Origin of the sequence: Plantibacter sp. 2H11-2 (assembly GCF_050031945.1) — a bacterium.
Lineage (GTDB): Bacteria > Actinomycetota > Actinomycetes > Actinomycetales > Microbacteriaceae > Plantibacter > Plantibacter auratus.
On the sequence record NZ_JBNBBL010000001.1, the window covers coordinates 683,244 to 738,851 of the forward strand.

The 55,608-nt window shown below is 68.9% G+C and carries 56 protein-coding genes and 3 tRNA genes (1 of these 59 cut by a window edge); 25 read left to right on the forward strand and 34 right to left on the reverse strand.

The features are described 5' to 3' along the window. Positions 1-194, forward strand: partial view of a response regulator gene (locus ACQG07_RS03150; protein WP_192005337.1) — the 3' end only. 478 nt of this gene lie to the left of the window's left edge; only the last 194 of its 672 coding nucleotides appear in the window; its start codon lies off the left edge, out of view; it ends in the stop codon at positions 192-194. A gap of 216 nt (positions 195-410) precedes the next feature. On the opposite strand, the gene ACQG07_RS03155 is transcribed toward ACQG07_RS03150, so the two are convergent. The 6 genes from ACQG07_RS03155 to ACQG07_RS03180 all read right to left on the reverse strand — a co-directional run bounded on the left by ACQG07_RS03155 (position 411) and on the right by ACQG07_RS03180 (position 5,310). Continuing rightward, on the reverse strand, positions 411-1,064 hold the full coding sequence (locus tag ACQG07_RS03155; RefSeq protein ID WP_202937982.1) for a ScbR family autoregulator-binding transcription factor: 654 nt from the start codon (positions 1,062-1,064) through the stop codon (positions 411-413). Between the two features lie 181 nt (positions 1,065-1,245). Continuing rightward, positions 1,246-2,088 (reverse strand): LysR family transcriptional regulator, encoded by an 843-nt coding sequence (locus ACQG07_RS03160; protein ID WP_274499575.1) that lies wholly within the window; start codon positions 2,086-2,088, stop codon positions 1,246-1,248. Between the two features lie 78 nt (positions 2,089-2,166). Continuing rightward, positions 2,167-2,238, reverse strand: a tRNA-Arg gene (locus ACQG07_RS03165). Positions 2,239-2,263: 25 nt separating this feature from the next. Further along, entirely contained in the window at positions 2,264-2,761 is a 498-nt protein-coding gene (locus ACQG07_RS03170) for an HNH endonuclease (protein ID WP_079001921.1), read from the reverse strand. A 428-nt stretch (positions 2,762-3,189) separates the two neighbouring features. Next, the gene (locus tag ACQG07_RS03175) at positions 3,190-4,359 is read right to left on the reverse strand and encodes a CHAP domain-containing protein (protein ID WP_167374525.1); all 1,170 of its coding nucleotides are present in this window, start codon (positions 4,357-4,359) and stop codon (positions 3,190-3,192) included. 249 nt (positions 4,360-4,608) lie between these two features. Further along, positions 4,609-5,310, reverse strand: coding sequence for a metal-dependent transcriptional regulator (locus tag ACQG07_RS03180; RefSeq protein WP_079705381.1), 702 nt, complete (start codon positions 5,308-5,310; stop codon positions 4,609-4,611). Between the two features lie 144 nt (positions 5,311-5,454). On the opposite strand from ACQG07_RS03180, the gene serC reads away from it, so the two are divergent. Beyond that, entirely contained in the window at positions 5,455-6,567 is a 1,113-nt protein-coding gene (serC, locus tag ACQG07_RS03185; protein WP_192018286.1) for a phosphoserine transaminase, read from the forward strand. Between the two features lie 86 nt (positions 6,568-6,653). Here the strand turns inward: serC and ACQG07_RS03190 are convergent, their stop codons facing one another. Continuing rightward, on the reverse strand, positions 6,654-7,340 hold the full coding sequence (locus ACQG07_RS03190) for a DUF3027 domain-containing protein (protein WP_202937985.1): 687 nt from the start codon (positions 7,338-7,340) through the stop codon (positions 6,654-6,656). Further along, positions 7,333-7,716: a cold-shock protein gene (locus ACQG07_RS03195; RefSeq protein WP_079705376.1), complete on the reverse strand. Its 384-nt coding sequence runs from the start codon at positions 7,714-7,716 to the stop codon at positions 7,333-7,335. Before ACQG07_RS03195 ends, ACQG07_RS03190 begins: the two co-directional genes overlap by 8 nt. Before the next feature lie 136 nt (positions 7,717-7,852). On the opposite strand from ACQG07_RS03195, the gene ACQG07_RS03200 reads away from it, so the two are divergent. The 6 genes from ACQG07_RS03200 to ACQG07_RS03225 all read left to right on the forward strand — a co-directional run bounded on the left by ACQG07_RS03200 (position 7,853) and on the right by ACQG07_RS03225 (position 14,518). Next, positions 7,853-8,128, forward strand: a complete 276-nt coding sequence (locus ACQG07_RS03200; protein ID WP_124768896.1) for a multidrug ABC transporter ATPase — start codon at positions 7,853-7,855, stop codon at positions 8,126-8,128. Positions 8,129-8,133: 5 nt separating this feature from the next. Further along, positions 8,134-9,969 (forward strand): helicase-associated domain-containing protein, encoded by a 1,836-nt coding sequence (locus tag ACQG07_RS03205; RefSeq protein WP_426737125.1) that lies wholly within the window; start codon positions 8,134-8,136, stop codon positions 9,967-9,969. Positions 9,970-10,019: 50 nt separating this feature from the next. Next, entirely contained in the window at positions 10,020-11,663 is a 1,644-nt protein-coding gene (locus tag ACQG07_RS03210) for a DNA repair helicase XPB (protein ID WP_426737127.1), read from the forward strand. A gap of 46 nt (positions 11,664-11,709) precedes the next feature. Beyond that, on the forward strand, positions 11,710-12,399 hold the full coding sequence (locus ACQG07_RS03215) for a response regulator transcription factor (RefSeq protein WP_056007716.1): 690 nt from the start codon (positions 11,710-11,712) through the stop codon (positions 12,397-12,399). Between the two features lie 10 nt (positions 12,400-12,409). Further along, the gene (locus ACQG07_RS03220) at positions 12,410-14,074 is read left to right on the forward strand and encodes a sensor histidine kinase (RefSeq protein WP_124768893.1); all 1,665 of its coding nucleotides are present in this window, start codon (positions 12,410-12,412) and stop codon (positions 14,072-14,074) included. A gap of 153 nt (positions 14,075-14,227) precedes the next feature. Next, on the forward strand, positions 14,228-14,518 hold the full coding sequence (locus ACQG07_RS03225; protein ID WP_064296564.1) for a WXG100 family type VII secretion target: 291 nt from the start codon (positions 14,228-14,230) through the stop codon (positions 14,516-14,518). Between the two features lie 69 nt (positions 14,519-14,587). On the opposite strand, the gene ACQG07_RS03230 is transcribed toward ACQG07_RS03225, so the two are convergent. From ACQG07_RS03230 to ACQG07_RS03250, 5 genes are all read right to left on the reverse strand, one after another. Next, entirely contained in the window at positions 14,588-15,766 is a 1,179-nt protein-coding gene (locus ACQG07_RS03230) for a hypothetical protein (RefSeq protein ID WP_426737128.1), read from the reverse strand. Positions 15,767-15,945: 179 nt separating this feature from the next. Further along, positions 15,946-17,565 (reverse strand): chaperonin GroEL, encoded by a 1,620-nt coding sequence (gene groL / locus ACQG07_RS03235; RefSeq protein ID WP_064296567.1) that lies wholly within the window; start codon positions 17,563-17,565, stop codon positions 15,946-15,948. Positions 17,566-17,769: 204 nt separating this feature from the next. Further along, positions 17,770-17,973: a cold-shock protein gene (locus ACQG07_RS03240; RefSeq protein WP_079705369.1), complete on the reverse strand. Its 204-nt coding sequence runs from the start codon at positions 17,971-17,973 to the stop codon at positions 17,770-17,772. Between the two features lie 285 nt (positions 17,974-18,258). Then, positions 18,259-18,831, reverse strand: a complete 573-nt coding sequence (locus ACQG07_RS03245) for a LytR C-terminal domain-containing protein (RefSeq protein ID WP_274499572.1) — start codon at positions 18,829-18,831, stop codon at positions 18,259-18,261. A 21-nt stretch (positions 18,832-18,852) separates the two neighbouring features. Beyond that, complete coding sequence (locus ACQG07_RS03250; protein WP_192005402.1) at positions 18,853-19,155, reverse strand: DUF3263 domain-containing protein; 303 nt, start codon at positions 19,153-19,155, stop codon at positions 18,853-18,855. Between the two features lie 223 nt (positions 19,156-19,378). On the opposite strand from ACQG07_RS03250, the gene msrB reads away from it, so the two are divergent. Further along, the gene (gene msrB / locus ACQG07_RS03255; protein WP_079705364.1) at positions 19,379-19,798 is read left to right on the forward strand and encodes a peptide-methionine (R)-S-oxide reductase MsrB; all 420 of its coding nucleotides are present in this window, start codon (positions 19,379-19,381) and stop codon (positions 19,796-19,798) included. Further along, positions 19,795-20,343, forward strand: coding sequence for a nitroreductase family protein (locus ACQG07_RS03260; protein WP_085510333.1), 549 nt, complete (start codon positions 19,795-19,797; stop codon positions 20,341-20,343). The genes msrB and ACQG07_RS03260 overlap by 4 nt, the downstream gene beginning before the upstream one ends. A 42-nt stretch (positions 20,344-20,385) precedes the next feature. Here ACQG07_RS03260 and ACQG07_RS03265 read toward each other — a convergent pair whose 3' ends face one another. From ACQG07_RS03265 to ACQG07_RS03275, 3 genes are all read right to left on the reverse strand, one after another. Beyond that, complete coding sequence (locus ACQG07_RS03265) at positions 20,386-21,342, reverse strand: DMT family transporter (RefSeq protein ID WP_274499571.1); 957 nt, start codon at positions 21,340-21,342, stop codon at positions 20,386-20,388. Positions 21,343-21,403: 61 nt separating this feature from the next. Beyond that, a tRNA-Thr gene (locus tag ACQG07_RS03270) sits at positions 21,404-21,479 on the reverse strand. A gap of 46 nt (positions 21,480-21,525) precedes the next feature. Then, entirely contained in the window at positions 21,526-22,494 is a 969-nt protein-coding gene (locus ACQG07_RS03275) for a DsbA family protein (protein ID WP_079705360.1), read from the reverse strand. A 256-nt stretch (positions 22,495-22,750) separates the two neighbouring features. On the opposite strand from ACQG07_RS03275, the gene ACQG07_RS03280 reads away from it, so the two are divergent. After that, entirely contained in the window at positions 22,751-23,860 is a 1,110-nt protein-coding gene (locus ACQG07_RS03280; protein ID WP_079705359.1) for an ABC transporter ATP-binding protein, read from the forward strand. A gap of 104 nt (positions 23,861-23,964) precedes the next feature. Beyond that, positions 23,965-25,245 carry a DUF4032 domain-containing protein gene (locus tag ACQG07_RS03285; RefSeq protein WP_064296363.1) on the forward strand — a complete coding sequence of 427 codons (1,281 nt, stop codon included), beginning with the start codon at positions 23,965-23,967 and terminating at the stop codon, positions 25,243-25,245. Between the two features lie 96 nt (positions 25,246-25,341). Here ACQG07_RS03285 and rlmB read toward each other — a convergent pair whose 3' ends face one another. Together rlmB and cysS are read right to left on the reverse strand one after the other, a co-directional pair. After that, positions 25,342-26,352 (reverse strand): 23S rRNA (guanosine(2251)-2'-O)-methyltransferase RlmB, encoded by a 1,011-nt coding sequence (gene rlmB / locus ACQG07_RS03290; RefSeq protein WP_064296364.1) that lies wholly within the window; start codon positions 26,350-26,352, stop codon positions 25,342-25,344. Then, positions 26,342-27,796, reverse strand: coding sequence for a cysteine--tRNA ligase (gene cysS / locus ACQG07_RS03295; RefSeq protein WP_274499569.1), 1,455 nt, complete (start codon positions 27,794-27,796; stop codon positions 26,342-26,344). Before cysS ends, rlmB begins: the two co-directional genes overlap by 11 nt. 40 nt (positions 27,797-27,836) lie before the next feature. On the opposite strand from cysS, the gene ACQG07_RS03300 reads away from it, so the two are divergent. Continuing rightward, positions 27,837-28,949 (forward strand): winged helix DNA-binding domain-containing protein, encoded by a 1,113-nt coding sequence (locus tag ACQG07_RS03300; protein WP_426737130.1) that lies wholly within the window; start codon positions 27,837-27,839, stop codon positions 28,947-28,949. 11 nt (positions 28,950-28,960) lie between these two features. Here the strand turns inward: ACQG07_RS03300 and ispD are convergent, their stop codons facing one another. Together ispD and ACQG07_RS03310 are read right to left on the reverse strand one after the other, a co-directional pair. Next, entirely contained in the window at positions 28,961-30,211 is a 1,251-nt protein-coding gene (gene ispD / locus ACQG07_RS03305; RefSeq protein ID WP_426737131.1) for a 2-C-methyl-D-erythritol 4-phosphate cytidylyltransferase, read from the reverse strand. 46 nt (positions 30,212-30,257) lie between these two features. Then, positions 30,258-30,740 (reverse strand): CarD family transcriptional regulator, encoded by a 483-nt coding sequence (locus ACQG07_RS03310; RefSeq protein ID WP_064296368.1) that lies wholly within the window; start codon positions 30,738-30,740, stop codon positions 30,258-30,260. A gap of 211 nt (positions 30,741-30,951) precedes the next feature. On the opposite strand from ACQG07_RS03310, the gene ACQG07_RS03315 reads away from it, so the two are divergent. Next, the gene (locus ACQG07_RS03315; RefSeq protein ID WP_192005412.1) at positions 30,952-31,485 is read left to right on the forward strand and encodes a hypothetical protein; all 534 of its coding nucleotides are present in this window, start codon (positions 30,952-30,954) and stop codon (positions 31,483-31,485) included. Positions 31,486-31,561: 76 nt separating this feature from the next. Here ACQG07_RS03315 and ACQG07_RS03320 read toward each other — a convergent pair whose 3' ends face one another. Further along, the gene (locus tag ACQG07_RS03320) at positions 31,562-32,245 is read right to left on the reverse strand and encodes a response regulator transcription factor (protein ID WP_064296370.1); all 684 of its coding nucleotides are present in this window, start codon (positions 32,243-32,245) and stop codon (positions 31,562-31,564) included. Continuing rightward, positions 32,242-33,408 carry a sensor histidine kinase gene (locus tag ACQG07_RS03325; protein ID WP_079705355.1) on the reverse strand — a complete coding sequence of 389 codons (1,167 nt, stop codon included), beginning with the start codon at positions 33,406-33,408 and terminating at the stop codon, positions 32,242-32,244. Before ACQG07_RS03325 ends, ACQG07_RS03320 begins: the two co-directional genes overlap by 4 nt. 166 nt (positions 33,409-33,574) lie before the next feature. On the opposite strand from ACQG07_RS03325, the gene phoU reads away from it, so the two are divergent. After that, positions 33,575-34,243, forward strand: coding sequence for a phosphate signaling complex protein PhoU (gene phoU, locus ACQG07_RS03330; RefSeq protein WP_064296372.1), 669 nt, complete (start codon positions 33,575-33,577; stop codon positions 34,241-34,243). A 76-nt stretch (positions 34,244-34,319) separates the two neighbouring features. On the opposite strand, the gene ACQG07_RS03335 is transcribed toward phoU, so the two are convergent. The 3 genes from ACQG07_RS03335 to ACQG07_RS03345 form a co-directional block, all read right to left on the reverse strand. Further along, the gene (locus ACQG07_RS03335) at positions 34,320-35,741 is read right to left on the reverse strand and encodes a chaplin family protein (protein WP_426737133.1); all 1,422 of its coding nucleotides are present in this window, start codon (positions 35,739-35,741) and stop codon (positions 34,320-34,322) included. 109 nt (positions 35,742-35,850) lie between these two features. Then, positions 35,851-36,717 (reverse strand): hypothetical protein, encoded by an 867-nt coding sequence (locus tag ACQG07_RS03340; protein ID WP_426737134.1) that lies wholly within the window; start codon positions 36,715-36,717, stop codon positions 35,851-35,853. 162 nt (positions 36,718-36,879) lie between these two features. Then, complete coding sequence (locus ACQG07_RS03345) at positions 36,880-37,629, reverse strand: phosphoglyceromutase (protein ID WP_079705352.1); 750 nt, start codon at positions 37,627-37,629, stop codon at positions 36,880-36,882. A gap of 71 nt (positions 37,630-37,700) precedes the next feature. Between ACQG07_RS03345 and ACQG07_RS03350 the strand changes: the two genes are divergently transcribed. Then, positions 37,701-38,525: a class I SAM-dependent methyltransferase gene (locus tag ACQG07_RS03350; RefSeq protein ID WP_426737136.1), complete on the forward strand. Its 825-nt coding sequence runs from the start codon at positions 37,701-37,703 to the stop codon at positions 38,523-38,525. A 19-nt stretch (positions 38,526-38,544) separates the two neighbouring features. On the opposite strand, the gene ACQG07_RS03355 is transcribed toward ACQG07_RS03350, so the two are convergent. The 4 genes from ACQG07_RS03355 to ACQG07_RS03370 all read right to left on the reverse strand — a co-directional run bounded on the left by ACQG07_RS03355 (position 38,545) and on the right by ACQG07_RS03370 (position 41,971). Further along, a complete protein-coding gene (locus tag ACQG07_RS03355) occupies positions 38,545-39,612 on the reverse strand; it encodes an FUSC family protein (RefSeq protein ID WP_426737137.1) in 1,068 nt (355 codons plus the stop codon). A gap of 62 nt (positions 39,613-39,674) precedes the next feature. Further along, a complete protein-coding gene (locus tag ACQG07_RS03360; RefSeq protein WP_426737139.1) occupies positions 39,675-40,841 on the reverse strand; it encodes a YgfZ/GcvT domain-containing protein in 1,167 nt (388 codons plus the stop codon). A gap of 1 nt (position 40,842) precedes the next feature. Beyond that, positions 40,843-41,547, reverse strand: a complete 705-nt coding sequence (locus ACQG07_RS03365) for an FABP family protein (RefSeq protein WP_079705349.1) — start codon at positions 41,545-41,547, stop codon at positions 40,843-40,845. Positions 41,548-41,680: 133 nt separating this feature from the next. Further along, positions 41,681-41,971: a hypothetical protein gene (locus ACQG07_RS03370; protein ID WP_064296602.1), complete on the reverse strand. Its 291-nt coding sequence runs from the start codon at positions 41,969-41,971 to the stop codon at positions 41,681-41,683. A 110-nt stretch (positions 41,972-42,081) separates the two neighbouring features. Between ACQG07_RS03370 and ACQG07_RS03375 the strand changes: the two genes are divergently transcribed. The 8 genes from ACQG07_RS03375 to pstB all read left to right on the forward strand — a co-directional run bounded on the left by ACQG07_RS03375 (position 42,082) and on the right by pstB (position 51,176). Further along, complete coding sequence (locus tag ACQG07_RS03375; protein ID WP_175116223.1) at positions 42,082-42,771, forward strand: response regulator transcription factor; 690 nt, start codon at positions 42,082-42,084, stop codon at positions 42,769-42,771. Next, positions 42,743-43,648 carry a mycothiol synthase gene (mshD, locus tag ACQG07_RS03380; RefSeq protein ID WP_159878053.1) on the forward strand — a complete coding sequence of 302 codons (906 nt, stop codon included), beginning with the start codon at positions 42,743-42,745 and terminating at the stop codon, positions 43,646-43,648. The genes ACQG07_RS03375 and mshD overlap by 29 nt, the downstream gene beginning before the upstream one ends. A 90-nt stretch (positions 43,649-43,738) precedes the next feature. Next, the gene (locus ACQG07_RS03385) at positions 43,739-45,934 is read left to right on the forward strand and encodes an RNA degradosome polyphosphate kinase (protein ID WP_079705346.1); all 2,196 of its coding nucleotides are present in this window, start codon (positions 43,739-43,741) and stop codon (positions 45,932-45,934) included. Between the two features lie 52 nt (positions 45,935-45,986). Beyond that, complete coding sequence (locus ACQG07_RS03390) at positions 45,987-46,925, forward strand: NUDIX hydrolase (protein WP_079705345.1); 939 nt, start codon at positions 45,987-45,989, stop codon at positions 46,923-46,925. Between the two features lie 193 nt (positions 46,926-47,118). Then, positions 47,119-48,210: a phosphate ABC transporter substrate-binding protein PstS gene (gene pstS / locus ACQG07_RS03395; RefSeq protein ID WP_079706246.1), complete on the forward strand. Its 1,092-nt coding sequence runs from the start codon at positions 47,119-47,121 to the stop codon at positions 48,208-48,210. 121 nt (positions 48,211-48,331) lie between these two features. Further along, positions 48,332-49,276, forward strand: coding sequence for a phosphate ABC transporter permease subunit PstC (pstC, locus tag ACQG07_RS03400; RefSeq protein WP_079705344.1), 945 nt, complete (start codon positions 48,332-48,334; stop codon positions 49,274-49,276). After that, positions 49,276-50,376, forward strand: a complete 1,101-nt coding sequence (pstA, locus tag ACQG07_RS03405) for a phosphate ABC transporter permease PstA (RefSeq protein WP_086474391.1) — start codon at positions 49,276-49,278, stop codon at positions 50,374-50,376. The genes pstC and pstA overlap by 1 nt, the downstream gene beginning before the upstream one ends. Positions 50,377-50,396: 20 nt before the next feature. Beyond that, positions 50,397-51,176 (forward strand): phosphate ABC transporter ATP-binding protein PstB, encoded by a 780-nt coding sequence (gene pstB / locus ACQG07_RS03410; protein ID WP_056007815.1) that lies wholly within the window; start codon positions 50,397-50,399, stop codon positions 51,174-51,176. Between the two features lie 128 nt (positions 51,177-51,304). On the opposite strand, the gene ACQG07_RS03415 is transcribed toward pstB, so the two are convergent. From ACQG07_RS03415 to ACQG07_RS03425, 3 genes are all read right to left on the reverse strand, one after another. After that, positions 51,305-52,153: an anti-sigma factor gene (locus tag ACQG07_RS03415; protein ID WP_426737146.1), complete on the reverse strand. Its 849-nt coding sequence runs from the start codon at positions 52,151-52,153 to the stop codon at positions 51,305-51,307. Continuing rightward, on the reverse strand, positions 52,150-52,740 hold the full coding sequence (sigK, locus tag ACQG07_RS03420; protein ID WP_229940357.1) for an ECF RNA polymerase sigma factor SigK: 591 nt from the start codon (positions 52,738-52,740) through the stop codon (positions 52,150-52,152). Before sigK ends, ACQG07_RS03415 begins: the two co-directional genes overlap by 4 nt. 348 nt (positions 52,741-53,088) lie before the next feature. Next, positions 53,089-53,718, reverse strand: a complete 630-nt coding sequence (locus ACQG07_RS03425) for a DNA-directed RNA polymerase subunit beta (RefSeq protein WP_086474394.1) — start codon at positions 53,716-53,718, stop codon at positions 53,089-53,091. A 129-nt stretch (positions 53,719-53,847) separates the two neighbouring features. On the opposite strand from ACQG07_RS03425, the gene ACQG07_RS03430 reads away from it, so the two are divergent. Continuing rightward, positions 53,848-53,923 (forward strand) — tRNA-Lys (locus tag ACQG07_RS03430). A 70-nt stretch (positions 53,924-53,993) separates the two neighbouring features. Here the strand turns inward: ACQG07_RS03430 and ACQG07_RS03435 are convergent. Then, a complete protein-coding gene (locus ACQG07_RS03435) occupies positions 53,994-54,686 on the reverse strand; it encodes a ScbR family autoregulator-binding transcription factor (protein ID WP_274499561.1) in 693 nt (230 codons plus the stop codon). A gap of 392 nt (positions 54,687-55,078) precedes the next feature. Then, positions 55,079-55,594 carry a hypothetical protein gene (locus ACQG07_RS03440; protein ID WP_426737150.1) on the reverse strand — a complete coding sequence of 172 codons (516 nt, stop codon included), beginning with the start codon at positions 55,592-55,594 and terminating at the stop codon, positions 55,079-55,081. Between the last annotated feature and the right edge of the window lie 14 nt (positions 55,595-55,608).

Here is a 55,608-nt window from a genome sequence, read left to right on the forward strand (position 1 = left end):
TCCTCGAAGCGGTGTCGGAGGCGGACGGAGAGCGCTCGGCCGCCGAAGTGGCCGAGCTGGTCGGCGTCTCACGCGCGACGGCGCAACGGTACCTCTCCGCGCTGGCCGCTCGAGGTCTCCTGACGACGCAGCTGCGGTACGGGACCACCGGGCGTCCAGAGCACCGATACGCGCCGCCAGGCGTCGGCCGCTGAGGCGTCCACACGCCGTCGGCTGGGCGATCCCCCCACGACATCGCCCAGCCCGGCACGTGAACCAACTCTTCGCCGATGGAACGCGGAATGCCCCCGCACACCGTGATCCATCCGTCGTCGCACGACGATCAGCAAAGTGAGTTAATCACCCGATTCAGTTTAGGGTGACCTCACGACGCATGCGTCAGGGCTACCCCCTAACGTGCAGCCGACCGCTCAGGCGTCCTGCGCCTCGAAGGCTGCGTCGAGGACGGCAAGAACCTCGGCCTGGCGATCCGCGACGATGACCGCCGCGATGAGGATCCGCCACATGGTGTCGACCGCATTGAGGAGGTCGGTCCGGCCGGCCAGCAGGTTCGAGATGAGCTGCGTCCCGGTGAAGAACGCGACGAAGGACCTCGCCAGTTCCGCCGGCTCGAGCGGAGACTGCAGCTCACCGAGCTCGATCGAGGCCTGCACCCGCTCCTCGACGCTCGCGATCCACTGCTCGTGGAACGCGGTCGTCGGAGCCTGGATGACGCCCTGCTCGAGGGACAGCCGCAGGCCGGCGCGGGCGATGGGATCGGTGAGCAGCTGCTCGGTGATGAGGCGGGAGGCCTGGACCAGCCCACCGAACGGCGAGGGCGCGGTGGTCGGCGCGGTCAGCGCAGCGATCGAGCGCGTGCTCTGCTCGTTGATGACGGCGATCGCCAGTTCCTCTTTCGAGGGGAAGTAGAAGTAGAGCGAACCCTGCGTCGTCCCCGCCTCGCGGGCGATGTCCGACAGGCTCGCCTGTCCGTAGCCGACCCGGTCGAACATGCGGGCGGCACCTTCGACGACGGTCTGGCGTCGTTCATGACCTCGTTGCTGCTGTGGTCGTCGTTCGGGCATGTGCGTTTCCTGCTTCTGTCATCCCCCGATTCAGGGATAAGCGTACCCACTCCGAGCTGAGAAGACGGTGTCGAACGCGGCAGAAATTCGGAACAAGTCGACCGACTTGATCGCGAGAAGATCCCGGTCGGGTCGCAAAAGGGCGCATCGAGGGTGTCATCACCGACGCGACCGAGCGGACTCACTCGCGTCGGGTGACCAGGGCGAACCGTTCACGGAGCTCAGGTGCGTCGGCGAACGGTCGCCAGCACAGGCCGTCGTCCTCCCGCATCGCAGCTACCGGACGGAGCGCGACGAGTCGCTCACCGAAGCGCAGGGCGTCGAGGAACAGGGTGTCGTTCCCCGCGTCGATCGTCAGCGAGCGCGGGTACCAGCCGCGCGCCGCGAGCGCGCCGGCCAACCAGGCCGAGTACGCCGGGTCCTTGCCGGGCTCGGGACGGAGCAGCTCCTGGTCGGCGAGATCGGACCACTCGATGACGTCCTTCGCCGACAGCGGGTGCGCCGCGCGCATGACGACGCCGAGCGGCAACGCGGCGATCTCCTCGGCGGCGAGCTCGTCCGGCAGCTCGATCGGCAGACGCACGATGGTGGCGTCGAGACGGCCAGTGGTGACGAGGTGCAGCTGCTCGACCGGTTCGATCGCGACGGCGACCGCCGGGACGTCGATGCGGCGACCGGCCTCGGAGACGACCGCGTCCCACGTCGTCGGCGGACGGCCGACCCGGATGTGCCGAGCCGGTGACGCGGGATCCATGTCGGCGACGACGTCGATGAAGGTACGGACCTTCAACAGGAAGCGCTGCCCCTCACGCGTCGGGCGGTACTCCTCCCCCAGGACGCTGAACAGCTCGACCCCGAGCGCGGCCTCGAGCCGCCGCAGCTGCTGCGCCAGGCTCGGCTGTGCGACCCCGAGCAGGTTCGCCGCGGCGCCGAGCGTCCGAGCATCCGCGACGACCACGGCCGACCGCAGCTGACGAAGGGTGATGGCGTCGCGTTCGAGTTGGCGGTGGAGGTCGTGCGTCATGCTTCGAGCCTACGGCGTGCTCGCAGCCCTACCCGACAGGCGAAGCCGTGCTCGCCTGGACGACCGGACCTCCGACTGTGCCCCTGGAGGGACTCGAACCCCCAACCCTTTCCTTAGGACGGAACTGCTCTTCCATTGAGCTACAGAGGCTGACCCGTCGAGTTTAGCCGGTCGCTCAGGCGGCGGGCGCCAGGTACTGCTCCCAGTCGGGCTCCGAGCGCTCGACGCCCCGCACCATCCACTGCGAGCCGTGCGGCGTCCCCGGTGAGACCCGGAGGCTCCAGTTCATCTCCATCGGCGTGCGGTCGCCCTTCACGTTGTTGCAGCGCAGACAGCAGGCCACGAGGTTCTCCCAGCTGTCCACACCCCCGCGCGAGCGCGGCTGCACGTGGTCGATCGTCGTCGCCGCCTTCCCGCAGTAGGCGCAGCGGTGGCCGTCACGGCGCAGCACCCCGCGGCGGGTCACGGGCACCCGGCGGGCGTTCGGGATCCGGACGTATCTGGTGAGCAGGATGACCGACGGCCGATCGAACGATCCGCTCGTCGCCACCACGGGATGCGAGGAGTCGATCTCGACGACGGTCGCCTTGTGATGCATGACGAGCACGAGGGCCCGCTTGAACGAGACGATCGCGAGCGGCTCGTAGCCCGCGTTCAACACCAGTGTGCGCATGCACGTTCCCTTCCGAAGGGCCACGACGGCTGCCGCGACCGGTCGACGATCACCACCTGCAGCGTCCGTGACGCGCCGGATCGAGTCGTCTCCGGGGAACAAAAAAGGGCGCTGTCATGACGACAGCACCCTCTTGACCCACGGCGGAGCCGCGGCACGCTTGGCTGGAATGCCGCAGCACGTAGAGGCCGCGACCATTCGCGACCACGTGGCGACGTATAGCGTGCATCAGCTCCTGAACCTCTCCGAGTTGCAGAGCACCAGATTAACCCACACCGACCGGATTTCCGCACGTTGCAGGAGAATTCCCCTCCGCGCCACCTCGGCTTCGGCCGAAGGACACCGCATGGTCGCGAACGGTCAACACGCATCGACGACGAATCGCGCCCCTCCGACGGAGGGACGCGATCCAGGTCGAGCGGGTCGGATCAGCCGACGCCCGGCGGGTAGAGGTAGAGCGCCACGGCACTGGCGGCGATGGTGCGCGTGTTGTAGCTGTGACGCGCGGACCCCCAGTTGTACTCCTCCAGGGTGACCGTCCCGTCGGCGTTGACCGACTGCACGTAGGCGACGTGGTTGTAGTTGAACCAGGCGACGGAGCCGGCGATGGCGTTGGTCCCCTTGTTGTACTGCCACGAGTCCGCCCAGCCGTAGGCACTGCTCGGCGGCAGGCCGTTGCCCCAGGTGAAGGCCCAGTTCCCGCTCGGCGTGCCCGCGTCGCGGTTGAGTCGCCAGGCGACGAAGTCCACGCACTCACGGTAGTAGTAGCGCAGTGGTGACAGCCCGCCGCCCTCGTCGTCGGTCGCCTGGTCGAACCAGGGGTAGTCGTCGCCGGCCTGGCGTGCGCCGACGGTGATCGAGTAGGTGGCGTTGCTGGCAGCCGCAGCGGCGTCGAGCTGCCGCTGGCGCTCGGCGAGCTCGTCCGGCGTCGTCGCACTGTAGAGATCGCGAGAGATCGGGGCGTCGGCCACCTTGTCGGAAGCGACGACGCTCTGGGCGCCGGAGGTCTTCAACTGCTCCGAGGCGGACGTCCCGTAGGTGGTCTGCGCGCTGCTGCTCGCCGCATACGCCGGGAGGGCGACGGTGGCGACCAGTGCCGGCACGAGGAAGGCCATGGTGGCGACGCCGCGGACGGATCCGGGTCGGGCTCCGGACGGCTTCGGCTTGCGCACGGCGACCGTCGACGCGGTCGGCTTGACCGGGGGCTTGCTGCGGGCGACGCGGTCCGCGCCGGTGCGGAGCGGAGCGACGGTCGCGAACGAGGTCTCGGTGGCGGATGTCACGGTGAAGGATTGCGGGGTCGTCGGCTCCGGCGCGGCGGGCTTCGTCAGCGGCCGCTCGTCGAGACGGACCTCGCCGGTCGTGACGGCGGCGTCGGCCTCCTCGACCACGGCATCGTCGAGGATGATCTCGGGGTGCTCGACGGGTGCGTCCGGAGCGACGTCGGCGACGAGCGCGTCGTCGGTTGCCGATTGGGACGGGGTGGTCGGCTCCGCCTGCTTCGCGGCCTGCTCCTGGAGTCGGAGCTGCTTCCGGGTGAGGGGGACGTTCGGGGTCGTCTCGGCCTGTTCGGGGCCGCTCTCGCCAGCTGCAGTCAAGTGGATTCCTCCGGCACCCCGCATGAGCGACGACGATCGCGGTGTGGCGATCGGCATGGCGCAGCCCCATCCGACGATTGATGTCGGTTCGTGTGGCCGAGGGACGGGCTAGGGGGTGCCTCGGTCGTCTTCCTGGGGCCAGATCATGGCCTTCAGGACGAGTGACAGCCTACGGGTTACCCCTCAGAAAGTCACGTTTCGATCACGGGAAAACGGGCACATGAGGGAATCCTCATACGCATCTCATGCTCACGCGGCAGGGGTCTCCACGAAGATGTGCGTCGCGAGCTCGTTGGGCAGCTCGAGGCCGCCCTCGACACCGTCGATGGTGACGAGCACGTAGCCGCCCGCTGCCGCGAAGGTTCCCGAGCGACCCGGCATGACGCCGGCCTGCTTCAGCTGCAGGAGGAGTTCGGGGTCGACCTGCGCCGGCTCGCCGAGACGTCGGACCGTCGCCGTGACCGGCTCGGAGCGTCCTTCGACGAGGCCGACGATGTTGATGACGCCCTGCGAGAAGGCGACGGCGGGGCTGTCGCCGAACTCGTCGAGTCCGGGGATCGGGGTGCCGTACGGCGACTCGGTGGGGTGGTTGAGCATGTCGAGCAGCTTGCGCTCGACCTGCTCACTCATGACGTGTTCCCAGCGACAGGCCTCCTCGTGGACGAACTCCCACTCGAGCCCGATGACGTCGCTCAGGAGGCGCTCAGCCAGGCGGTGCTTCCGCATGACGTGGACCGCCTTGCGTCGGCCCGGTTCGGTGAGCTCGAGGTGCCGGTCGCCCGACACGACGACGAGTCCGTCGCGCTCCATCCGACCGACCGTCTGCGAGACCGTCGGTCCGGAGTGCCCGAGGCGCTCGGAGATCCGCGCACGAAGCGGGATGATGTTCTCCTCCTCGAGCTCCAGAATGGTGCGGAGATACATCTCTGTGGTGTCAATCAAATCGGTCATCGACGCCCTCCCTGCCCGATTGCACGTTCCCGGTAAGCCTAGTGCGCGGCGGCGACGTTCCCGCGCCAAGCCACTCCGCCCCGCGTGGACGCATCCGGGCGCCGTGGCACGACGCCATGAGGCCCCCGCCTCTAGAATCGCCGTATGCCGGAGATCACGATTCCCACGTCCCTTCTGCCCGCCGATGGTCGATTCGGCTGCGGCCCCTCCAAGATCCGACCTGAGCAGATCGCAGCGCTCTCCGAGGCCGGCCTGTCCCTCCTCGGCACCTCCCACCGTCAGGCTCCCGTCAAGCAGCTCGTCGGCCGCGTGCGCGCCGGCCTGGCCGACTTGTTCCGCGCCCCCGAGGGCTACGAGATCATCGTCGGCAACGGCGGCTCGACCGCGTTCTGGGACGCGGCCGCCTTCGGCCTCATCGAGCAGCGCAGCCAGCACCTCGTCTTCGGCGAGTTCGGCGGCAAGTTCGCCAAGGCGGCGGGCGCCCCGTGGCTCACCGCTCCGGATGTCCGTGAGGTGCCGGGTGGATCCCGCATCGATCCCGAGGTGGTCGAGGGCGTCGACGTGTACGCCTGGCCGCACAACGAGACCTCGACCGGCGTCATGGCCCCGGTGCGACGCGTGTCCGGCGACGCCGGCGCCCTCACGGTGATCGACGCGACGAGCGCCGCGGGTGGTGTGGACTTCGACGCGAGCCAGGCGGACGTCTACTACTTCGCACCGCAGAAGAACTTCGCATCCGACGGCGGCCTGTGGTTCGCGCTCTGCTCCCCCGCGGCGATCGAGCGCATCGAACGGATCGCGGCGAGCGGCCGCTACATCCCGGAGTTCCTGAGCCTGAAGAACGCGGTCGACAACTCCCGACTCGAGCAGACGCTCAACACTCCCGCGTTGTCGACGCTCGTACTCCTCGAGGAGCAGATCTCGTGGATCAACGGCAACGGCGGCCTCGCCTGGGCATCGGCACGGACGGCCGAGTCCTCCGGCGCCCTGTACGAGTGGGCCGAGCGCACCTCCTACACGACGCCGTTCGTGACGAACCCCGACCACCGCTCGCAGGTCGTCGTCACGATCGACTTCGACGACGCCATCGACGCCGCGCTGGTCGCGAAGACCCTGCGGGCGAACGGCATCGTCGACACCGAGCCCTACCGCAAGCTCGGCCGCAACCAGCTGCGCGTCGCGACCTTCACGGCGATCGACCCCGCAGACGTCCGTCAGCTCATCGCGAGCATCGAACACGTCGTCGGGGCGCTCTGATCCGTCTCCCCCGCTGAACGCCGAACGGGCGGTCGAACCCTCTCGAGGTTCGGCCGCCCGTTCGTCTGTCTCGCGGTGTGCGAGTGCTACTCGTCCTCGAACCGGTCGTCGTCCTCGTCGGAGTCCTCGTCCTCGTCCGAGTCGTCCTCGTCCTCGTCCGAGTCGTCGTCATCCGAGTCGTCCGACGCCGCATCGACGTCGTCCTCGTCGTACTCGAGTTCGATGCCGTCGCGGTCGCGGTCGCGGGGGTCCCCGGACAGCGCGACATCGTCGTCGTCGAACTCGTCGGTGTCATCCGCGTCGTCGAGCGCGTCGTCAGCCGCAGCCGCTGCCGCTGCCTCCTGCGCGGCGCGGTAGTCCGCGAGGCGCTCCGACCACGGCACCCACTGCGGAGCCAGCAACGCGCCGTCGCCGGGCATCAGCTCCGTCTCGAGCACGTTGGGTGCGGCGTCGTCGGCGGTCCGCGAGAGCGTCACCGTCCAGAACCATCCGGGGTAGCCCGCCATCGTGTTCGCGAACAGCAGCGAGACGACGTGATCATCGACCACGACGTGCCCGGCCGGCTCACCGACCGTGCTCGCGGGCGTGATCTCCTGCAGCGCTTCGCGCGCGAGCTCCACGGCGGCGATCAGGGTCTCGTCCGGCACTGGTGCCGGGGTCGACTCGCCATCGGTGCCGTCGTCCGAGCGATGCTCGTCCGACTCTGCTCGTGTGTCCGTGTCGGCCGTGACGTCGCGATCCTCGACGGGCGTCTCCTGATCGGCGTCAGGCATCCAGCTCGTCCGCGACCTTGCGCAGCACGGCAGCGATCTTCGTGCTGTGACTGCTGTTCGGGTACTTGCCGCGGCGCAGGTCGCCGCCGATGCCGTCGAGGAGCTTCACGAGGTCCTCGACGATGATCGCCATGTCGTCGGCCGGCTTGCGCTTCAGCTTGACGAGGCTGGGCGGAGCTTCGAGGACGCGCACGGACAGCGCCTGGGCGCCGCGCTTGCCGTCGGCGATGCCGAACTCGAGCCGCGTCCCCGGCTTCACGCCGGCCGTGCCCGCGGGCAGTGCGGAAGCGTGCAGGAAGACCTCCTGGCCGTCATCGGAGCTGATGAAGCCGAAGCCCTTCTCCTCGTCGTAGAACTTGACCTTGCCGGTGGGCATGGGAACCTCGCTGTGTGTCGTGCGCAGAAAATGCAGCGCCGTGCGGTGATCGCGCAGGAAGCACGATCGAGAGGACCATCGGTCCTCGGCCCCCAGCCTATTCGGTGCAGCAGCCGCGTGCCTCTATCCTGGGAGCGTGACTGATGAGCAGACGCCGAGCATCTCGCGGCCCGAACGGATCCTGGCCTACATGGTCGTGACGATCGTCGCCGTGTCGATCGCCGCGTTCGTCGCGGTGATGGTCGGCACCGCCACCGGCCTCGAGCAGGGCGACTTCGCCGTCGGCGTCTGGCCGGTCGTGACGATCCTGCCGCTCGTCGGACTCCCGATCGCCTTCCTGATGCTGATCACGCTCATCATCGTGGGTGCCGTACGACGGTCCCGCGAGTCCCGCGGTCAGTCGCCGCGCTGACGACCATGGGCGAGGCCTTCGCGATCGCGCGCCGCCTCCGGGAGCTCCCGGACGACGCGCTCCGCCGGCTGACTCCCGACCGCAGGGCCTCCTCCGCCCGCATCGCGGACTTCTTCGACTTCGCCGAGGCCCTGTTGGACGATGCGAGCGTCGCCCGCCGGATGGCACTGCTCGACCGGGACACCCTCGCAGTGCTCGCCGCCGCGCTGGACGGGACCGAGCGCCACTCGCTCGCGACCGCGCTCGGACGCGAGCAGTCGGAGGTGGATGCCGCCCTGGAGCGGCTGGAGCGGGACATCCTCGTGCTGGACGACGGAGCCGGTCCGATCAGGCCGGTGAGCGCGGTGGCCGCGGTGTTCGAGGAGTGGGCGGCGAGCGGCAGACCAGGCCGTGCAGAACTCCAACTTCCGGCGGCGGCGCCGGCGTCCCACGCGACCCGCCCCTCGCCCGACACGGACGCCCTCGCGAGCGAGCGAGCGGCCGGCTCGGTCGGCATCGTCGGCGAGAGCCTCCATGAACTCGACCGCGAGCCCGCACGCCTGCTCGGCCGTGGAGCCCCGTCCATGCCGGACCTCAAACGGCTCGCAGCCGCGGCGGCGAGCACGCCCGACCAGATCGAGCTCGCCCTGTCCGTGGCGTCGGCTGCCGGGCTCACGGACGCGATCGGCTCCGCCATCCGCCTGAGCGAGGTCGGCGAGGCCTGGCTGGCGTCGGCCACCGCGGAACGCTGGCTCCGTCTCGCGACAGCCTGGCGCGACGCGATCCCGGCCACGATCCGCGATCGCATCCTGACGGCGTACCGGCGCGGTTCCGTCGACCTGGTCGAAGAGCTCAGCTGGTGGTACCCGTTGGCGGAGGATGCCGTCGTGGCGCCGACGCGGGCGGTCGACGCGGTCGCCGAGCTGCTCGGGATCACCGTCGACGGCGCGACCAGCGGATTCGGACGACTCCTCGTCGACGACCACGCGGCCGACGCCGCCTCGACGCTCGCGTCCATGCTCCCCGCCGAGGTGTCGCAGGTCGTCCTCCAGGACGACCTGACGGTCATCGCGCTCGGTCCCCCGACGGCGGAACTCGACGTGCGACTCCGGGCCCTCGCGGAGCCGGAGGGGCGCGCTCAGGCGTCCAGGTACCGCATCACGACCGCGAGCGTCACCCGGGCCCTCGCCGACGGAGACACGGCCGAGGACCTGCTCGCGTACCTCGAGTCGATCTCCCTGACCGGCGTCCCTCAACCCCTGCGGTACCTCGTGTCCGAGGCCGCGTCCCGATTCGGCCTCGTCCGCGTCGGGACGATCCGCGCGTCGGCCGACGCCTCGGCCGACCCTGGACGCAGCAGCTACATCCGCTCCGACGACGCCGGCCTGATCGCGGCGATCTCGGTCGACCAGGGCCTCGTCGCGCTCGGTCTCCGTCCGAGCGACGAGCACCGGCTCACCAGCCGGATCGAGGCGGCGACGGTCTACTGGGCGCTCCACGACGCGCGCTACCCGGTGGTCGCGGAGGACGACGGCGGCGCACCGCTCCGGATCCGCCGGCAGCCGGTCATGCGCACCAGCCTCTCCGCTCCGGCCGCCTCGACGGAACCGGATCTGGTGTCGCGGCTCCGCGCCGACGACAGCGGCGACACGAGCAGCGCATGGTTGGCCAAGCAACTGGAGATCGCCGTCCGCGACCACACGCCGGTCACCGTGCAGCTGCAGCACGGCGAGCGCCGATCCACGTTCACGATCGAACCGGTGAGCCTTGCCGGCGGTCGCCTGCGCGGTCTGGACCGGTCGGCCGACGTCGAACGCACCCTGCCGCTCGCGATGATCACCGAGGTCCGGATCGCCGGCTGAGCGCTCGCTCAGGGGGTTGCGCACCGGATCCGCCGGTAGACTCGACCGTTATGTCTGATGGACCACTGATCGTCCAAAGCGACCGCACCGTGCTGCTCGAGGTCGCCCACCCGCTCGCCGAGGACGCCCGCCACGATCTCTCGGTGTTCGCCGAGCTCGAACGCGCGCCGGAGCACATCCACACCTACCGGATCACCCGTCTCGGACTCTGGAACGCACGGGCAGCCGGGCACGATGCCGACCAGATGATCGAGACGCTGGAGCGGTACTCGAAGTTCTCCATCCCCGCGTCCGTGACGATCGACATGCGCGAGACCGTCAACCGCTACGGCCGGCTCGTGATCGAACGCTCCGAGGAGGGCGAGCTCGTCCTCCGCTCCACGGACCTCCCGATCCTGACCGAGGTGGCCGGCGCCAAGCGGATCGCGCCCCTCCTCATCGGGCACCCGACGCCGGACACTTTCCTCGTCGAGCCGTGGGCACGCGGCGCGCTCAAGCAGGAACTCGTGAAGCTGGGCTGGCCCGCCGAGGACCTCGCCGGGTACACCGCCGGCACGCCGCACCAGATCGACCTGGTGGAGGACGGCTGGCACCTCCGCGACTATCAGCAGCAGGCGGTCGACAACTTCTTCTCCGGCGGTTCCGGCGTCGTGGTGCTCCCCTGTGGTGCGGGCAAGACCCTGGTCGGCGCCGGGGCGATGGCGACGGCGTCCACCAACACCCTGATCCTCGTCACGAACACGGTGTCCGCACGGCAGTGGCGCGATGAGCTGTTGAAGCGCACCTCCCTCACCGCCGAGGAGATCGGCGAGTACTCGGGGCAGGTGAAGGAGGTCAAGCCGGTCACGATCGCGACATACCAGATCCTCACGGCCAAGCGGAAGGGCGAGTACGCCCACCTCGCGCTGCTCGACGCCATGGACTGGGGCCTCGTGGTCTACGACGAGGTGCACCTGCTCCCGGCACCCGTCTTCAAGCTCACCGCCGAGCTGCAGGCGCGGCGTCGCCTCGGCCTGACGGCGACGCTCATCCGGGAGGACGGCCGCGAGGGCGACGTCTTCTCGCTCATCGGCCCGAAGCGGTTCGACGCCCCGTGGAAGGAGATCGAGGCGCAGGGCTTCATCTCCCCCGCCGCGTGCTTCGAGGTGCGCATCGACCTGCCCCAGGCGGACCGACTCACCTACGCCGCATCCGCCGACGACGAGCGATACCGCCTCGCGGCGACCGCCCCGGCGAAGCTCGACGTCGTCCGGCAGCTCGTCGAACGGCACCGTGGCGAGCAGATCCTCGTCATCGGGCAGTACCTCGATCAGATCGAGGAGCTGGCAGAGACGCTGGGTGCCCCGCAGTTGACGGGCGCAACGCCGGTCGACGAGCGCGAACGGCTCTATCAGGCCTTCCGCGACGGCACCGAGCAGGTGCTCGTCGTCTCGAAGGTCGCGAACTTCTCGGTCGACCTGCCCGAAGCGACCGTCGCCATCCAGGTGTCGGGATCGTTCGGTTCACGACAGGAGGAGGCGCAGCGTCTCGGCCGCCTGTTGCGCCCGAAGTCCACGGGACTCACCGCGAGCTTCTACACGCTGGTGTCGCGCGACACGGTCGATCAGGAGTTCGCGCAGAACCGCCAACGCTTCCTCGCCGAACAGGGCTACAGCTACACGATCCTCGACGCCCACGCCCTGCAGACCGCGTGAAACAGGCTCTCAGAAAAGTCTCAAGAAACGTGCAGATAATGGTGTCATGACCGGACCCCGCATCCTCATCGTCGACGACGAACCGAACATCCGCGACCTCCTCACCACCAGCCTGCGATTCGCCGGCTTCGCCGTCCGTGCCGTGGGCAACGGCGCAGCCGCCATCTCAGCGGTCCTCGAGGAGGAGCCCGACCTCATCATCCTCGACGTGATGCTGCCGGACATGAACGGCTTCGGCGTCACCAAGCGCCTCCGCAGCGCCGGCTACACGGCGCCCATCCTCTTCCTCACCGCGAAGGACGACACCGAGGACAAGATCACGGGCCTCACGGTCGGCGGCGACGACTACGTCACCAAGCCGTTCAGCCTCGACGAGATCGTGGCACGCATCAAGGCCATCCTTCGCCGGACCATGCAGGCCGACGAGGATGCAGTGATCCGCACCGGCGAGCTGACGATGGACCAGGACACCCACGAGGTCCTCGTCGGCGACACCCCGATCGACCTCAGCCCGACCGAGTTCAAGCTCCTCCGCTACCTCATGCTCAACCCGAACCGTGTCCTATCGAAGGCCCAGATCCTCGACCACGTCTGGGAGTACGACTTCAACGGCGACGCCGGCATCGTCGAGAGCTACATCTCCTACCTGCGCAGGAAGCTCGACCAGTTCTCCAGCGAGCCGCTCATCCAGACCAAGCGCGGATTCGGCTACATGCTCAAGGCCGGAAAGGCGTAGCCCCCACCCGATGGCCGATTCCCTGTCCACCTGGTGGAGCAGCGTCTCACTCCGGACGAAGATCACCGGGGTGACGGTGCTCGTCCTCGCCTTCGGCCTGCTCGTCGCGGGCATGGGGACGACCCCGCTCCTGAAAGAGGTCCTCACCCAGCAGGCGAACGACAGTCTGGTCACTGCCGCCAAGGGCAAGATCGTCGGTGAGATCTCCGAGGACGGACAACTCCAGCTCGACGCCCCCTCGACGCTGTTCGTCGCCGTGTACGACACGAACGGCGAACTCCGCGCCTCGTCCGGGTGGGACGACAGCATCGCTCCCGAACACCCGGCGCACCTCAGCGCGAACGACGTCGCCGCGAGCGGGACCCAGATCTACACGACCACCAACGCGAGTGGCACGATCGTGTACCACGCGGTCTCCGTCCCGGTCACCCTCGACGGGTTCCGCACGGGAGCGGCATGGGTCGCTATCTCGATGCAGGGCACCGACAACACCATCGCGACCTACCTCACGATCTTCTTCGTCCTCGGCGTGCTCATCATCGTGGTCGGAGCGCTCCTCACCCGGTGGCTGGTGACCGGCACGTTCGAACCGCTCCGCCAGGTGGAACGGACGGCCGCCGCGTTCGCCGACGGCGACTTCAGCCAGCGACTCGCCGGCTCGACACCGAACACCGAGGTGGGGCGACTCAGCCGATCACTCAACACGATGCTGGCTCGCATCGACCGCGCGTACTCGGATCGCGGGAAGACCATCGAGCAGATGCGCAACTTCGTCGGGGATGCGAGCCACGAGCTCCGCACCCCGCTCGTCTCCGTGCGCGGCTACGCCGAGCTCTACCGGATGGGTGCCCTCCAGACGCCGCAGGACGTGGCACAGGCCATGGAGCGCATCGAGAAGGAGGCCATCCGCATGGGTGCGCTCGTCGAGGACCTCCTCCAGCTCGCCCGCCTCGATGAGACGCGACCACTGAATGTCGCCCCCGTCGATCTGCTCCCGATCGCGCGCGACGCCGCGCTCGACACCACCGCCCAGGCCCCCGGGCGCACGGTCCAGGTGGTCCGCGACGAACGCATGGCGCGAGCCGTCGACGACGATGCCTCCGAGACCACCGGCGAGTCCCCGGCCACTGCCGACGCACCAGCCCAGACGAACTCGACCGGGCCGATCTTCGGCGCGACGTTCAACCGCTTCCGGCGTCGGCCGAAGCCGTCCGGCGACGCCACCACGCCCGACACGAAGCCCATCGCAGAACCACTGACCCTGGCCGTGCCGCCGATCGTCCTCGGCGAGGAGAACAAGATCCGGCAGGTCGTCACGAACCTCATCGGAAACGCCCTGCGCTTCACGCCCGCCGACAGCCCGATCGAGCTCGCGGTGGGCACGGACGCCCGCGCCGGGACGGCCAGCATCGCCATCGTCGACCACGGCGAGGGCATCCCGCCACAGATCCGCGAGAAGATCTTCCAGCGTTTCTGGCGTGCCGACAGCTCGCGAACGCGCGAGACGGGCGGCAGCGGCCTCGGACTGGCCATCGTCGCCTCCATCGTCGCGGCGCACGGTGGCACGGTCGACGTGACCGAGACCCCCGGCGGCGGCGCGACGTTCCGCGTCATCCTGCCGCTCGCCCCGTCGGCGGCCACGAGCCCCATCGTCATCGCGGGCCCTCCGGCCTGATCCGCCGGCGGGCTGGCTCGACCCTCCTCCACAAGCTCCGGCCTGCTTCGGACTGCGCGCCCGAAACCTTCCTCGCCGGTTCCGGCCGGTGGCGAGCACCTACCGTCTCGGTAGCGGCGATGACAGGCATCGCCCGGACGAACGGAGTTCCCGATGGCCACTTTCCAGGTCGACAGCGACGCGGTCGAGCGCGCCTCCACGGCGGCACGCGTCACGATCGAGCAGATCCAGAACGAGGTCGCCCGCCTGCACACGCAGCTGGCTGCACTCGACGGCCAATGGACCGGCGCTGCGGCCGCCGCGTTCCACGGTGTCGTCGAGCGCTGGAGGGGCACCCAGCGTCAGGTCGAGGAGAACCTCGGCGAGATCAGCCGGGCGCTCGCCGTCGCGGGTACCCAGTACGCCGAGATCGAGCGGGCGAACGCGAGCATGTTCAGCGGGTAAGCGGTTGGCCGCCGACGCGGGTCGACGACCCTGCGCCGGCGGCTCCTCCGAACGCAGCGACGAGCCGGGTCAACGGCCGCTCAGGACCCCGGCCGCGGCAGCCTGAGCATAAGCCGTCGCCTGTGCGCCGAGCTCGGACACCCCGTACACCGGATCGGCCGAGCTCTCGTTGCTGACGTCGATGCGCAGCCATTGTCCGTCGACCGTGAGGTGGACGCTGCATGACGAGAAGATCTCCGTGCGGCACTGCAGGAATGCGTCGCGCGATCCCAGGCCGTCGATCGCCAGGAAGCTGATGTCCGCACCGTCCTTCATCCGCGTCTCGACCAGCTGCTCGTAGGCCCACTGCCCATGGGGCAGAGCGGTGAGCAATCCGCGGGCCGAATCGCTGTCAGGGAGCCCGAAGATACAGTCCGGGACGCCGAAGTCGTTGGCGGCCCCTCGGCTGACCGACCCGCCTTTCTTCGGCGCCGACGTGTACGCCAGTTGCTGGCCGAGCAGGTCACTCATCGTCGCCTCGGGCACGAAACCCTCGCACTCGGCTGGCAGGACACCCGCCACGGCCGTCGTGTCGCCCCAGTCGAAACGGGGCGCGGTCGCCGTCGGCTCCAACGCGACCCTGATCGACTCGACGAACGGCATGACCGCAGTCCGCGCCGCTTCGTCGGACTCGGCGACATTGTCGGCCGGGCCGTCGATGAGGACCTCCACCCAGCTGTCGCCGACGAGGAACTGCATACTGCACACATCGAGCACACGTCCATCACCGGTGAAGCAGGAGAGCGGCGTGGAGTTCTCCCAGGGGCCGGGCTCGCCCGACGTCCAATCTTCGAAGAACGGCTGCCAGACTGCGGACGCTTGCGGGAGCACCATCACCGTCGCCCAGCGCTCGGTCCCGAGCGGAGAGCCGCCCTGCAGTCGGCTACGGGGCTCCCCGTTCCCCCAGCTGCACTGCAGTCCTCCGAGCGCCACGGGCGCCGTGTTGATCGGTGTCGCGTTGATGTCATCCGTGAACGGGGCCTCGAGTACGACGGAGGGCGCGAGCGCCGAGCTGACGATGTCGGCTGGGACGAGGTCCTGACATCCCAGCCCGTACGAGCTGACCGGGGTGGTGGGCCCAGGGGCGGTGGTCGGTGTCGCGGACGACACCGGTGTGGACGTCGTCGTCGGCTTCGGCTCGGCCGGCGTGCACGCGCTCAGCCCCAGAATCAATACGGCGGCGATCGCCGCTCCCCCGATACGTCTCATAGCTCGATCATAGGAACTGGCGCGCGGGCCGATATGCCGTTCCGGTCACGTCTCCACAACGACTGTCGGACCCATGCGGAAACAGGCATACAGATCGAGGGTTCTCCCCGATGCGTCTGGTGGAAACGACGCAGGGCGCCTCCCGAAGGAGACGCCCTGCGCAGGTGTTGCTGTCGGACTTAGAAGTCCATGCCACCGGTCGGGTCGCCGGCCGGAGCCGGGTTCTTCTCCGGCTTGTCGGCGACGACGGCCTCGGTGGTGAGGAACAGGCCGGCGATCGACGCTGCGTTGAGCAGCGCGGAGCGGGTGACCTTCACCGGGTCGTTGATGCCGGCAGCGAGCATGTCGACGTACTCACCGGTCGCGGCGTTGAGGCCGTGTCCGACGGGCAGGTTGCGGACCTTGTCGGCGACGACGCCAGGCTCGAGGCCTGCGTTGAGCGCGATCTGCTTGAGCGGAGCGTCGATGGCGACCTTGACGATGTTCGCACCGGTCGCCTCGTCGCCGACGAGCTCGAGCTTCTCGAACGCGGTCTTGCCGGCCTGGATCAGGGCGACGCCACCACCGGCGACGATGCCCTCTTCAACGGCAGCCTTCGCGTTGCGAACGGCGTCCTCGATGCGGTGCTTGCGCTCCTTGAGCTCGACCTCGGTCGCTGCACCGGCCTTGATGACCGCAACACCGCCCGCGAGCTTGGCGAGACGCTCCTGGAGCTTCTCGCGGTCGTAGTCGCTGTCGGTGTTGTCGATCTCCTTGCGGATCTGCGAGACACGACCGGCGATGGCGTCGGCGTCGCCGGCACCCTCGACGATGGTGGTCTCATCCTTGGTGATGACGACCTTGCGCGCACGGCCGAGCAGGTCGAGGGTGACGGTCTCGAGCTTGAGGCCGACCTCCTCGGAGATGACCTGGCCACCGGTGAGGATGGCGATGTCCTGCAGCTGAGCCTTGCGGCGGTCGCCGAAGCCCGGAGCCTTGACGGCGACGGACTTGAAGATGCCACGGATCTTGTTGACGACGAGCGTCGCGAGAGCTTCGCCGTCGACGTCCTCAGCGATGATGAGGAGCTGCTTGCCCGACTGGATGACCTGGTCGACGATCGGCAGGAGGTCCTTGATCGCGGAGATCTTCTGGTTGGCGATGAGGATGTAGGGGTCCTCGAACACCGCTTCCTGGCGGTCGGGGTCGGTCACGAAGTACTGCGACAGGTAGCCCTTGTCGAAGCGCATGCCCTCGGTGAGCTCGAGCTCGGTGCCGAAGGTGTTCGACTCCTCGACGGTGACGACGCCCTCCTTGCCGACCTTGTCGATCGCCTCGGCGATGATCTCGCCGATGGTGGTGTCGCCGGCGGAGATGGAAGCGGTCGCAGCGATCTCCTCCTTGGTCTCCACCTCCTTAGCGTTGGCGATGAGCTCGACCGTGACGGCCTCGACGGCCTTCTCGATGCCGCGCTTGAGGCTGATGGGGTCGGCGCCTGCGGCGACGTTGCGGAGGCCCTCGCGGACGAGCGCCTGTGCCAGCACGGTCGCCGTGGTGGTGCCGTCGCCGGCGACGTCATCGGTCTTCTTGGCGACCTCCTTGACGAGCTCCGCGCCGATCTTCTCGTACGGGTCGTCGAGTTCGATCTCCTTGGCGATGGACACGCCGTCGTTGGTGATCGTGGGGGCGCCCCACTTCTTCTCGAGGACAACGTTGCGACCGCGCGGCCCAAGGGTGACCTTGACCGTGTCAGCAAGAATGTTCAGTCCACGCTCGAGGCCGCGACGGGCCTCCTCGTCGAAAGCAATGATCTTAGCCATGTGTGTTTTTCGTCCCTCCCGGACGTCATGAACGTTGTTAGCACTCAATGAGTACGAGTGCTAAGTCGATTCTGGCACTCAGGGGGTGGGAGTGCAAGTGAGCACCGGCGCCCTGAGCGAACTCCCGGGAACAGCCCCGGAACGACGAACGACGCCGCCCACCGAAGTGGACGGCGTCGCAGGAATCGCGTACCTGATCAGCGGCTACGCCAGGCGCACACCCTCGGCCTGAGGCCCCTTTGCTCCAGTGCCGACCTCGAAGACGACCGCCTGGCCCTCTTCCAAGGACTTGTAGCCGCTCATGTCGATCGCCGAGTAGTGGACGAAGACATCCTGTCCGCCGTCGTCGACCGTGATGAAGCCGAAGCCCTTCTCAGCGTTGAACCACTTGACGGTTCCGTTCGCCATTTCATACTCCCATTGCTGCGTGCTCGCAGGCATCGACTGTTGCCGAACCCGGACCTGCCATCCGGGATCGGGACCCCGGTGACCACCCTGCGCCGAAGCGGACCCGGGGGCGAGTCGAGACGGGACGGGATGAGCGGCCAGTTCCAGATACTAATCCGGAGCACCGCGCGGATTCACCCCGAAATCGACAAATGGAGCGGAGTGATACGACAACTCAACATGGAGGAAACACTCCGGAAACACGGCGTTCCGGCAAACCGCGAGATCGACCTCCCTCAGCCGCGCTCAGGCGGCCGGCTGGTAGTCCGCGCCGACCACGACGACGATGCGGAGGACCGGTGCCTCGCCCTCCTCGACGGGGATCGCGTACGTGTCCGTGATCTGGATCGGGATGCCGCCGAGCGCGTTCGCGATGGCGCGGGCGACGCCCTCCTGCGACGGATCCTGGTAGTAGACGCCGCTCGCCGTGACGTCCTCCGTGCTGGCATCGCTCGTCGGGATCTGCTGCGTGAAGCCGGCGGCCGTGATCGCTGCCGCCGCCGATGCCGCCAGGCCGGCGGTGGGTGTGCCGTTCAGGACGAGGATGCTGGCCGCGGGGTCGATGACGGGGGCAGCCTCGGTCGGGGTGGGGGTCGGCGTGGGCGTGGCGCTCGGGCTCTGCGAGCCGCCGAAGAAGTCGATCCGGTCGTTCAGCCCGAACAGGGCGAAGGTGCCGACCCCCACGAGGACGAGCGTGGCGACGACGGCGACGAGGAAGGCGATCCAGCCGCGTCCCTTGGGAGCAGGGGCACGGTGCGCACCGACGCGCTTGAGGTCGGGGACCTCGTCGAAGCGGTCGGGCGGGAAGGATTCAGCCATGGTGTGGTCTCCGAGAGCTGCTCAGCCGTCGGTGCGGGGAGCCGGGGCTCCTCGCGCCGAGAGTCGGGCGTCGCGGGTGCGCTGCAGCCGCTTGATCAGCATGGGGTCGTGGGCGAGGGCGGACGGCGAGTCGATGAGCGCGCCGAGCAGTTGATAGTACCGGGCCGGGGACAGGGCGAAGCGGTCGCGGATGGCGGCCTCCTTGGCCCCGACGTGCTGCATCCAGTGGGACTCGAACTCGAGGATCTCGAGCTCGCGCTGGTCGAGGCCTCCCGTCGGCGTCGACGCGTCGTCATCGGCAGGCGTGCGCGACGCTGGCTGCATGCTCATCTCCTGCCGATCGGTGCCGATGCGGCGACCGTGGAGTCATGCTCCGGTCCGCCGCCGTCCAAGTCTATTCAGCCGATGGCCGCCGGGCCGCATCCACCCCGGCGAGGGCCGACGTTCACCGGGAAGGATCAGGCTCGGTGCAGTGTTATGGAATACGTCGGGAGCCGCATGCACGAGGCAGCCCCGCACGTAGGATGACCGAGACGAATGGAGCAGCATGACGTACGACGTGTCGAAGACCGATGAGCAGTGGCGCGAGGAACTCACGCCGGAGCAGTATCAGGTCCTCCGCGGAGCGGCGACCGAGCGGGCCTGGACGGGTGAGCTCCTCGACGAGTCGCGCGCGGGCCTCTACACCTGTGCCGCCTGCAACGCCGAACTCTTCAAGAGCGGTACCAAGTTCGATTCCGGCTGCGGATGGCCGAGCTTCTACGAGTCCGTGAACCCCGAGGCGGTGCAGCTCATCGAGGACCGCACCCTCGGCATGGTGCGCACCGAGGTCCGGTGCGCCAACTGCGGCTCGCACCTCGGCCACGTGTTCGACGACGGCTTCGGCACGCCCACCGGCGACCGCTACTGCATGAACTCGATCGCGCTCAACTTCGCCGCGGCCGACACCACCGAGCCGACGGAGTGACCGAACCGGTCGAGCGCCCGGTCCTCGCCGCCGTCGCCGGACGCCGTTCGTGGTCCAAGGTCACCGACGTCGCTCCGAGTGACGCGGAACTCCTCGAGGTCCTCGGGGCCGCCGGTCGGGTGGCCGACCACAGCGCCCTGCGTCCGTGGCGGGTCATCACCCTCCGCGGCGACGACCGGGTGAAGCTCGGCCGGGCGCTCGCGAAGGCGGAGGGTGACTCGAAGCCCTCGACGAAGCCGCTCCGCGCGCCCCTGTTGCTCGCGGTCGTCGTGAGCGTGAAGAAGTCGAAGGTGCCCGCCTGGGAGCAGGAGGCGGTCGCGGCCGGAGTGGCCCACATGGTCAGCCTCCTGCTCGACGACGCCGGTTGGGGCGTGTTCTGGCGCACCGGCGGCGCGACTCGCGCCAAAGCGGTCCGGAAGGCACACGGCCTGAAGAAGGGCGAGGAGCTCCTCGGCTGGCTGTACGTCGGAGGGAAGCCGGGTAACGCTCGCACGGGGCGCCGCAAGACGATCAACGCGAAGGCGCACCTCAGCTCCATGCCCTGAGGACGGAGTCGCTCACGGCATCCGACGGCTCGACGGCTCGACTCAGTCGGCGGACGACGATGCCGTGGGACGACGCCTGAACCGCGCCGATGCGATCGCCACGGCGGCGAACGCGAGGAGTGTCCCGATGACCGTCGCGACATGCACGCCGCCGTCGTCGGTGGGCAGGAGCACGTCGAGGGCGAGCGCGCTCAGGGTCTGACCGGCCACTGTGCCGAGCCCGAGGATGAGCACGCCCGTGTGCTGCACGAGGAACGCCGCCACGGCGATGAACACGCATCCGATCGGGCCGCCGAGGTAGAGCCACCACTCCCCCGGGAGCGGTCCGGGCGGCGCGACGATGACCGCGTGGAGCACCGCGGCGATGACCAGCACGACCGTCCCGACGATGAAGTTGATGAACGTGGCGGCGAGGGTGCTCTGCGCCCGCATCTTCACGCGGCCGTTGACCGCCTGCTGCCAGCCGATCCCGATGCCGGCGAGGAGCGGGAGGACGAGCAGTCCGAGTGGGATGCTCCCGCCGAGCTCGCCCGAGACCGCGACGCCGACGGCGACGAGGGCGACGACCGCCCCGAGGACGCGCTGGACGCTCAACCCGACGACGCCTCCCGGGCCGAAGCCGATCCGGTCGAGCACGAGTCCGCTCGCCGTCTGGCCGGCGACGACCGCGACCGTGAAGAGGGCGACGCCGAGCGTGGCGGCGGTGAGCCCCTGCGAGAGCACGAGGAACGCGCCGGCACACCCACCGAGCACGGTCCACCAGGGCATCTCCCGGCGTCGGACGGCACCGGCCACCGTGGAGAGCCCCTGACGACCGGCGCGGGAGACCGCCAGCCCGACGGTGAGGATGATCAAGCCGCCGCCGAACGAGATCGCAGCTGCGGTGAACCCGTCACCGAGGCGGGCTCCGAGTTCACCGTTCAGCCTTGCCTGCACCGCGATGAAGGCACCGCTGACGACGGCGATGAGGAGCGCGAGCGGCGCTGGGACACGGGTCACGGGAGGGTTCCTTCCAATGAGGAACCGCCCACTCAGCGAGGCTGAGCGGGCGGTTCTCGGCTGGAGCCGACGACGGGACTTGAACCCGTAACCTACGCTTTACAAGAGCGTTGCGCTACCAATTGCGCCACGTCGGCCGACAGGGGCTGGCCCCGGTCCCACCCATCCTACGATGACGGCGGATCAGCCGTTGGTCACGGGCGACTCGCTGGCTCCCGGCGTCGGCGTGCCGGTGGAGTAGCTCTCGCTCGAGACGGCGAGGACGAAGGCCGCGAACTGCTCGGCGTCGGTGAGCGAACCGGTGTACTGCTTGCCGTTCACCAGGATGGTCGGCGTCCCCTCGACCTTGGCGACGTCGGTGCCGGGCAGCGGGCCGCTGCGCGCACGGTCGGTCGAGTCCTTCACCCACGACTTGTAGGTGCCGTCGTCGATGCAGGCGTTGATCTTCTTCTCGCCGCCGGAGATGACGCCCTTGGCGATCGACTTCAGCTCGGCGTCGGTCAGGCCCTCGGTGTTCTCCTTGGGCTGGTTCTCGAACAGTGCGGTGTTGAAGGAGAAGAAGTCGTTCGGCGAGTACTCCGCGACACAGGCCGCCGCGTTCGAGGCGCGCAGCGAGTACTGCGTCCCGAGCGAGAGGTTGCTCAGCGTTGCGAGGGGGTGGACCGTGTAGGTCGCGGCGCCGGCCTCGAGCCAACCCTTGACCTGCTCGGCGTTCGTGGTCTCGAACTGACCGCAGTAGGGGCAGAGGAAGTCCTGGTAGACGGCGATCTCGACGCCGTCGGCGGCCGGGGTCTCGGAGGCTGCCGGTGTCTCGGCCGGGGCGGGCTCCGCGGGGGCGGCCGGATCGGTCGCGCTCGGCGTCGGTGTGGACGCACCGGCCGGGGCCCCGACCAGCTGCAACCCGGCGGAGACGGTGAAGCCGTCGTTCTTGGCCGCGGTCGGGACCGGTCCGGCGGGCTTGATCGACGTCACGATGATGACCGCCACCACCGCCACGATCGCGAGCGCACCGAGCACGATGCCGCCCTGGAGCAGCACCCGGTTGCGGCGGTCGCGGCGCTTCTGCTGCTCGCGCAGCACCCGCGCCTTCTCGCGTGCCGCGTCGCGTCGTTCGTTCTTGGTCGGTCGGTTCTGCGATCCAGCGCCAGACATTGATCCTCGTTTCGGGGGGCTCGCGCTGCGGAGACGAGGCAGCGCCAAACAGAGTAATCGTAGACCTGCCGCCTGGGAGAGGCCCAAACCAGGCCGGGAGCCGGCTGTGCGTCCACCGAGAGATCCACTGGCCGCTGGACCTTCCATTCACAGGTGGTCGTGGCATACTGGAATGGCGAACCTGCCATCGATGACGGGTTCGCGTCCATTCACAACGGATCGTCCGGCACGTACCTGCCGGTGAAGGAGAACAACCATGGCGTCTGTGACGTTCGACAACGCAACCCGTTTCTACCCGGGTGGCACCCGCCCCGCGGTCGACAAGCTGAACCTCGAGGTCGCCGACGGCGAATTCCTCGTCCTCGTCGGCCCGTCCGGCTGCGGCAAGTCCACCTCCCTCCGCATGCTCGCCGGCCTCGAAGAGGTCAACGACGGCCACATCTTCATCGGCGACCGCGACGTCACCGATGTGCCGCCGAAGGACCGCGACATCGCGATGGTGTTCCAGAACTACGCGCTCTACCCGCACATGACCGTCGCCGAGAACATGGGCTTCGCGCTCAAGATCGCCGGCGTCGGCAAGGAGGAGCGCGCCACCCGCGTGCTCGAGGCCGCCAAGCTCCTCGACCTCGAGGACTACCTGACCCGCAAGCCGAAGGCGCTCTCCGGTGGTCAGCGTCAGCGCGTCGCGATGGGTCGAGCCATCGTCCGTCAGCCCCAGGTCTTCCTCATGGACGAGCCGCTGTCGAACCTGGACGCCAAGCTCCGCGTCCAGACCCGCACCCAGATCGCGTCGCTGCAGCGTCGTCTCGGCGTCACCACCGTCTACGTCACCCACGACCAGACCGAGGCGCTCACCATGGGCGACCGCATCGCGGTCCTCAAGGACGGCATCCTGCAGCAGGTCGGCACCCCGCGCGACCTCTACGAGAAGCCGAACAACGTCTTCGTCGCCGGCTTCATCGGCAGCCCGGCCATGAACCTGTTCGAGGGCGAGATCGCCGACGGCGGCATCAAGCTCGGCGGATTCATCATCCCGGTCGAGCGCGAGATCACCGACGCCGCTCCGTCGAAGAACGTCACGGTCGGCGTGCGCCCCGAGGACATCACCGTGTCCAGCAACTCGGGCTCCGGCATCGAGGTGACCGTCGACCTCGTCGAGGAGCTCGGCGCCGACGGCTACCTCTACGGCCACACCGACGTCTCCGGCAAGCGCACCGACATCGTCGCCCGCGTCGACGGTCGCAACCACGCGCACATCGGCGACACGGTGTTCCTCGCGCCGACGCCGCACCACGTGCACGCGTTCGACTCGGCATCGGGTGAGCGTCTGGGCAACAAGCCGGTCGTGTCCTCCTCGATCTAGTTTCCCGCCGACGATGGTCGAGCGGTCGGTCTCCGATCGCTCGGCCATCGTCGTTTTCGCTTGTCCAGTCTCAGTACGACGATCCCTGAGGAGCGCTCCGCACCATGTCCGGCGCATTGAACATCACCGCTGCCACCGTCGACCCGGCGCTGCTCGATCTCCCCTGGGAGCTCCCCCTCGAGAACTGGCCGAATGAGGCCATCGCCTCGCTCCCGAAGGGCATCTCGCGCCACCTGGTCCGGTTCGCGAACCTGTCCGGCTACGTCATCGCCGTCAAGGAGACGACCGCGGAGATGGCGAAGGGGGAGTACGACATGCTGCGCACCCTGCAGCGGCTCGACATCCCCTGCGTCGACCCGCTCGCGGTCATCACGAACCGGAGCGATCGCAAGGGCCGTGAGCTGCCGAGCGTGCTCGTGACGCGGCACCTGAAGTTCTCACTCCCCTACCGTGCGCTCTTCCAGGGCACCCTCCGACCCGACACCGCGACCCGCCTCGTCGACGCGCTCGCCGTCCTTCTCGTCCGCCTCCACATCGTCGGCTTCTTCTGGGGTGACGTGTCGCTGTCGAACACGCTCTTCCGGCGTGACGCGGGAGCTTTCGCCGCCTACCTCGTCGACGCCGAGACGGGCAAGCTCTACGAGGGCGGGCTGTCGAACGGGCAGCGTGAGAACGACCTCGAGATCGCCCGGGTGAACATCGCCGGCGAGCTCCTCGATCTCGAGGCCGGCGGACGCGCCGACGCCGAACTCGACCCCGTCACCGTGAGCAACGGCATCGTCGCCGCCTACCGGTCCCTCTGGAAGGAGCTCACGGGCTCCGAGTCCTTCGACGCGTCCGAGCGCTGGCGCATCACCGAGCGCGTCCACCGTCTGAACGAACTCGGCTTCGACATCGAGGAACTCGCGATCAAGACGACCGACGAGGGCTCGACCGTGCGGATCCAGCCGAAGGTCGTCGACGCCGGGCATCACCAGCGCCGCCTCCTGCGGCTCACCGGCCTCGACGCGGGCGAGAACCAGGCGAGGCGCCTGCTCAACGATCTCGACGCCTACTCGGCCTCGTTCGGGAAGGACGGGTTCGACGAGGAGATGGCGGCGCACGAGTGGCTCATCCGCGTGTTCGAGCCGGTGGTGAAGGCAATCCCGCGCGAACTCCGCGGCAAGCTCGAGCCCGCCGAGATCTTCCACCAACTCCTGGAGCACCGCTGGTTCCTCGCGCAGAACGAGGGTCGCGACATCCCGCTGGCGGAAGCCGTCGGTTCCTACGTGAACACCGTCCTGCGGCACCGCCGCGACGAGGCGACCATGATCGTGCCGCCGACCGAGGCGATCAGCATCCCCGCCGCCATGACCGGACCAGTGGACTGGCGAGACCTCGTCTGACCACGTCCGTCTCCTCGACTGACGACAGACAGGCCCTCGGAACGGAGATCCGTTCCGAGGGCCTGTCCTCGTTCGTGCGGCGCGAGCGCCGGTCGCCTACTCGGCGTTCCGGCGACGCGCGATCTCGTACAGCGTCACGCTGGCCGCGATCCCGGCGTTGAGCGATTCGGTCGAGGCCGAGATCGGGATCGACACGACCGCGTCGCAGGTCTCGGTGACGAGGCGGGACAGGCCCTTGCCCTCGCTGCCGACGACCACGAGGATCGGCTGGTCGGCGAGTTCGAGCCCGGGAAGGGAGACGTCGCCGTCGCCGTCGAGACCGATCACGAAGACGCCGCGCTCCTTGAACGCTTTGAGCGTCTGGGTGAGGTTGGCGGCCATCGCGACCGGCGTCCGAGCCGCCGCTCCTGCCGAGGTCTTCCACGCGGAGGCGGTGAGGCCCACGCTCCGGCGCTGCGGCAGGATCACGCCGTGACCTCCGAAGGCTGCGGTCGATCGGATGATCGCACCCAGGTTCCGGGGGTCGGTGATGCCGTCGAGGGCGATGAACAGCGGGTTCTCGCCACGGGCGATGACCTGGTCGAGCAACTCCATGGGGTGCGCGTACTCGTAGGGCGGCACCTTGATGGCGAGGCCCTGGTGCACGCCGTCGAACCCGGCCATGCGGTCGAGCTCCGGACGCATGACCTCGAGCACCGGGATCCCGCGTCGGGTGGCGATGCTGAGCGCCTCCTTCACCCGGTCGTCCATCTCGATGCGGGTCGCGACGTACAGCGTGGTGGCTGGGATCTTCGCGCGGAGCGCTTCGAGGACGGAGTTGCGGCCGGTGACGACCTCGGACTCGTCGCTCGACTTCTGCTTGGTCCGGCCGTTCGTGGACGGGCGTCCGTTCTGGCCGGCCGCCTGCCTCGGCTTGCCGGTGCCGCCGGAGGCCGCGTAGCGCTCCTGCGCGGCCTTCCGCTTGCCGGCCGGGTGCCAGGCGCGGTCCTCGGCCTTGGGGGTCGGTCCACGCCCCTCGAGCGCCTTGCGGCCGAGGCCGCCGGTGCCCTTGGTGGGACCCTTCTTCGCTTTCTTCGGCCCGGTCGGGCGGGAAGGCTTACTTGCCACTGATACTCCAATGTGCTCCGGACGGGGTGTCTTCGATGGTGATCCCAGCCGCTGTGAGTTCGTCGCGGATCCGGTCGGCCGCTGCGAAGTCCTTGGCGACCCTGGCGTCCGCGCGATCGACGAGCAGACGCTCGACGAGTGCGGACAGGGATCGGTGAGTGACGGGGTCGGTGCCCGACGACCACGAAGGGTCGGTCGGGTCGATGCCGAGCACCCGGGTCATGTCGAGGACGGCGACCGCACGCTCGCGGGCTGTCGCCAGGTCGTCGCCGCCATCGAGGGCGGCGTTGCCGACGCGCACGGCGTCATGCAACACGGCGAGCGCACGGGGGATGTTCAGGTCGTCGTCCATCGCCTCGACGAAGGCGGCCGGGAGCGTCGCTCGACTGGCGGCCGTGGTCGTCTCGGTGAGCAGGTCGGCGCGGGCGGCACGATCGAGGAAGCCCTCGATGCGTCCGAGTGCGGCTTCGGCCTCGGCGAGTGCGCCCGGATGGAACTCGAGCGTCGATCGGTACTGCGCTGCACCGAGGTAGTAGCGGACCACGAGCGGCCGGGCTGCTGCCAAGAGGTCGGCTGCGTAGACGGAGTTGCCGAGGGACTTCGACATCTTCTGCCCGCCCGTGACGGCGACCAGCCCGTTGTGCAACCAGTACCGGGCGAAGGGGTCGCCGGCTGCGCTCGACTGGGCGAGCTCGTTCTCGTGGTGGGGGAAGCGGAGGTCAAGTCCGCCGCCGTGGATGTCGAACTCCTCGCCGAGGTACTTGGTCGACATCGCCGAGCACTCGATGTGCCACCCGGGCCGTCCCTCGCCCCAGGGCGACATCCAGCTCGCCGAGCGCGGCTCCCCAGGCTTGGTGCCCTTCCAGAGCGCGAAGTCGCGGGGATCGCGTTTGCCGCGAGGGTCGGCGTCGGTCGCGGCTTCCATGTGCTCGGCGGTCTGCCGGGTGAGCTCGCCGTAGCGGCTCCATGAGGCGGTGTCGAAGTAGACGTCGCCGGAGTCGTCGGGAGCCGGGTACGCGTGCCCGGCGTCGATGAGCCGCTCGATGAGCTCCTGCATCTCCGGGATGCTCGCCGTCGCGCGTGGTTCGTAGCTCGGGGGCAGGATGCCCAGGGCACGGTAGGCGGCCGTGAACTCGAGTTCGTACCGGTAGGCGAGCGCCCACCACTCCTCACCGGGCTGGGCGAACCCGCCCTCGACGCCGGAGGCGGCGTTCGCGAGGATCTTGTCGTCGATGTCGGTGACGTTGCGGACGAGCGTGACGCGGACCCCGGACGCCGTCAGCCAGCGTCGCAACTGGTCGTAGACGAGCGCGCTGCGGAGATGTCCGATGTGCGGGGAGGACTGCACGGTCGGTCCGCAGACGTACAGCCCCGCCTCGGCTTCGCGGAGCGGCACGAAGTCCCGGAGGGACTGCGTTTTCGAATCGTAGAGTCGGAGGGCCACGAGACCAGACTAGCCGCCGTCGTCCGGGCATGATGGTCCCATGACGACGGGACGCGACGACCAGCAGGTTCTCCGCGCGCGACTCGCGGCACAGCTCCTCGCCGGAGCCGATCACCGCTCCCCAACGGGTGTCGTCTCGCGGCTGCTCGCGGTCCAGGCCCAAGACCTCGCTTCGTCGCTGTGGGCGGTCGGCGTGAGGTCGAGCGGGACGACGATGGACGAGGTGCTCGCGGCGCTCGAGGACGGGTCGATCGTCCGGTCCTGGCCGATGCGCGGCACCCTGCATCTCGTCGCCGCCGAGGACCTCGGGTGGCTGCTCGGACTCGGTGTCCCGCGGGTCCGCTCGACGATCGCGGCCAGACACCGTCAGCTCGAGCTCGACGCCGAGACCTTCTCGCGCTCCCGTGCGCTCACCGAGGGACTGCTCAGCGGGCATCGGCGCGTGACGAGGGATGAGCTGCTGACGGCCCACACCGACGCCGGGATCCCGATCGACGGACAACGAGGCTCACACCTCATCATGGAACTCGCGATGTCGGGCGTGGTCTGCTGGGGACCGCCCGCTGGAAGACAACAGGCACTCGTCCTGACTGAGGAGTGGATCCGTGCACCGCGGGTGCTCGAGGCGGACGAGGCGCTCGGCGAGTTCGTCGTCCGGTATCTCACCGGCCACGGCCCGTCGACGATCGCCGACCTCACCTGGTGGTCCAAGCTCACCGTCGCACAGGCGAAACGCGGCGTCGAGGTGGCCGCCGGACGGCTGGTCTCCGAGTCGCGCGAGGGTGTCACCCGCTGGTCGGCGTCCGAGGGCATCGAGCCGTCACCTGCTCCACGGCGACCACGGGTGCTCGCGCTTCCCGGATTCGACGAACTGCTCCTCGGCTACCGCGACCGCGAGCTGACGCTCCCGGCGGCGTTCGCAGACCGAATCGTCCCCGGCGCGAACGGCATCTTCCTCCCGATGATCGCCGTCGACGGACGCGTCGTCGGCACCTGGCGCCGACGGACGAGCGCGACCGGCGTCGTCGTCACCCCGACGCCGTTCCAACCGCTGTCGCAGCGGGTGCAGGCGGGGTTCCGACGAGCCGCTGGCGAATACGGCCGGTTCCTCGGGCTCGGTGCGTCGGTCGACGAGGGCACGTCCGCCGACTGAGGACCGACCCGTCAGCGGCGGTCGATGAGGGCGGTGGCGATGGCTGTGACACCCTCGCCACGGCCGGTGAACCCGAGCGCATCCGTGGTCGTCGCCGCGATGCTGACCGGCCCGTGGACCAGCGCGCTCAACACGCCCTCCGCCTCCGTCCGACGTGGCGCGAACCGCGGGCGGTTGCCGACGAGCTGCACCGCGACGTTGACGACGACGAAGCCCGCGGCGTGCAGCCGTTCGACAGCTGCCCGCAGGAAGACCTCGCCGCTCGCCCCGGCGAAGCGGGGGTCGTCGGTGCCGAACATGGAGCCGATGTCACCGAGGCCGGCAGCGGACAGCAGGGCGTCGACGATGGCATGGGCGACCGCATCCCCGTCGCTGTGTCCGGCCAGCGGCCGTTCCCCCGGCCAGCTGAGGCCGGCGAGGCTCAGCTCGCCGACGTCGGCGAAGGCGTGGACGTCCATGCCGATGCCGGTCCTGATCGACGAGGTCGGCTGTGCGCCCACCTCGCGCTCTCGGCCTCGGTCCCGGTCCGCCAGGAGTCGCTCCGCGCGCTGGGCGTCCCACGGGGTCGTGATCTTGAACGCCGCCTCCGAGCCGCCGACGGTGAGGACGGGGTGTCCGGCGTCCGCGTAGAGCGCCGCATCGTCGGTGGCCGCCGCGAGACGGTCCTCGGCGACGCGGAAGGCCGCGACGAGGGCATCACGCGGGAACGCCTGCGGTGTCTGGACGGCTCTGAGGGCGGCCCGATCCACGGTCTGCTCGACGAGGTCGCCCGCGTCGATCCGCTTGATCGTATCGGTCACCGGGAGCCCCGGCACGACCCCCCACCCCGTCCGCGCTGCGGCGTCGATCACCCGTTCGAACTGTTCGGTCGGGGTGAGCGCTCGTGCGGCGTCGTGGACGAGCACCGTGCGGACTCCCGGCCACAGGGCGGCGAGTCCGGCGAGGACGGAGGACTGTCTCGTGTCGCCTCCGACGACGACGCGGAGGTGGTCGGCCGCCTTCCCCGCCGCGCGACGACCGATCGTCTCCGCCTCACCGACGCGATCCGCTGGAACCACGACGACGACCTGGACCGCGTCCCGCAGGCGGAAGACCGGGGCGAGCGCGTGTTCGAGTACGGTGCTGCCGGCGAGCGACACGAACGCCTTCGGGATGCCGGCACCGAGGCGCGTCCCACTGCCCGCCGCCACGACGATCACGCCGACAGCCGGGCCGTCCAGGGATGGGTCGGCAACGGCACCCGGTTCGTCGATCGCAGTCATGCCACGAGCCTACTTCTCGGGCGCCCCGCCCGAACGGACGGTCGGCTCAGGAGGCGAGGACCTCGTCGAGGACGGACGACGCCTGCTCCTCGTCGGTCTGCTCCGCCAACGCCAGTTCGGAGACCAGGATCTGGCGGGCCTTCGCGAGCATCCGCTTCTCTCCCGCTGAGAGGCCTCGGTCCTGGTCGCGACGCCACAGGTCGCGGACCACCTCGGAGACCTTGATGACATCGCCCGAGGCCAGCTTCTCGAGGTTCGCCTTGTAGCGGCGGGACCAGTTCGTCGGCTCCTCGGTGAACGGCGCACGGAGCACGTCGAACACGCGGTCGACACCCTCGCGTCCGATGACGTCGCGCACCCCGACCAGGTCGACGTTCTCGGCCGGGACCTCGATCATGAGGTCGCCCTGGGTGACGCGGAGCTTGAGGTAGAGCTTCTCCTCGCCCTTGATGATCCGGGTCTTCACCTCGGTGATGGTCGCGGCGCCATGGTGCGGGTAGACGACGGTCTCGCCAACTTCGAAGATCATGGGTCTCGGTCCCTTCAGCGCCTCCCAGAATACCACGGGACCCCTGCTCAGAGCCGGGTACCGGGTGCCCCGCGGACCGGGTGGCGCACCGGCCGATCACGGGTCGACGACCCGGCCACACCCCTTCGCAGCCGTGGGCTAGACTCGAATCCGGATCCCGGGACACCTGTCATTCATCTGCGCCCGGGGCCACCACATCTTGGAGGGTTCTGTGAAGGCGCGTCTCATCGCTTCCATCGTCGTCGCGGGTGCTGTCGCACTCGGCATGAGCGGTTGCAACCTCATCGCGCCGCAGGCGACCCTGAAGCACTACGACGCCTCGGACGGCGTCGGTGTCACCGTCGGCTCCGTGGCCGTCCGCAACGCCATCGTCGTCTCCGACGACGGCGAGACCGGCAACCTCGTCTTCAGCGTCGCGAACCGCGACGACCGCGCCCACACGGTGCTGATCGAGATCGAGGGCAAGGACGAGCAGTTCCAGGTCCTCGCGGAGCCCGGCCTGACGACGTTCGACGGCTCGGGAGCCAACGACCCGCTGCGCATCGAGTCCCTCGGCACGCAGCCCGGAGCCGTCCTGGACGTCTTCTTCCAGTACGGCGACGAGACGGGCGCCACGGCGAGCGTGCCGGTCCTCACCGGCCAGCTGCTCGAGTACTCCACGCTCGTCCCGACGCCGCTGCCGACGGATGAGCCCACCGAGACGCCGACGCCGCTCGCGACGCCCACCACGGAGCCGACCGAATAACGCTCCGTCGCCCAACACGACCGAACGCCCCGCACCTCTTCAGAGTTGCGGGGCGTTCGTCCGTCCTGGACCTGCGTCAGGCCTCGAAGCGGTAGCCGAGCCCACGCACGGTGACGAGCATCACGGGTTCGGAGGGGTTCGCCTCGATCCGGGAACGGATGCGCTTGATGTGGACGTCGAGCGTCTTGGTGTCGCCGTAGTAGTCGCTCCCCCACACCCGGTCGATCAGCTGACCACGGGTGAGGACCCGTCCGGCGTTCCGCAGGAGCAGCTCGAGCAGCTCGTACTCCTTGAGCGGCATCGGGATCGGCGCCCCGTTGACCTCGACGACATGACGTTCGGTGTCCATCCGGACCGTGCCGGCCTCGAGCAGCACCTCCTCCTGCGCCTGGTCCGCCTCGACACGGCGTCGCAGCACCGCCCTGATCCGCGCGAGCAGCTCGCGGGTCGAGTAGGGCTTCGTGACGTAGTCGTCGGCGCCCAGCTCGAGCCCGACGACGATGTCGACCTCGGAGTCCTTCGCGGTCAGCATGATGATCGGCGTGCTCGAGACCGCGCGGATCTGACGGCAGACCTCCGTCCCGGGGATGCCGGGGAGCATGAGGTCGAGCAACACGAGGTCCGCGCCGCGAGCCGTGAAGGCCTGGACCGCCGAGGGGCCGTCCTCCGCCACCTCGACCTCGTACCCCTCCCGTTCGAGCAGGTAGCTCAATGGTTCGCTCAGGGACGCTTCGTCTTCGACGAGCAGGATGCGGGTCACGGGGTACTCCTTGCCGTGCCGGTGGAGAGGTCCTCCGGCGGGGTCGTTGCTCTGGGAAGGCGGATGGTGAACGTCGAGCCACGGCCCAGCTGCGACCAGACCTTCACTTCGCCGCCGTGGTTCTGGACGGTGTGCTTGACGATGCTGAGGCCGAGGCCGGTGCCGCCCGTGTGGCGGGACCGCGCCTGGTCGACGCGGAAGAACCGTTCGAAGACCCGGTCGCGGTCCTCTTCGGCGATCCCGACGCCCTGATCGGTGACGGCGATCTCGACGACGTCGTCGACCGCCCGGACGCCGACACCCACGTGTGCGCCGGTGGGCGAGTAGTGGATGGCGTTCGAGATGAGGTTGTGCACGGCGACGACGAGCATGGCCTCGTCACCGTACACCTCGAGGTTCTTGCCGCCTTTGAGGGAGAGCCCCACCCCGGTCGCCTCGGCCGGCACGCGGTTCTGGTCCACCGCCGCGGCGATGACCCGATCGAGGCGGACGAGTTCCGGCTGATGGAGGGCGTCGGCCGCCTGCAACCGCGAGAGGTCGATGATCTCCGCCGTCATCCGGGTGAGTCGCTGCGACTCGGTCGAGAGCCGGCTGGCGAACCGCTTCACCCGTTCCGGGTCGTCCGCCGCCGTGTCGAGTGCTTCCGAGAGGAGCCCGATGGCGCCGATCGGCGTCTTCAACTCGTGGCTGATGTTCGCGATGAAGTCCCGGCGGACCTCGTCGAGTCGACGCGCCTCCGTGTGGTCCTCGGCGAGCAGCAGGATGAACCGCGACCCGAGCGGCGCCGCCCGCACGCGCAGGTGCCGGGTTGCCTCACCGAAGCGCCCGAGCGCGAGTTCCAGGTCGCTCGTGACGGCCTCGCCGGTGCGGCGGACCTCGAGCGCGAGGTCGATGAACTCCTGGTTGTCGAGCACGCGGTCGCGCACCAGCCCGAGCGCGAAGGCCCCAGGAGAGGCCTTCAGCACGTTGTTGGACGGATCGACGACGATGCCCGCGCTGTCGAGGGCCTCGAGCACCTGGTCGACCCCGTCGGGCACGACCGGGTTGACGACCGTCGCGGCGCGCTCGCCCCGTCTGAGGGCGAGGGTGATGAGGGCGACGAAACCGCCCCCGACGATGAGGCCGAGTGCCAGGGCGATCAGCACCAACCACATGGTGTCCATGGGTACTACGTTACTCAGTCCGCCGAACGCCGAACTCGCGAATACCCCGCCACTTCGACGACTGTTCACGCTTGGTGCCCCAACTGTTAACCTTGGTTCGGCATCATCGGCGGAGCGGGCATCTGCCTGCCCACCGCCAGGTCACGGAAGGACGGCACCCAGAGCCATGCGCGAGGTATTCCAGCAGTCACTGCGAGAGGTCCAGGATCGCCTGGTCGAGATCGCCGAACTCGTCACGATCTCCATCGAGAAGGCGACGCAGTCCTTCGGCAACTCGGACGTCGCGGTCGCTGAAGAGGTCATCGCCAACGACAACCGCATCGACCAGCTCGCGATCGAACTCGACGAGCTCGCCATCGACATCCTCGCCCGTCAGCAGCCGGTCGCGCGCGACCTCCGCATCGTCGTGAGCGCGCTGCGCATCAGCGCGTCGCTCGAGCGGATGGGCGACATGGCCGAGCACATCGCCCAGCTGTCGCGGTACCGCTTCCCCGACAAGGCCGTGCCCAAGGGCCTGCGGACCACCTTCGCCGAGATGGGGCGACTCGACGTCTCGATCGCTCGCAAGCTGACGGAGCTGCTGCGCACCCAGGACCCGCGCATCGCCGACGAGATCCGCAACGACGACGACGACGTCGACGAGCTGCACGCCAGCGTCTTCGAGAAGGTCCTCGGCGACACCTGGAAGGGTGAGCCCGTCGCGACTGTCGACGCCACCCTGGCGTCGCGGTATCACGAGCGCTTCGCCGACCACGCGGTCTCCATCGCCAAGAAGGTCCAGTACCTCGCGACGGGCGACTGGATCCCCGAGGCGACCACGCCGGTGCACCACTGACCAGCTGATCCCGGACACCCCGACGAGCGGTGTCGACCCGAGACCGGGTCGGCACCGCTCGTCTGTTCGTGCGGGACTAGCTCATCCGACGACGGGTGATCGCGCCGCCTGCCAGGAGCAGGAGGCCGAGGACCGTGGCGAGGCCGGCGAGCGGCAGGAGCTGACCCGCGGCGCTGCCGGTGTCGGCGAGCGTCGGCTCAGCTGAACGCGCGGCCGAGGCCGTCGTGTTCGAGCCGGTCGAGGACGCCGCCGTCGCGGTGGTGACCACCGTGGCGGGGACCGTCGGCACGGCGGGGGTCACCGGGGTGGTGGGGTCCGTCGGGTCGGTCGGGTCCGTGGGGTCCGTCGGGTCGACCGGGGTGGTGGGATCGGTCGTCCCGGGACCACCGGTCTCGCTGTCCCCGATCACGGAGATCGCGTTGCCGCCGATCGTGACCGGCAGCTCCAGGCCGAGGTCGATCTGGTTCCCACCGCCGAGGCTGTCGTCACCATCCGTGGTCGACGTGGCGCCGCCGGACGATGCCGGAGCGGAGGCCGAGGTGCCCGTCGACTCGGAGTCGCCGATCACGCTGACGGCGTTGCCCACCACCGAGATCGGGAGCCCGACGTCGCCGAGGACCTGGTTGCCACCGGCGACACTGTCGTCACCGGTCGTGGTCGACGGCGCCGCCGGAACAGCCGCACCACCCGAGGTGGCAGGCGCACCCGCCTCCTCACTACTCGAATCGCCGAACAAGGAGATGGCGTTCCCACCGACCGTGACCGGAACGGTCACCACCGGCGACACCTGGTTCCCACCGGCGACACTGTCGTCACCGGTCGTGGTCGACGGCGCCGCCGGAACAGCCGCACCACCCGACGTGGCAGGCGCACCCGCCTGCTCACTGCTCGAATCGCCGAACAGCGAGATGGCGTTCCCACCGACCGTGACCGGAACGGTCACCACCGGCGACACCTGGTTCCCACCGGCGACACTGTCGTCACCGGAGGTGGTCGCCTCCTCGGTGACCGGTGAGGCGGACTCCCCCGCCACCGGTCCGGACGTCGAACCCGACTGCTCGGCATCGCCGATGATCGAGATCGCGTTGTCCTCGACCGTCACCGGGATGGAGACGGGCAACTGGACCTGGTTCCCACCCGCGACACTGTCGTCACCACTGGTGGTGGCGGCCGGCGCGGGCTCGGGCACCGGTGCTGGCTCCGGCGCAGGTGCCGGCTCCGGCGCGGGTGCCGGCTCCGGTGCTGGTGCCGGCTCCGGCGCGGGTGCCGGCTCAGGCTCAGGTGCCGCTTCGGGTGCGGACGTCGCCGTTGAATCGCCGACGACGCTCACCGCGGTGTCGACGATCTCGACGGGGGCCTCGAGGACCACGTCGACGAGGGTTCCGCCGAGGATGCTGTCGTCCCCGGACGTGTCGGCGTTGGCCGCGGTAGCGCCGAGGAACGTGAGTCCCGCGACGAACAGGCCGCAGTAGAGGCCTTTCTTGACATACGAATTCATGATTCCTGCTCCTTGCAGATTGACTGATGTGCTCCCGTGGTCGGGAGGCTTCGGACCGTTGAACCGCCCAGGGGCGGGTCTCCGCCGCGAACGGCAGAGTGGTCCGGCGTCAGTCAGGAGAGGTATCGGAGGGGAACGTGGGTGAAGCCGGGAGGTCTTCGTCTCGCGCAGGTCCGCGACGGTCGTCGCCGGGCGCAGGGAGGATGACGGAGATCGACTGTTCGGCCGCTGCGGCGCCACCGACGGCCCCACCGGAGCCGGAGGACCCGGAGCCGCTCGGCGTGACGGCCCAGCGGCCGTCGGCGTCCGGCAGCAGCGGAAGGTTCGCAGGGGTGGCGGGGAGGCTGGACGATCCGACGACGGCGGCGGGCTCGGCCGCGGTGGACGACGTGTCTTCGCGATCCTGGCCGCCCGACACGGTCGTCGAGTCACCCTGCTGGACGGACGGCGGTCCGAGGACCGTGGTCGGAAGGATCGCGCCGCCGGCGGTCGAGTCAGTGGTCGACACGTCCGCTGCCGGGCCCTGCGGGAGCGCTGGGACGACCGGATCGATGATCGGCGTACTGGGGACCGGGACCGCGGTGACGACATCGGCGACGCCGGTCAACGTCTGGTCGACCGTTTGCACGACCGGATCGACGATCGCGGCGACGGGTGCTGCGCCGACGGTCTCCTCGACCACGTCGTTCACCACCGGCACCGCAGCGACGGCCTCGTCGACGACGTCGACCACCGGTTCGATCACGGCGGTGTCGACGACGTCGACGACCTCCGCGACAGCATTGACGGGCTGCTCGAGCGAGCCGACGACCTCGGTCACCGCGCCCAAGAGCGACGGATCGGTGGCACCGTCGTCGGCATGCGCGGAGGAGGGCGACCCGAAGAGGGCCACCGCCGTGAACGCCGCAGCGGCGAAGCCACCGAGCGCCAGGGCGCGCCACAGGGGGAAACGGGTGCCGTCGGTCGACTGCTCCATGCGTATCCCCCCAATCGGGTTACAGTGCAGTCACTGTACGCCCAACCCCGAAGCGGTTCAACCCCTTTTTTTCGACATGGAAAACCCCGGCCAGGAGCACTTTCGGCGACTATGTCGCCACGCCGCGCTCCCGACCGGGGTGGTGGTTTGGTGGGGTTTCCGCTACTTCTTCCCCTGCGCCGCGACGGCGGCGGCGCCTGCTGCTGCGGCCTCGGGATCGAGGTACCGGGCCGGGGCGACCGGACGGAAGTCCGCGTCGAGCTCGTAGACGAGCGGGATGCCGGTGGGGATGTTCAGCTCGGCGATCTCGTCGTCCGAGATGTCGTCGAGGTGCTTCACGAGTGCGCGGAGCGAGTTGCCGTGCGCCGTCACGAGGACGGTCTTGCCGGCGGCCAGGTCGACCGTGATGTCGGACTCCCAGTAGGGCAACATCCGGTCGATGACGTCCTTCAGGCACTCGGTGCGGGGCAGTTCTCCGTCGATCCCGACATACCGGGGGTCATCGGCCTGCGACCACTCGTTGTCGTCGTCGATCGGCGGCGGCGGCACGTCGAAGGAACGACGCCAGGTCTGGAACTGCTCCGGGCCGTACTCGGCGAGCGTCTGCGCCTTGTCCTTGCCCTGCAGCGCGCCGTAGTGACGCTCGTTGAGGCGCCAGCTGCGCTTGACCGGGATCCACATGCGGTCGGCGGTCTCGAGGGCGAGGTTCGCCGTCTGGATCGCGCGGGAGAGGACCGAGGTGTACAGCACGTCCGGGGTGATGCCGGAGTCGGCGAGCAGTTCGCCCGCACGCTTGGCCTCCGTGACGCCGAGTTCGCTGAGTCGGACGTCGACCCAACCGGTGAACAGGTTCTTCTGATTCCAGTCGCTGTTGCCGTGGCGCAGCAGGACGAGGGTGTAAGTCTCAGGCATGTCCCCAGCATACCGACGGCGCATGACCGCGAGGTGGACGGTGACCCCGCTGGGTGAGGGAGAATGGATCCATGCCCGTCGGATCGATCACCCGTGGGACGACCGGCACGAACCGGCTCCGACGGGTGGACCGCTGGATCGCGACCCACCCCTCACTCAGACGGACGACGAACCCGCTGGTGGTGGACCTCGGCTACGGCGCGAGCGGCGTCACGGCGTTGGAACTGCACGACCGGCTGAGCGCCGTCCGCCCCGACGTTCGGGTCATCGGATTCGAGATCGAACCGGGGCGGGTCCGCACCGCTGACGCGCAACTGCAGCAGGTGCGAGCGGGCACGACCCGGTTCACGCCGACGGCTGCGGTCTCCTTCGCGCGCGGCGGGTTCGAGGTGCCGACCGGCGACGACCGTCCCACGGTGATCCGGGCGTTCAACGTGCTCCGGCAGTACGACGAAGCCGAGGTCGCGGGTGCCTGGCGGCTCATGGCGTCGCGGCTGCAGCCCGGCGGAGTACTCGTCGAGGGGACGTGCGACGAGATCGGACGGGTGTCCAGCTGGATCGCGGTCGACGACCAGGGTCGTGCGGAGTCGTTCTCCGTCAGTCTGCGGCTCGCCGACCTCGAGCTGCCGTCCATCGTGGCCGAACGACTGCCGAAGGCGCTGATCCATCACAACGTGCCGGGCGAACGTGTCCATGCGCTCATGACGGACCTCGACCGCGCCTGGCGGATGCATGCACCCTTGGCGGTCTACAGCCCGGTCCAACGATGGCTGGCGACCGTCCGGACGCTCCGGGACAGCGGGTGGCCGGTGCTGGCCGGCCGCAACCGTTGGCGCCTCGGTGAGCTGACACTGCCGTGGTCGGCTGTCTCCCCGGGGCCTTCCTCGACGGACTAAGTGTCGGAGAATGCTCCCGTCAGAGCGAGGGCAGCGCCGCCTGCGCCTCCGGCGTCGGCAGCCCCGTCGCCGTGAGCAGGTCGACGAGGTACGGCCGGAGCACGAGCACGAGCGCCTGCTCGGAGACCGAGGCGTCGGGAAGGACGGCGACCGGCTCGAGGTGCTTCGCGATCTCCAGCAGGGACTGCCTCGCGACCGGCTGCTGGGCGATGTCGCCGATCGACTGCGACAGGATGCCGAGCGCGACGGAGGTGCGCGCGAGCAGGTCCGCGAGCTCGGGGCGGCTCGTGGCGTCGCGCGACACATAGTCGATGCGCCGGGCGATCACCCGGAGGTTGCGGGTGGCGAGGTCCATGCCGTCGAGCATGGTCCGCTGCCGTTCGAGGTCGAACACCGCCTTGCGGAGGAACGGCGAGATGCGCGCGATGGCGAGCCCTGAGTCGAGGGTTCCGCGCCACGCGTCCAGGGCCGGCTGGGTGGCCCTCGCCCGTGCGAGCGCGCGGTCAGCCTCCTCGAGGTCGCCGAGACGCAGGGCGGCGACGAGCGAGGCGAGCGTCCGGACGTGTTCGTCGATGAGCCGCTGGCCGTCCCGGCGAGCACTCCGGCGCGGGTCGCGTGGGATGAGCGCGGTCGCGAGCAGCGCGAAGACCCCGCCGATCAGCCCGTCGAGGGTGCGCACGAACGGGCCGCCGTCAGGCACGGGCAGGAGCATGACGAGGACGGACTGCACCGCCGCCGCGATCGCGAACGACGCCGCCGGCGACAGGAACCGGGCGACGAGCAATGTGAGCACGAGCGCGACCGCGAGTTGCCACGTCCCCTGACCGAAGCCGAGGAGCAGGATCTCGGCCAGCGCGATCCCGACGCTCATCCCGACGGCCGTCTCGAGGACCCGGATCGGGCGCGCGTCGCGAACGAATCCGAGACTCGAGATCGTCACCGTCAAGGCGAGGAGTGGCACGGCGTGCCCGAGCACGTAGTGGGCGAACACGTACGCGCCGATCGCCGTGGCGCTGACCTGCAGCACCGCCGGCACGGATCCGACGAGACGATGCCAGGCGTCGCCGAGCGCGATGCGGCGACGCACCGCAGCGGTCCATCGGTCGACCCGTACGCCCGGGTCCGAGGCGTCGTCCTTCCCCACCGAGGTCAGCGCCGGACGGCGCCGAGTCGCGGCAGCCGCGGCACGTTCGCCGTGGCCCCGGCATCCGCCGGCACGACGATCTCCTGCGATGCCGCGACATCGATGCCGTCGGCTTCCACCGTCAGCACGGCCGCCGGATCCGCGGAGCGCTTGACGATCGCCAAGGCCACCGGGCCCAACTCGTGATGGATTCCGCTCGAGGTGATGCGTCCGACGGGTTTCCGGGTCGCGTCGCCGCCGACGCCGACGAGCACCACATTCGAACCGGCCGGCGGCAGGACCGCATCGGAGCCGTCGAGGAGGAGCATGACGAGGCGACGCGGCGGATGCCCGAGGTTGTGCACCTTGGCGACCGTCTCCTGACCGCGATAGCAGCCCTTGTTCAAGTGGACGGCCGAGCGCAGCCAGTCGAGCTCGTGCGGGATGCTCCGCTCGTCGACCTCGGACTGCAACCGCGGGCGCCAGGCGGCGATCCGCAGGGCCTCGGCGGCCAGCGAACCCGCGGCGGAGAACGTCCCCGCACGGACCTGCTGCACGAGCGACTCGAGCTGCTCGCGCGCGACGATCGTCTCGGTCCACGTCCACGCTGCACCCGGGTGCTCACCCGTCGCGTACTGATGCCCGCCGACCGCGACCTCGGACCACGGATCGTGCCAGACGAGCGGCATGCCGTTCGGCTCTGCAGCGTCGACCGCGAGACCCGCCGCCGCACCGATCACGGCGTACTGCTCGGTCGCGACGGCCACCTCGACGCGCAGCATGAACCGCATCCGGTCGAGCCAGGCGTGGAGGGGCGCAGCATCGTCGGCTTCGGTGACGAGCCACGTGGTCGTGCCGTCGTCGAGCAGCTTGACCGCGTGCTCGATCCGGCCGCTCTGGTCGAGGAAGAGGGTCTCCGTCGAGCTGCCGGCCGACAGCGAGCGCAGCTCCTGGCTCGTGATGGAGTTGAGCCAGCTCAGCCGATCGGGGCCGGTGACCGTCACGATGCCACGGTTCGACAGGTCGACGATCGCCTTACCGTTGGCGATGAGGCGCTGCTCGATGTTCGGGCTGCCGTAATGGGAGGGGACGCCGTGGTCGACGGCACCCGCCTGTTCGACGGCACCCGGCAGCGTGAGGAAGGGCGAACCCGGAATCGGTTCCGGTGTGACCGCTCCGTTGGGAATGGTCACGTCAGTCGGCTTTGGCCAGGCGCGCCGAGGCGTGCGTCCGGAGGTCCTGTCCCAGGGCGGCGATGTCCCAGGCCCAGAGCAGGTGGTTCTCGACGAGACCGTACAGGCGGGTCGCGGCGGCGTACTCCTTGGCTCCAGCGGTCCGGACGACGGCGTCGGTCGCGAGGTCGATCCGCGGGCCGTCGATCTGGCCGAGGTAGAGCTCGCTCACACCGTTCGGGTGGACGATCGAGACCTGCAGGGGGAAGGCGCCGGTCGACGTGCGCAGGGTCTCGACCGATTGCGCGGTGCCGAACGGGCGGGGGCCTTGCCCTGGGAGCATGCCCGGGCCCGGGTCGCCCTCGATCAGCGGGCGTTCGAGGCGCCAGTAGCCCGTCTCGGTGACGAGCGGCTCGGGCACACCGGACTCGTCCGCCGAGGCTCCGTCAGGCGCGACGTCCGCAGCGGTGTCGTCCGACAGGGCGTCCTCGTCCGTGGACGAGGCCCCCTCGGCGTCGCGCGGGGGCTGCTCGGGCAGGAGCCAGGTGTAGGAGTTGTAGTTCAAGTACGGCAGGCCGTCGTGGCTGAAGCTCACGCGCTGACCGAACTCGCGGGTCACGGTCTCGTCGCCGACCTGGTAGTCGATGACGCCGGTGCCCTCCCAGACGCCGATGAGCCACGACAGCGGGACCAGTTCGCTCGGCAGGCCGCTCGGGATCTCGATCATCGAGGGACCCGGACTAGCGCTGACCGCGGTACAGGTTCTTCAGCACGACCACCGCGGTGAACGCGATGGCGAGGCTGGCGAGGACGAGCAAGCCGATGAAGAAGATTTCGAGAGCGAGCAGCATGGGGAAAGTCTACCCCGAGGCCAGGGCGATGAGGCCATACACGGCACCGCCGATGGCGAGGATGAGGACGGCGCCGGTGACGCTCGTCGACATCCGATCGACGAATCCCACCTTCTGTCGCGTCAACAGCTGTGCCGAGAACGCGGCCAGGGTGCAGAGGCCGAGCGTGGCCGACAGCCCGAAGAAGGTCTCCCCCGGACTCCAGAGCAAGCCGGAGACGACGACGCCGACGAGCGCGAGCGCCCAGATGGAGACGACACTGATCCAGCGCAGCCGGGGGGAGAGAGTGGTTTCGCTCACGGACCCATTGTCACAGAGCGGACGCCATCGGACCACCAGCGGGCGCCCGGTGCGACGTGGGGTGCGGTCGTTCGCCTAATATGGTTCCAAACTCAGTCGGGAGGATGCGCGTGGCGCAAATTTTGGTCTTGACCTCCATGGTCGGCACCGAGGTCCTCCCATCCCTCGGGCTCCTGAGCCACCGCACCCGGCAGATCCCAGCCGACCCCGCACAACTCGTGAACGCTCCGAGTTCGGACCTCGTGCTCGTCGACGCCCGCCAGGACCTCGCGAGCGCCAAGTCGCTCTGCAAGATCCTCGGTGCGTCCGGGCTGTCGGTCCCACTCCTCCTCATCCTGACCGAGGGCGGCCTCACGGCTGTCAGCGCCGACTGGGGCGTGAACGATGTCATCCTCGAATCCGCCGGACCGGCCGAGGTCGACGCGCGGATCCGGCTCGCGATCGGCCGCGCCTCGCAGGAGCACTCGGCGAGCAAGATCCAGGCGTCGGGCGTCGTCATCGACGAGGCCAGTTACTCCGCGAAGGTCCACGGCAAGCCGCTGGACCTCACCTTCAAGGAGTTCGAGCTGCTCCGCTTCTTCGCGACCCACCCCTCCCGCGTGTTCACGCGCGAGCAGCTGCTGAGCGAGGTGTGGGGCTACGACTACTTCGGTGGCACGCGAACCGTCGACGTCCACGTCCGCCGGTTGCGCGCCAAGCTCGGCGACCTCGAGCAGCTCATCGGCACCGTGCGCAACGTCGGCTACCGCTTCAACGTCTACGAGGACGATCATGCCCCGGCTGACGCTGTCGGTTCGTAACGTCGACGACGCCCGCACCAGGGATGCGCTCGAGCGCGTCGTGCGCACGGCGTCGCTCGTCGACGGCCAGCCGCCGTTCAGCGACCAGTCGCTCATCGACGCCGCGTCCGGCGCCCGAACACTGATCCTCGCCGTCGAACCACAGGACCCGCCGGTCGACCCCGACGACTTCGCCGTCGTGGGCGCGGCCATCCTCGGCCATGGCGAACTCGAGTTCGTCGTCGAGCCCGAGTGGCGGGGTCACGGCTACGGTCGCGCCGCACTGCGCGGCGTCCTCGCCAACTGTCCTCCGCAGGTGCGCATCTGGGCACACGGCGACCACCCCGCCTCCCGGGTGCTCGCACAGGAGTTCGGCTTCTCGCCGGTCAGGACGCTGCTGCAGCTCCGCCTGACCAAGGCGCCGACGAGCCGCGCACGACCGGCCACCACTGGGCACGCGGATGTCACGGTCGGCACGTTCCGGCCGGGAGTCGACGAGGAGGAGTGGCTCGAGGTCAACGCGCTCGCCTTCGCCGACCACCCCGAGCAGGGACGCATGACCCTCGACGATCTCCGCGCCCGGGAGGCCGAGTCCTGGTTCGACGCCGACGACTTCCTACTCGCACGAGGCTCCGACGGCGACCTCCTCGGGTTCATCTGGTTAAAGGTCGAGGACACGGTCGGCGAGGTCTACGCGGTCGGCGTGCACCCTGCGGCCAGTGGCCGAGGGCTCGGGCGACTCCTGATGGAGGCCGGCCTGGCCCGACTGCGGGATCGACGCGTCGAGGCGGTCACGCTCTACGTCGAAGCCGACAACCTCCCTGCGGTGTCCCTGTACCGCTCGCTCGGATTCACCGACCACACGATCGACGTGCAGTACGCGAGAACCGACGCCTGATCCCCTCCACAGCGGCGCGGCGCTGCGGCATTTACACAGTGTTCACCGCAGTCGTCGCGACCACCCCCGCCACGGTGTCATGATGAAGACATGCCAGCAGACCCAACCGTGCTCGATGTCGGCCTCGATGGAGACGAAGAGGACTTCGACCCCGCCTTCGAGCGGAACGATCCCGCGCTGCCCGAACACCGCTACCTCGACCGCGAACTCAGCTGGCTCGCCTTCAACCAGCGTGTGCTCGAGCTCGCCGAAGACCCGGCGCTACCCGTCCTCGAACGCGCCAACTTCCTCGCGATCTTCGCCTCGAACCTCGACGAGTTCTTCATGGTGCGGGTCGCCGGCCTGAAGCGCCGCATCCTCACGGGCCTGGCGGTCCCGACGAACGTCGGCAACGCTCCGGCCGACGTCCTGTCCGAGATCTCGCAGCAGGCGCACGTCCTGCAGGAACGGCACGCGCGCGCCTGGCACGACCTCGTCCGTCCCGACCTCGCCGAACGCGGCGTCACGGTCGTCACCTGGGACTCACTCGACGCAGCCGACCGCGAGTACCTCAGCGAGTACTTCAGCAACCAGGTCTTCCCGGTGCTCATGCCGCTCGCTGTCGACCCGGCGCACCCGTTCCCCTACATCTCCGGCCTCTCGTTGAACCTCGCGGTCCGAGTGCGGAACACCCGCACCGGGCGCGAGGAGTTCGCCCGACTCAAGGTCCCCCAGATGATGCCGCGCTTCGTCCGCGTCGGTCCGGCGGAGCGCCGTTCCGCGTCGCTGGACACCGCTCCCAGCGTTCGCTACATCGCCCTCGAGGAGGTCATCGCCAACCACCTCGGCCACCTCTTCCCCGGCATGGAGATCGTCGACCACCACGTCTTCCGCGTCACGCGCAACGAGGACATGGTGATCGAGGAGGACGAGACCGAGAACCTCATCCAGGCCCTCGAGAAGGAGCTGCTGCGCCGCCGGTTCGGGCCGCCCATCCGGCTCGAGATCACCGACGACATGGACGATGTCACCCTCGGACTCCTCGTCCGCGAACTCGACATCACCGAGCAGGAGGTCTACCGCCTGCCCTCGCCGCTCGACCTCGGTGGCCTCTTCAGCCTCGCCGGCATCGACCGCCCGGATCTCCAGTACCCGAAACGCGTCCCGACCACGGCGCTGCAGTTCCAGCCCGACGAGCCCAACGGCAAGCCCGACCTCTTCCGGTCGATCGCCCGTGAGGACGTCCTGGTCCACCACCCCTACGAGTCCTTCGCCACGAGCGTGCAGGCGTTCATCGAGCAGGCCGCCGCCGACCCGCACGTGCTCGCGATCAAGCAGACCCTCTACCGGACCTCGGGCGACAGCCCCATCGTCGAAGCACTCATCGACGCGGCCGAGGCCGGCAAGCAGGTCCTCGCGCTGGTCGAGATCAAGGCCCGGTTCGACGAGCAGAACAACATCTCCTGGGCCAGGAAGCTCGAGAAGGCCGGCGTCCACGTCGTCTACGGGCTCGTCGGGTTGAAGACGCACTGCAAGCTCGCGCTCGTCGTGCGGCAGGAGCGCGGCGTGCTACGCCACTACAGCCACATCGGCACGGGTAACTACAACCCGAAGACGAGCCGCATCTACGAGGACCTCGGTCTGTTCACGGCCGACGACCAGGTCGGCAAAGACCTCACCCGCCTCTTCAACGAGCTGTCCGGGTACGCGATCGAGAAGAAGTTCAAGCGACTCCTGGTCGCGCCGCGCCACCTGCGCAAGGGCCTCCTCAAGCACATCGAGCAAGAGCGCACGAACGCCGAGGAGGGCAAGCCCTCCGGGATCCGCATCAAGGTCAACTCGATGGTGGACGAGTCGATCATCGACGCGCTCTACCGGGCCAGCCAGGCGGGGGTCCCGGTCGACCTGTGGGTTCGCGGGATCTGCGCGCTGAAGCCAGGCCAGCCGGGGATGAGCGAGACGATCCGCGTGCGCTCCATCCTCGGGCGGTACCTCGAACACTCGCGCATCTTCTCGTTCCACAACGACGGCGACCCGCACGTGTTCATCGGCAGCGCCGACATGATGCACCGCAACCTCGACCGCCGCGTCGAGGCGCTCGTCAGGCTCACCGACCCGAAGCACCTCGAGGCGACCGCCGCGATGTTCGAGCAGGCCCTCGACGAGCAGACGTCGTCGTGGTGGCTCGACGCCGACGGTGTCTGGACGCGCCACGCGGTCGACGCTGACGGACGACCGCTCACGGATCTGCAAGACTCCCTCATGCTCGAGACCGCGGCCCGCCGCCGGCCGAGGAACCGTCGCTGACGACTTCGCACCGCGACCCACCCGAGCACCACGACACGACGAGGCAGTGACTATGACGACGACGGCAATCTACGCAGCCGGTGCCGTGTGCTGGCGTCTCATCGACGGCAAGGTCCACCTCCTCGTCATCCACCGCACGGTGTACGGCGACGTCACCATCCCCAAGGGCAAGGTCGATCCCGGAGAGACGCTCGCGCAGACGGCTGTGCGGGAGATCAAGGAGGAGACCGGCCTGAGCGTCCACCTCGGTGTGCCGCTCGGTGTCTCCACGTACCCCTTGTCGAGCGGACGCGAGAAGATCGTCCACTACTGGTCGGCCGAGGTCACCGACCAGGCCGTCCGCGAGAGCACGTTCATCCCGAACGGCGAGGTCGCCGCCCTGGAGTGGGTCACCATCAAGCGGGCACGGAGCTACCTCAGCTACGAGCGCGACGTGGAGATCCTCGACGCCTTCGCCGCGCTGGTCGACGAAGGCGTCACAGCGACCTTCGCCCTCATCGCGATGCGTCACGGGAAGGCCACGTCCCCCTCCGAATGGCCTGGCGAGGACGCGACCAGGCCACTGGCGCCGCGCGGCGTCAAGCAGGCCGCGGGGAACGTCCCGACCCTGCTCGCCTTCGGTCCTCGCAAGATCGTGACGAGCACGGCCGTGCGCTGCGTCAGCACCGTCAGCCCGATCGCCGCGGCCGCGGGCATCGAGCCGAAACGCTCCGAGCTCATCAGCCAGGACGCCTACGAGCGGGGCGAATCGGATGTCCGCCGAGTCGTCGGCCGTCGCGTCCGGGCGCTCAAGACGGCCATCCTCTGCAGCCACGGACCGGTCCTCCCCGAGATCCTGCACGAGATCGCGCTCGCCACCGGGTCCACCCGAGGCTCCTACCTCGGGAGCGCCGCCGCACTCGAGACCGGGGCGTTCTCCATCGTGCACCTCTCCCGGACGAACCCGAGCTCCGGCATTATCGCGATCGAGACGCACGAACCCCGCGTCTGACCCATCCGCGCGAACCCCCTGAACAGGGGCCGTTCGTGGTGCATTCGCGGCGTTGCCACGTCGGCCGCCATGAAGCCGTCGATATCCGTTCACCCGTTGTTTACCATCACGGGGGATGCTCGTCATGCCACGTGGTTAGCGTCACTGACGAGCCAGCACCGGCTCGCACCCACACCAATGAATGGACATCCCTGTGAAGTTCTCACGTTTCGGCCGCGTCGCGGTCGTAGCAGCAGTCGCAGCCGTCGCACTGACCTCCTGTGCGGCCAACGAAGGCGGCGCCACCGCCACAAGCGCAGCCGCCAGCGACCTCAAGGGCAGCCTGGCCGGTAGCGGCGCATCGTCGCAGGGCAGCGCCCAGGAAGCCTGGGTCGCCGCCTTCCAGACGTCGAACCCGGACGTCACCATCAACTACTCCCCCGACGGCTCCGGCGCCGGCCGCAAGGCGTTCATCGCCGGCGGCGTGCAGTTCGCCGGTTCGGACTCGGCCCTCTCCGACGAAGAGCTCTCGAGCACCTTCGCCGCATGTGCAGCCGACACCAAGGCGATCGACCTCCCGGTCTACATCTCCCCGATCGCGGTCATCTTCAACGTCGAGGGCGTCGACGAGCTCAACCTCGACGCAGCGACCATCGCGAAGATCTTCGCCGGTCAGATCACCAGCTGGGACGACCCGGCGATCGTCGCGCTGAACCCCGAGGCCAAGCTCCCCTCGACCCCCATCACCGCCGTCCACCGCTCGGACGACTCGGGAACGACGAAGAACTTCGCCGACTACCTGAACAAGAACGCTCCGGACGTCTGGACCGCTGAGCCGGCCGACACCTTCCCGTTCCAGTCGGGTGAGGGTGCCAAGGGCACCTCCGGCGTCGTCGACACCGTCAAGGGTGGCACCGGCACCATCGGCTACGCCGACGCGTCGAAGGCCGGCGACCTCGGTGTCGCGAAGATCAAGGTCGGCGAGGAGTTCGTCGAGTACAGCGCCGAGGGTGCTGCCGCCGTCGTCGAGGGCTCGCCGCTCGTCGAAGGCCGCGAGGCGAACGACATCGCGATCAAGCTCGACCGCGAGACCACGGACGCGACCCACTACCCGATTGTGCTCGTGAGCTACCTCATCGCCTGCCAGGAGTACGCCGACCCGAAGGTCGCCGACCTCGTCAAGGCCTACGCCGGCTACATCGCCAGCGACGCCGGCCAGGAAGAGGCTGCGAAGTCGGCCGGTGCTGCGCCGCTCTCCGCAGACCTCGCCAAGAAGGTCCAGGACGCGATCGCGTCCATCAAGTAATCCAACGGTCGAGCGTGCCGGGGCCTGCCCGGCACGCTCGACCTGCGTCACCAGCACCCGCAGTACCCGCTCCCCGAGTCTGTCGAGGGGCACCACCATCGCATCGAGAGAACGGGAACCCATGGCTGTCGAGGCCCTAGCTGCGAGACCCAAAGCCAAGCAACGAGTCGGCGACCGCGTCTTCTCGACGCTCTCCGTCGTCTCCGGATCACTCATCCTCGTCATCCTGGCGGCGGTCGCGATCTTCCTCATCGTCCAGGCGTTCCCGGCCCTCACGGCCGACTCCTCGTCGTTCACCGGTGCTCCGACGAGCTTCTGGGCCTACGTCGGCCCGTTCGTCTTCGGCACCATCTGGGCGGCCATCCTCGCCCTCGCGATCGCCGTGCCGCTCTCGCTCGGGATCGCCCTCTTCATCACCCACTACGCGCCGCGCCGACTCGCGGTCGCCCTCGGCTACGTCATCGACCTCCTGGCCGCCGTGCCGTCGGTCGTCTACGGCCTCTGGGGTGCGCTCGTCCTCGCGCCGTTCGTCCAGCCCTTCTTCGCCTGGCTGTCCGAGAACCTCGGCTGGATCCCGCTCTTCGGTGGCACGGTGTCCGGCACCGGTCGCACGATCCTCACCGTCGCCCTCGTGCTCGCGGTCATGATCATCCCGATCATCACGGCCATCTCCCGGGAGATCTTCCTCCAGACCCCGAAGCTCCACGAGGAGGCCGCGCTCGCGCTCGGCGCCACGCGCTGGGAGATGATCCAGATGGCGGTCCTGCCGTTCGGACGCCCAGGCATCGTGTCCGCCTCCATGCTCGGCCTCGGACGCGCCCTCGGCGAGACGATGGCCGTCGCGCTCGTGCTCTCCCCCGCCGCCGTGTACTCGTTCTTCCTGCTCACCTCGAGCAACCCGAACACCATCGCGGCGAACATCGCCCTGAACTTCCCCGAGTCCTTCGGCATCGACGTGAACAAGCTCATCGCCACCGGCCTGATCCTGTTCATCATCACCTTCGTGGTGAACTTCATCGCCAGACTCATCGTCAACCGTCGTAAAGAATTCTCGGGAGCGAACTGATGACCGCCACGACCGACCGCCGCCAGGCGTCCATCGCCACGCCGTTCTCCAACTCGCTCACCGCGGGCAAGCTGCCGAAGTTCGCGCCGCTCACGATCCTCGCGGGCAGCCTCATCGTCAGCGGTGTCATCTTCCTGCTGTTGCAGCAGTCGACGGCCGACAAGAGCTACAACGTCCCCGGAGCCGTCGTGCTCGGCGCCGCGCTCTACGCGGTGACGGTGTACGTCTCGTCGCTCATGGTGGAGGGACGCCGGAAGGCCAAGGACCGCCTGCTCACCACCCTGGTGACCGCGGCCTTCGTCGTCGCCCTCCTGCCGCTCGTCTCGGTCGCCATCACGGTGATCTCGGCTGGCGCCGCCCGCTTCGACATCGAGTTCTTCTCCCTGTCGATGCGGAACGTCGTCGGTGAGGGCGGTGGAGCACTGCACGCCATCACCGGCACGCTGCTCATCACGCTGGCCACGTCGGTCATCTCCATCCCGATCGGGATCCTGACGGCGATCTACCTCGTCGAGTACGGTCGCGGCAAGCTCTCCCAGGGCATCACCTTCCTCGTCGACGTGATGACCGGCATCCCGTCCATCGTCGCCGGACTGTTCGCCTTCGCCCTGCTGGCGATCTTCTTCGGCCCGGGCGTCCGGCTCGGCATCGGCGGCGCCATCGCGCTGTCGCTGCTCATGATCCCCGTCGTGGTCCGTTCCAGCGAGGAGATGCTGAAGCTCGTGCCGAACGAGCTGCGTGAGGCCTCCTACGCCCTCGGTGTGCCGAAGTGGCTGACCATCCTGAAGATCGTCCTCCCCACCTCGATCGCCGGCATCATCACCGGCGTGACGCTCGCCGTCGCCCGCGTCATCGGTGAGACCGCGCCCCTCCTGATCATCGCCGGCTTCACCCAGAGCATGAACTACAACCTGTTCGACGGCCCGATGATGACCCTCCCCGTCTTCGTGTACACCCAGTACGCGAACCAGGGCACCGACGGGGCCGCCTACGTGGACCGCGCCTGGACCGGCGCCCTCGTCCTCATCCTCATCGTCATGGCGCTGAACCTCATCGCCCGACTCATCGCCAAGATCTTCGCCCCCAAGTTCGGCCGCTAGGCCGCGAGCAAAGGAACCCCGTGTCCAAGAGCATCGAAGTCAACGACCTCAACGTCTTCTACGGCAGCTTCATGGCTGTCGAGGGCGTCTCCCTCCAGATCCAGCCCCGCACGGTCACCGCCTTCATCGGCCCCTCCGGCTGCGGCAAGTCCACCTTCCTCCGCACCCTGAACCGCATGCACGAGGTCATCCCCGGCGCACGAGTCGAGGGCGAGGTCCTGATCGACGGCAACAACCTCTACGGCCCGGGCGTCGACCCGGTCCTCGTCCGTCGTCAGGTCGGTATGGTCTTCCAGCGCCCGAACCCGTTCCCGACGATGAGCATCAAGGAGAACGTCCTCGCGGGCGTCAAGCTCAACAACCGCAAGATGTCGAAGTCCGACCAGGACGCGCTCGTCGAGCGCTCGCTTCAGGGCGCCAACCTCTGGAACGAGGTGAAGGACCGCCTCGACAAGCCGGGCTCCGGTCTCTCCGGTGGTCAGCAGCAGCGTCTCTGCATCGCCCGTGCCATCGCCGTCTCCCCCGACGTCGTGCTGATGGACGAGCCGTGCTCGGCCCTCGACCCGATCTCCACGCTCGCCATCGAAGACCTCATCGAGGAACTCAAGCAGGAGTACACGATCGTGATCGTGACGCACAACATGCAGCAGGCGAGCCGCGTCAGCGACAAGACCGCGTTCTTCAACATCGCGGGCACCGGCAAGCCGGGCAAGCTCATCGAGTACGACGACACCACGACGATGTTCTCGAAGCCGTCCGTCCAGGCGACCGAGGACTACGTCTCTGGTCGCTTCGGTTGATCTGACGCCGGCATCACGACAGCCCCGCCCGAGAATCCCGGGCGGGGCTGTCGTCGTCTGCAGCGGCTCCGCGAGTCTGTCGAGGCGAAGGGCCTGCCGACACACCCTCTCGGGCCGGAGGGAACGGACTACGCCGTCTCGATGACCATGATCGGGTCGGTGGTGGGCTGCTTGGAGCCACCCTGCGGCTCGACCGTCACACCGACCTTGTCGCCCGCGCTCATGGCGCCGTCGAGGACCCGCCAGGTGGTGCCGTTCGCTGCGGAGAAGGTGCCGGCCGAGACCGGGCCTCCCTCGCCGATGTACCAGAGTTCGTAGACCTTGTCTGACGGCAGGGAGCCGAGTCCGTCGACGAGCAGGGCTGACTTGCCGAGCTCGCCCGACCAGACGAGGGTCGCCGTCGCATCGTCCATGGACACCTTCGCGCGCTGGACGTCGGACGCCGCGTTGATCTCCGCGAGCGCGACCGTCTGCGTGAGGGATCCGCCACCGAAGGTGTTCGCGAGTCCGACACCACCGAAGATGAGGCCGACCGCTGCTGCGGCGCCGACGACCATGCCGACGGCACTGCGACGCCACCGTGAGGCGGCTTTGCGCTCCGCTGCACCGGCCACCGGGGTGGTCGCCGCTGCAGGGGCCGGCGTGGCGGTCGGTGTCGACACCGGCGTCTCGTCGACCTCTGGGACCGCGGTCGGAAGCGCCCGCACCTCGGCGACAGGAGCATCGACGGGGGCGTCAGCGGGCAGCTGCGGCAGGTTCTGGATCGCAGCCATGAGCGAGTTCTTGAGCGCTGCCGACGGCTGCACGGGAGGTGCTGCGAGGTCGAGCATGGCGACGGTCTCCTCGAATTCCGCCGCTTCCTCGCGGACGGACTCGTGTTCGGCGCGCAGGCGGTCGAACCGCTCCTGCTCGCGCGGGGTCAGGGTGTGCAGCGCGTTTCCGGCTGCCAGGTCTGTTGCATCGTCTCGCTCGGTCATGTACGCACCCCCAACTCGTCTCGAAGTCTGATCATTCCGTCTCGCAACCTGGTCTTCACCGTACCGATCGGCACGCCGAGCAGGTTCGAGATCTCGCTGTGACTGTAGCCGCCGTAGTAGGCGAGAGAAACAGCTTCGCGTTGCAGCTCGCTCAACCGGACGAAGGCCCGCTTGACGCGCTCGTGCTCGATCCGGATCTCGACCGTCTCCTGCACGTTGTCGACACGCTCATCGAAGTCGCGGATGCCGATCTTGAGATCGCGGTCGCGTCCGGCCTGTGAGGCGCGCACGCGGTCGATCGCACGACGGTGCGCCATGGTGAGCACCCAGGTCGTGGCCGTGCCCTTGCCCGCCTCGAACTTCTGGGCGTTCTGCCAGACCTCGAGGAACACCTCCTGGGTGACCTCTTCGGACTGCGCGTGGTCGACGAGCACCCGCTTGACGAGTCCGAGGACCCGCGGCGCGATGTGGTCGTACAGCTCGCTGAACGCGACCTGGTCGCCGCCAGCCACGCGGATGAGCAGCGCGTCGAGCACGTTCGCCAAAGACACCTGCGGTGCAGCGTCGGCTTCCGGTCCCGTGGTCACAAGTCTTAGCTTCTCACGGACACCGGCCGTTTGCGCGACGCCCACCCGAGGGCGGGTCTGCGTGTACAGTGCGGCGGTCATACACGGAGTTCGGTGCCGACCCGGGATCCGATTGGAGGAATCGACGCGATTCGACACCCCAGTTCCGGTGTCATCACGGAACGGGCGGCAGGCGGCTGAAGACCTCCGCACAAAGCAAGTGCCAGGCCGCAGGAACGCCTCTCGGCGCAAGGCCGCTCGAAGCGGCGATTTTTGGAGCCCGGGGTTACTGCGGCCCGGCTAGAACAGTGTAGCAAGGGATTACCTGTGGACATTCCCAGGTCGAAGGCCTTGACCAGGGCGCCTGGATCAGTCGAGGGAATCGGTGCGCCACAGTCGGGCGCAGCCGGCGAGCTCCTCGGCGATGGTGCTGAACCGTGCGGCCTTCGTGGTGAGTCTCGCGGCGTCGGCGGGGTCCACCGCATCCCGGTCGTTCGCGAGGGAGGTGCAGCCGACCGCGTTGATCCGGCAGAAGGACGCCGCCCGCTCGAGGGCGATCGCGAAGTCGCCGGTGTACAGCCCACGGAGGATCTGGTCGGCGAGGACGATGATCTCCTCCGGCCCGGTCGGCTCGGCCGCGCCGGCGATCACGGGGTCGACGGTGGTGATGAGCTCGGTGCCCCGCTGGAAGCTGAAGCTCGTCCCCACCGGGTCCTGCCGGATGAGCAGGCGCAGTAGGTAGATCCGCCAGAGGGCTCCTGGGAGGCTCCGCGGGCTGGCGTGCGACCAGAGTTCGGCGATCGCGTCGATCCCGTGCTCGTCCGTGTACGTCACGAGGCGATCGACCACGGCAGGGTCCGGGTCCGCCCGCACCCGGGTGAGGAGGGCGACTGCCGTCTCATGGGTGATCCTCGAGACGGCCTCCGGGTCGAGACCGCCCTGGATCGCTTCGAGCATCGACGGCGGGAGCTTCGTCGGACGATGGAATCCCTCGGTCATGCCTGCTCCTCCCTGCGACGCGCTTCGCGCACCCGACAACGGTACTCGCCTCGTGGGGCGATCCTCCCCCGTGGCCCCGGCCCGCGCGTCAACGGGTGCCGTCGAAATCTCGTAGAGTAGAGCGCGTATGGGCCTGTAGCTCAGTTGGCAGAGCATCGGACTTTTAATCCGCGGGTCGTGGGTTCGAGCCCCACCGGGCCCACCACAGACGCGGTACTCGAACGCGTCACGTCGGGATAGACGGTCGTCGCCCGCCCATCCCCCGGCGTGGATCGCTACATCGACGCGGCAGGTCGTGTCGGGCGCACATCGCCCGCAGCGCCGAAGGCGTCCTCCCGGACCCGCGTCGCCTCGGCCCACTGCGCCTCGGGGACGATGGCGTCGATCGCGAGCCGCCACATGCGGTCCACCGACGCTGCGATGTCCGAGCGCCCGACCGTCGCCTGGGCGGTGAGCTGGACACCGGTGAAGAATCCGATCAGCGTGCGGGCCAAGTCCGGCGCCGACATCGAACTCACCAGATCCCCGGCTTGCAGCGCCACGTCGAGCTGAGCGGCCGTCCCCGAGATCCAGTCCTCGTAGAACGCGCCGGCCGGTTGGCTCAGCGAACCCTCATCGAGCGTGAGTCTGATCCCGGCACGGACCACCGGGTCGTTCTCGAGTTGGTCGACGATGGCGCGCGAAACCCGGATGAGCCGCTCGAGGACCCCGTCGTACTGTTCCGACACCCGTGCCATGAGCGGCATCGACCGGTCGTGCTGCTCGTGGATGACCGCGAGGGCGATCTGCTCCTTCGACTTGAAGTGGAAGTACATGGACCCCTGCGAGATCCCGGACGCTTCCGCGATCATCGACAGACTCGCGTTCCCGTAGCCGATGCGGTCGAAGACGGTCGCGGCGCCCTCGACGATCGCGTCCTGCGTCACCTGTCCGCGTTCCTGCGTGGGCGTTCGTCGCGTCCCCGGCATCCTGACCTCCTCGGGCAGCCTGTGCTCCGGCTCCGATCCATCGGCGCCGTATCCGTCGACCGTGGCCGGTCGGGGCCTCAGCCTAAAGGCTCGGAGCGCAAACAACCGACCTCTTCTCAATAACTGGTACGAACGACTTATTCGTGACACACTGGTGGAGGTGTTGCCGCCGCAGTCCACGCCTCAGTGGACTGTGTGTTCGCGACGGGGGTTTGCGACGCTCACCGCCTCGACCGGTGGGTCACGCAGGGATCGGGGGATCCAGCGCTGCGTGATCCACCCGGTCTCTGACGCTCTCCCGGTCCACCCCACAAGTCGAATGCCGCGGGACAGACGAATGAGGCCGTCGCCGGTCCACGAGGTTCTTCGCGTCCGTCTGAGCTGGACGCCGATCACGGACGCTCGAAGCTGAGTTCGTCGATGGAGGCCTGCTCGGCGGGTCCGCCACCCGCAGTGACGGCAGCGACGCCGTCAGGGCAACGAACCTCATCGACCGTCAATTCCTCGCTGCCCATCGCCTGACTCGCAGCAACGCAGACATACACCTGCGCGGTGTCCTGCCCCGTCCAGTCCGACGTCACTGCAACGCCGCGCAGGATCGCGGTGACCTCGACACGGTCCGACCGGGACTTCACGGCGTAGATGATGGCGCCTCCCTGGGCCCTCGGAACCTGATCCAGTGCCCCGATGAGGGTCGAGCCGAACGATGTCTCGCCTGCCCTCACCGCCGACACGGCAAGGTCGGCCGTGTCATACAAGGTCGTCAGCTCGGTCATACCCGCCTGCAGCCGCGCTGCAGCCCTGGCAAGGTCCCGGTGAGCCGTTTCTTCTGCGGACGGTTGCGTGGTGCAACCCGTGAGCGCGAGCGCCGCGGCCATCGCAGGCGCGAGCCAGATCCGAGTCCTCACGGGAGCCCTCCTGC

What these genes read in the sequence shown, in the direction of transcription:
- ACQG07_RS03425 (WP_086474394.1), bottom strand. Translation starts at nt 53,718, where the DNA reads ATGACCGAGGGATTCCATCGTCCGACGAAGCTCCCGCCGTCGATGCTC.
- ACQG07_RS03325 (WP_079705355.1), bottom strand. Translation starts at nt 33,408, where the DNA reads ATGGACACCATGTGGTTGGTGCTGATCGCCCTGGCACTCGGCCTCATC.
- ACQG07_RS03350 (WP_426737136.1), top strand. Translation starts at nt 37,701, where the DNA reads ATGCCCGTCGGATCGATCACCCGTGGGACGACCGGCACGAACCGGCTC.
- ACQG07_RS03280 (WP_079705359.1), top strand. Translation starts at nt 22,751, where the DNA reads ATGGCGTCTGTGACGTTCGACAACGCAACCCGTTTCTACCCGGGTGGC.
- ACQG07_RS03220 (WP_124768893.1), top strand. Translation starts at nt 12,410, where the DNA reads ATGGCCGATTCCCTGTCCACCTGGTGGAGCAGCGTCTCACTCCGGACG.
- ACQG07_RS03180 (WP_079705381.1), bottom strand. Translation starts at nt 5,310, where the DNA reads ATGACCGATTTGATTGACACCACAGAGATGTATCTCCGCACCATTCTG.
- ACQG07_RS03240 (WP_079705369.1), bottom strand. Translation starts at nt 17,973, where the DNA reads ATGGCGAACGGAACCGTCAAGTGGTTCAACGCTGAGAAGGGCTTCGGC.
- groL (WP_064296567.1), bottom strand. Translation starts at nt 17,565, where the DNA reads ATGGCTAAGATCATTGCTTTCGACGAGGAGGCCCGTCGCGGCCTCGAG.
- ACQG07_RS03160 (WP_274499575.1), bottom strand. Translation starts at nt 2,088, where the DNA reads ATGACGCACGACCTCCACCGCCAACTCGAACGCGACGCCATCACCCTT.
- pstC (WP_079705344.1), top strand. Translation starts at nt 48,332, where the DNA reads ATGGCTGTCGAGGCCCTAGCTGCGAGACCCAAAGCCAAGCAACGAGTC.
- ACQG07_RS03390 (WP_079705345.1), top strand. Translation starts at nt 45,987, where the DNA reads ATGACGACGACGGCAATCTACGCAGCCGGTGCCGTGTGCTGGCGTCTC.
- ACQG07_RS03205 (WP_426737125.1), top strand. Translation starts at nt 8,134, where the DNA reads ATGGGCGAGGCCTTCGCGATCGCGCGCCGCCTCCGGGAGCTCCCGGAC.
- mshD (WP_159878053.1), top strand. Translation starts at nt 42,743, where the DNA reads ATGCCCCGGCTGACGCTGTCGGTTCGTAACGTCGACGACGCCCGCACC.
- ACQG07_RS03435 (WP_274499561.1), bottom strand. Translation starts at nt 54,686, where the DNA reads ATGCCGGGGACGCGACGAACGCCCACGCAGGAACGCGGACAGGTGACG.
- ACQG07_RS03345 (WP_079705352.1), bottom strand. Translation starts at nt 37,629, where the DNA reads ATGCCTGAGACTTACACCCTCGTCCTGCTGCGCCACGGCAACAGCGAC.
- ACQG07_RS03340 (WP_426737134.1), bottom strand. Translation starts at nt 36,717, where the DNA reads ATGGAGCAGTCGACCGACGGCACCCGTTTCCCCCTGTGGCGCGCCCTG.
- ACQG07_RS03215 (WP_056007716.1), top strand. Translation starts at nt 11,710, where the DNA reads ATGACCGGACCCCGCATCCTCATCGTCGACGACGAACCGAACATCCGC.
- ACQG07_RS03365 (WP_079705349.1), bottom strand. Translation starts at nt 41,547, where the DNA reads ATGATCGAGATCCCGAGCGGCCTGCCGAGCGAACTGGTCCCGCTGTCG.
- ACQG07_RS03250 (WP_192005402.1), bottom strand. Translation starts at nt 19,155, where the DNA reads ATGCAGCCAGCGTCGCGCACGCCTGCCGATGACGACGCGTCGACGCCG.
- ACQG07_RS03335 (WP_426737133.1), bottom strand. Translation starts at nt 35,741, where the DNA reads ATGAATTCGTATGTCAAGAAAGGCCTCTACTGCGGCCTGTTCGTCGCG.
- ACQG07_RS03285 (WP_064296363.1), top strand. Translation starts at nt 23,965, where the DNA reads ATGTCCGGCGCATTGAACATCACCGCTGCCACCGTCGACCCGGCGCTG.
- ACQG07_RS03415 (WP_426737146.1), bottom strand. Translation starts at nt 52,153, where the DNA reads ATGACCGAGCGAGACGATGCAACAGACCTGGCAGCCGGAAACGCGCTG.
- pstA (WP_086474391.1), top strand. Translation starts at nt 49,276, where the DNA reads ATGACCGCCACGACCGACCGCCGCCAGGCGTCCATCGCCACGCCGTTC.
- msrB (WP_079705364.1), top strand. Translation starts at nt 19,379, where the DNA reads ATGACGTACGACGTGTCGAAGACCGATGAGCAGTGGCGCGAGGAACTC.
- ACQG07_RS03225 (WP_064296564.1), top strand. Translation starts at nt 14,228, where the DNA reads ATGGCCACTTTCCAGGTCGACAGCGACGCGGTCGAGCGCGCCTCCACG.
- ispD (WP_426737131.1), bottom strand. Translation starts at nt 30,211, where the DNA reads ATGACTGCGATCGACGAACCGGGTGCCGTTGCCGACCCATCCCTGGAC.
- ACQG07_RS03195 (WP_079705376.1), bottom strand. Translation starts at nt 7,716, where the DNA reads ATGCCCACCGGCAAGGTCAAGTTCTACGACGAGGAGAAGGGCTTCGGC.
- ACQG07_RS03190 (WP_202937985.1), bottom strand. Translation starts at nt 7,340, where the DNA reads ATGCCTGACGCCGATCAGGAGACGCCCGTCGAGGATCGCGACGTCACG.
- ACQG07_RS03155 (WP_202937982.1), bottom strand. Translation starts at nt 1,064, where the DNA reads ATGCCCGAACGACGACCACAGCAGCAACGAGGTCATGAACGACGCCAG.
- phoU (WP_064296372.1), top strand. Translation starts at nt 33,575, where the DNA reads ATGCGCGAGGTATTCCAGCAGTCACTGCGAGAGGTCCAGGATCGCCTG.
- ACQG07_RS03245 (WP_274499572.1), bottom strand. Translation starts at nt 18,831, where the DNA reads ATGGCTGAATCCTTCCCGCCCGACCGCTTCGACGAGGTCCCCGACCTC.
- ACQG07_RS03310 (WP_064296368.1), bottom strand. Translation starts at nt 30,740, where the DNA reads ATGATCTTCGAAGTTGGCGAGACCGTCGTCTACCCGCACCATGGCGCC.
- ACQG07_RS03170 (WP_079001921.1), bottom strand. Translation starts at nt 2,761, where the DNA reads ATGCGCACACTGGTGTTGAACGCGGGCTACGAGCCGCTCGCGATCGTC.
- ACQG07_RS03210 (WP_426737127.1), top strand. Translation starts at nt 10,020, where the DNA reads ATGTCTGATGGACCACTGATCGTCCAAAGCGACCGCACCGTGCTGCTC.
- ACQG07_RS03275 (WP_079705360.1), bottom strand. Translation starts at nt 22,494, where the DNA reads ATGTCTGGCGCTGGATCGCAGAACCGACCGACCAAGAACGAACGACGC.
- serC (WP_192018286.1), top strand. Translation starts at nt 5,455, where the DNA reads ATGCCGGAGATCACGATTCCCACGTCCCTTCTGCCCGCCGATGGTCGA.
- ACQG07_RS03385 (WP_079705346.1), top strand. Translation starts at nt 43,739, where the DNA reads ATGCCAGCAGACCCAACCGTGCTCGATGTCGGCCTCGATGGAGACGAA.
- ACQG07_RS03230 (WP_426737128.1), bottom strand. Translation starts at nt 15,766, where the DNA reads ATGAGACGTATCGGGGGAGCGGCGATCGCCGCCGTATTGATTCTGGGG.
- ACQG07_RS03300 (WP_426737130.1), top strand. Translation starts at nt 27,837, where the DNA reads ATGACGACGGGACGCGACGACCAGCAGGTTCTCCGCGCGCGACTCGCG.